This is a genomic window from Neomesorhizobium albiziae (assembly GCF_900114255.1).
GTDB lineage: Bacteria > Pseudomonadota > Alphaproteobacteria > Rhizobiales > Rhizobiaceae > Neomesorhizobium > Neomesorhizobium albiziae.
Genome location: NZ_FOSL01000004.1, coordinates 283,681 through 336,450, shown reverse-complemented (window position 1 = coordinate 336,450; position 52,770 = coordinate 283,681). Strand labels below are relative to the sequence as shown.

The window sequence follows — 52,770 nt, the reverse complement described above, 5'->3', positions numbered from 1 at the left end:
TTGGGTGACGTGCGCCGAGCTTGCTCGCCGGCGCGGCGTATCCCGCGCCGCCATCACCAAGCGGGTCGACCAACTTGAGAGCGATGGCAAGATTGCCACGAGGCGCGACGGCAAATCGCGCATGGTCGAGCTTGTATCTTTTGACCGCGCCGTCGGCCAAACCGGCGACGCGGTTAAGGAACACGCGGCAGAAACCCGCAAAGAGACCGCCAACAATTCGGCGGCAATGCGTGATGCGCAGACTGAACGCGCTCAGTATGACGCCCGTCTCAAGGCGCTCGACCTCGCCGAGCGGCAAGGGGCGGTGCTGCCGATCAAAGGCGAGCACGGGATCGAGGCGGCCGCGGCGGCAATCGGGATCGTGCTGGCACGCGACCTCGACGGCCTCGCGCGCTACGCCGACGAGATCGCTGCTGTCGTCAGCCGGGAAGGCGTCGCGGGCGTGCGGCGCCTGCTCAAGGAAATCAGCGTGAAGGTGCGCGGCGAGATCGCCGCAGCGCTTTCGCAAATCGCAGCACAAGGCCAGGCCGCCGAGAGCGCCGGACCGATCGAGACAGTGATACCCGACGAATGAAAATCTCTCTCGCCCGTTCCGCCCTGGCGGTGATTGCTGGCGCGATGGCGCTTGCCGTGACACCGCCGGCGCCGCTGCCACCGTCGGCATGGGCGGGTGAAAATCTGGTCGTGCCCGACGGTCCGCGCGCCAACGAAAGATGGGATCGCGCGCTCGGGCTGCATTGCGTCGAGATCGTCGACGCCCTCGGGCCGGATTCGCTCGAAAACGAAATAGCGGTCATGAAGTCGGCACAAACCGGTTTCACGACCGTCCTGATCATTTCGGCCGGCCATTCGATCGACCGCGATCCTTGCCGCATGATGATCGTGCAGCCGACGTCCGGCGCGCTGTCTGACTTCAACAAGGAAAAGCTGCAGCCGGCGATCGAGGCCTCGCCGGCGCTGGCGAAAAAGGTTCGCGGCGTCACGTCCCGGTCGGCGGAGGGTTCGACGGCGACGTCGAAGCAGTTCGCCGGCGGTTCACTCACGTTGGCGATCGCGTCGTCGGCGGCCGACCTCCGGTCTAAAACGATCAAGAAAGCGTTCCTCGACGAGATCGACGAGTATCCCGACGACCTCGATGGCCAGGGCGACCCGATCGAAATGGTCGAGGCTCGGCAGATTTCGTTTTTGGCGACTGGCGATTGGAAGCGGCTGAAAATTTCGACACCGACCGTCAAGGGCGCGTCGAAGATCGAGGCCGCTTATCTCGCCGGCGATCAACGGCGATGGCACGTAGCCTGCCCCGGCTGCGGCGATCGTTTCGTTTTCGAATTCGACAGGAAGCATTTCCGGTTCAATGACGAGCATCCTTACCAGGCTCACTATGTGACGCCGTGCTGCGGGACGATCATTGAAGGCCACGAAAAGAACGCGGTCTATCGCGCTGGCGAATACCGCCCGACGGCGACGCGGCCGGGTGTGGGGCGCAGCTATCATTTCTGCGCAATGTCGTCGCCGCTCGTGCCGTGGGATGAAATCGCCCGCAAATTCGTCGAGGCAAACGGCGATCCGCTCAAGCTGAAGGCCTTCTATAACCTATGGCTCGGCCTGCCGTATGAGGTCCGCGGCGACGCGCCCGATCACGTTCGGCTTATGGAGCGCCGCGAGTCGGACATGACGCGCGGCCATATCCCGCCGCTCGGCCTCATTCTGGTCGGATCGGCCGATGTGCAGATGCGCGGCATTTACTACGAGATCAAGGCTTACGGCCCCGATCGGCAAAAATGGATCGTCGACGCCGGCATCATTGAGGGCGAAACCAACGACCCGCACGCCGGCGCGTTCCTGAAGCTCGCCGAGGTCTATGAGCGGGCTTGGCCCGACGCATATGGCGGATACCGCCGGGTCGACGCGTTCGGCGTCGACTCCGGTTTCCGCAGCCATGTCGTCTATACGTGGGTTCGCGGGCGCAACGGTGCTTTCGCCCTCAAGGGTCTTGACGGATGGTCGCGCCCGGCGCTCGGCACCGGCACGGCAGTCGATATCGATTTCAACGGCAAGCGGATCCGCAACGGCGTTCATGTATGGGGCGTTGGGACCTGGCCGCTTAAAGGCGCGCACTATGACGACCTGCGCAAGGAAGGCATGAAGGCCGGTCAGGAGCGCGATCCTTCCGGCTACTGTCATTTCGGAACTTGGCTCGACGAGGTCTATTTCCGGCAAATCACGTCGGAATATCTGGCGAACGAGAATTTCCGCGGTCGCGTCCGCCGCGTCTGGAAAGTCCGCGCCGGCGAGGAAAACCACTTCCTCGACTGCACGATCTACAACGACGCACTTGCCGATTATCTCGGCCTCTCGCGCATGACGACCGATGAATGGGCGACGCTCGCGTCGGAGCGTTGCGCACCGGAAGTCGTCAAAAGACCTGACCTGTTTTCGCCGCAACCGCTGGCGGTACAGAAACCTAACCGGCCTGATGCGCCGCCTGCCACCGATGGCGCCGAGACCGGCGATGTCGATGAACGCACGGCATCTGCTGGCGGCGACTCTTTTTGGGATGAATATTGATGGCATGGACGCAAAGCGACCTCGACCGTATCGAGGCGGCGATCGCGAGCGGCACGCGCCGCGTTCGCTTTCAGACGCATGAGGTCGAGTATCAATCGACCGGGGACATGCTCAAAGCGCGCGATGTGATCAAGGCGGAAATCGACGCAAGCGCCCGGCCGGGCGTGTCCTTTGCCGAGTATGAGGGCGGTTATTAAATGAACGCGCTTGACCGCATCATTGGCGCGATTTCGCCCGTGTGGGGCGCCCGCCGCGTCGCTGCGCGCCAGGTGCTAGACACCTATGGCGAACGCGCCTATGCGGCCGCGAAGTCCGGCCGCCGCAATAAGGGGTGGAGCGGTCGCTCTACGTCGGCCAACGGCGAAATCGGGTCCTCGCTGCGCGATCTCCGCAACCGTTCGCGCGAGTTTGTGCGCGACTCTTGGGCAGGTCAGCGCATGCTCGACGTGCTGACGTCTCACGTCGTCGGCACTGGCATTGTGACGGTTCCGAATACCGGTTCCGACCGGCTCGACAAAGAGGTCAAGCTCGTTTTCGAGGAATGGGCCGAGCAGGCCGATGTCGAGGGCTTCCTCGACTGGTCTGGCATTCAGGCGTTGACGGTTCGATCAATGATCGAGGGCGGCGATACGGTCGTTCGCTATGTCGACATTCCGTTGGCCGACGCCGGGCGAACCGTTCCATTCCGACTGCAGGGACTCGAAGGCGATTCCATTGACACGTCGAAGGATACGGCGGCGATCGTGCAGGCAGGGCGCCGAATTCGCCTCGGCGTTCAAATGGGTGTGTTGGGTCGCCGCGAAGGCCTGCATCTGTTCGAAGATCACCCGAGCGAGTTGGGCCTCAATGCGGTCCAATCGAATTTCGTGGCCTGGTCGGACCTCAGCCATATCTATCGGCCGCTGCGCTTTGGCCAGGTCCGCGGCGTTCCATGGTTCGCTTCAATCCTGTTGAATGCGCGCGAAGTGCAGGACTTGATCGAGGCGACGCTCGTCAAGGCGCGCACCGAGGCGTGCTTTGCCGGATTTATCCGTCGCACGTCAGGGGGCATGTCGCCGCTGGCCAGGCAAAACAAGGATGACACGGACGGTAAAAAGCTGACCCGCATCGAGCCTGGCATGCTGGCCGACATCGGGGACGGCGAGATCACGTTCGCCAGCCCGTCATCGCAGACGGCGTTCGGTGAGGTCTATATGACCGCCATGCAGGCTATGGCCGCCGGAGCGGGCATTACCTATGACCAACTCACGGGTGACCTGCGCCAGGCGAATTATTCCAGCCTCCGCGCCGGCAAGATCGAGTTTCGGCGGCTGGTCGAGCAAGTGCAATGGACGGTCGCCGTCCCGCAGCTGATTGCGCCGGTGCATCGCCGGCTGATTCACCGCGCTGTTTTCCACGGCAGACTTAAACGCCGCCGTGACGGCTATCCGATCGACCACATTATGCCGGCGGTCGAGCCTATCGATCCGAAAAAGGATCTTGAGGCCGACATTCTGGCCGTGCGCGCGGGTCGAACCTCGCCACAGGAATTCATCGCCGCTTGGGGTCGCGACTGGCGCAAGGTCGTCGAGGATACTGCAGCGTTTTACGAAACGATCGACAAACAGCGCGACGGCGCCGGACTGGCGCTCGATATCGACGCGCGCAAGCCAATGAAAGGATCGCCTGACAATGGCAAGCAAACCGGAAACGGCAAGGCCGACGAAGATGAGTGACGGCAATCGCGACCTGCCGATCGAGACGCGGGCGGCGGCGATTACGTCTGTAAATGCCGAGACACGCACAATCGAGGTGACATGGACAACCGGCGCGGCCGGCGACCGTTTCGACTGGATGAGCGGCCAGCGCTACGTCGAGGAATTGGTCGTTTCCGATAAGGCGGTGCGGCTAGGTCGGCTCAATTCCGGCGCGCCGGTTCTTGACAGTCACGATCGCCATAGCGGGATTCAGGGCATGCTCGCGGTCGTCGAGCGGGCATGGATCGAAAAGGGCGAAGGCCGCGCGACGATCCGCTTTCCAAAGGAGGGCGTTGACGAAAAGTCTGACGCCGCTTTCCGCAAGGCAACCGACCTCGGCCCCGATGGGCGCCCGTTCCTCCGATCGCTTTCAGTCGGTTATCGCCGGCTGAAAATCGAAGTCGACAAGAGCAAGGATCCGCAGGTTTGGCGCGTCGTCGACTGGGAACCGTTCGAGATTTCTTTCGTCACGGTTCCTTTCGACGTCGGCGCTCAAGTCCGCAGTGACAAAGCGGAAACCTTCCGCTGCGAATTCCGGGCACTGCCCGGCCAGAATGAGGCGCGACGCATCCGCATGCGAATGCGTGCCCTCGAAACGGCCCGCTAAAGCACGCGCCTCGCGAGCCAACTGCCCTCAACCCGGCCTTTGGGCAAGGCGTCAACCAGGAGCAATCCGAAAATGAAGAAGCTGCTTAAGAAGCTGCGGGACCTCGAAACCCGCGCGGCCGCGAAGCTTGCCGAGATCAAAGACGACACGACCGATGAGGCCGCGCGCTCGATCGAGGCGGAACATCAGGCCATCCTTACCGAAATTACCGCGACCCGCGCCGCGATCGACGCAATGGCCGACGAGGATGACACCGACCCTGCCACCACGCCGGCGCCGGCTGCCGGTGACGCCGCTCGCGCCGCTGACATCATGGCGCTCGGTCGCGATGCCGAAATGGACGCCGGCGATATCGAGCAGGCCGTGCGCAATGGGACCTCTGTCGAAGAGTTCCGGAGTCGTGCTTGGGATCAAATGGTTTCGCGTTCGCGACAGGTCCGCACCGAACCCGGCCGTGTTATCCGCGACCAGGCAGAAACCCGCCGCGCCGGCATCGTTGCCGCCTTGGCGTTCCGCCTCGGCGGTGAAGCGCCGACCGGCGACCGCGCTGAAATGGCACGCGGCTTCATGGAGTTCCGCGACGCCGTCGAATTTGCCGGCGCGGCGATCGACTATCGCGGCGCAATCCGCACCGTTCGGGAGCGTGAAGAGGTTCTTTCGCGAGCTTTCCACACCGCAAGCGACTTCCCGGCGATTTTCTCCGATGCCATCAACGTGACGCTTGAGCGTCGTTATGCGCTGGCGAATCCGACCTATCGCCAAGTCTCGCGGCGCCGCGATTTCATGGATTTCCGCCCGCATACCGCCGTCGGTATCGGCGAATTCCCAATGCTGGAAAAGCTGACCGAAGCCGGAGAAATCAAATTCGGCACCTTCGGCGAAGGCAAAGAGCAGATTGCCGTCGTGCCCTATGCCAAGGGGTTGCGTATCTCGCGCCAAATGCTGGTCAATGACCGGCTCGGCGCAATCGCCGATATTTTCGGCGGTTATGGGCGCACCGTTTCGCGGTTCGAGGAAATCACCTTCTACGCGATGATGCTGTCGGCCAACACAAAGCTTGCCGATGGCAAGGTCGTGTTCCATGTCGACCATGCCAACCTTGCCGGCGCAGGCGCCGCGATTTCCGTCGCCTCGATCGGCGCCGGGCAGGCTGCGATGCGAAAGCAGAAAGGACTCGATGGCGCGACGCTCAATGTAACGCCGAGCATTCTGCTCGTCTCGCCCGACAAGGAAACCGAGGCGCTGCAGTATGTGGCGCCGATCGCCGCAAACGACTCGGTTAAGGTCAACCCGTTCGTCGGGACCCTGACGCCGGTCGTCGCGGCTGAGCTTTCCGGCAACGGCTGGTATCTGTTCGCCAATCCCGAGGATGCGGCGGTCTACCAGTGGGGCTATCTCGACGGCTATTCGGCGCCGCGTGTGCGCTTCGACGAGCCGTTCGGAACCCAGGGCATCGGCATGACCGTCGAGCACGATTTCGGCGTCGGCGCCATCGACTATCGCGGCGGCTACAAGAACCCCGGCGCATAAGCGGGCCGATTAGCGACAAGCCGGGCGGCTCAAGGCGGGCCGCCCGCCCTACACCCCGTCCCATCAATCTCGCGGCCGCGGCCGCATTGTCGAAAGAAACTTCGATGAAGAACTATATCCAGCCCGGCAATTCCATCACCATCCCGGCGCCCGCGGGCGGCGTCGTCTCCGGTCAGCCTGTCGCTGTCGGCTCGTTGCGTGGCTTTGCCGCCGCCACCGCTGCCGATGGCGTCGACGTCGCGATTGTCCGCAACGGTGTTTTCGGCGTGGTCAAGGTGGCCGGCGAGGCATGGGCCATTGGCGACAAGGTCTACTACAACGCCACCAACGGCAATTTCACCAAGACTGCGGCCGGCGCCGTGCTCTTTGGCTTTGCCACGGCGGCGGCGCTCTCGGCTGCAACTGCTGGTGAAGTGGCTCTCGGCGACACGCTCTAAGAGCCGCACGTGACCAGTGAATTCGCGCACCTCGCCATGCTCGCCCGACACGCCGTCGACGCGGTGCATGGCGAGGCCGCGACCCTCAAGCCGCAGGATCGAGCCAAGGGGCCGCACGGCGCCGGCGCGCCGTCGGCAACCCGCGCCGAGCAGCCGATCGTTGTCGCGTTTTTCCAGGACACGGAATTTGCCGCTCGCCGTCGTGCCTGGCCAACTATCGGACAGGCTGGCGATCGCATGCTCAATAGGTCGCCAGAAATATACGGCTCGACCAGCTTTGCCGGCGAGATCGCGATCGGCGACAGGATCCTGCGCGACCCGGATGGTTCCCGCAAATTGTTTGAGGTCGTATCGCGTGATCCCGACGGTATCGGAAACGCCATTCTCGGCCTCGCCTCGATCGCGAACGGATAAGCTACATGCTCGCCGCTGAAGCCGCCCGTCTGGCCGCTCTTGAGGTGCTGTGCCCCAAATCGGCACTTGACGCGGACGGGCCTTATCCGACGCTCGCCGGTCATAAGGTATTCGACAGTCGGCTTGTCGGGATCGACGATCTCGATCCGACAGCGAAATTCACGCCCGTCCTGGCGTTGTTTACGGCCGATAGTGCGGCCGTGATGCGCGGCGAGGCCGCTTCATTCGACGATGCCGAGGCGACGTCTACACTTGAAATCATCGCTGAACTCGCGGTCGCCTCGACCGACGAGGCCGGCGAGCCGTTCGCCGACGCAATGCCGGCCGACGATTGGGATGCCCGTCTCGTGCTCGCGGCGCTGTGCGGCCAAGTTCGCCGCCTTCTGCAATACGACGAGCGCGGGTGGTTGTTCCGCCGCTTCGTCCGGCGCGTTGTTCGCGTGACCGAGGAAACGTTTGCCATTCCGCAGCTTGGCGCGAGATGGCACCGGGTAACCATGCGTTTCGAATTGAGCCTGCCGGATGACGTGTTCGTCGACGCGGCCGGCATGCCGGAACCGCTCAAGACGCTGGCGGCCCTTTTGCCATCGGGGTCGCCGGCACGGAACAAGCTCACAGTGCTTGCGGCGCATTTCAACGCCGTGACGCGCACCCCGCTCGCTGGTGTTGATTTCGCCGACCCGGCTTTGGATGTCGGCCTTACCGCCAATATGGAGTGATAGCCGATATGGCCAATACAAAACTCTATGCGCCGGCGCGCCCCGGTCTGTTGATCCCGATGCCGGATCGAGACAACCGCCCCATTCCGGCCGAAGGCATCGCGGCCGACCTGGCCAAACTTTATTACCGCCGGCTTTTCGATGATGGCGACATTGTCGAGGTCAAACCGACAACCGACCGGCCCGCCGCGAAGCGTGCCGCCCTTAACCGCAAGTGAGGCTCGACCACATGTTCAACCAAATCCCCGGCAACATCATTGCCCCGATCGTCGCTTTCGAAGTCAATTCCGGCGGACAGTTCGAAAACCGCTCGCGCCTGCTCCTGATCGGTCATGCGCTCGCGGCCGGCGCAGTCATTGCCGCAAACACGCCGACGCCCTGCCCGACGATCGCCGAGGCGCGCCGCCTCGCCGGTGCCGGATCGATGCTTGATGACATGGTTCGGATGGCCCGCCGCAACGCGCCCGCGCAGGAAATCTGGATCCTCGCCGTCCCCGAAACCGGGACCAAAGGCACCCGCACGATCACGATCGACTCCGCGCCGTCGGCCGGGGTCGGCGCAATCCAGATTGCCGGTGAGACGCTGATGGTAACCGTGGCATCCGGTGACACAGTAGCGGCCGTCGCGACCGCGATCGCCGCCAAGATCAATGCGTATTTCAACGCGCTCACCGGCGCCAGCCTGCCTTATACCGCGACCTCGGCGCTCGGCGTTGTGACCCTGACGCCGCGCCATGCCGGCGCGGTCATGGACGGGATCGACATCAACATTCCGGTGCTCGACGGTTCAAACGTGTTTTCCGGCAAGGCAACGCTCGGGGCGACCGCTGGCGCCGGCACGCCCGACCTTAGCGCTGGCCTGGCAGCACTCGGCGACGATGAATTCGACTGGATCGTCAGCCCGTTTTCGGACGCGACCAACGTCGGCCGCTATGCGACGCTTTTGTCCGACACTTCCGGGCGTTGGGCATGGAACCGGCAGATTTACGGTCATGTGTTCTATCCGCTGTCCGACTCGATCGCCAACCTGACGACGCACGGCCTCGCGCGTGACAGCCGGCATCTGTCGGTTATTCCGATCATCGCCTCGTCGAATGCGCCGAACCCGGTTTGGCAATGGGCGGCCGGCCTTGTTGCCCGCATTGTGCCCTGGCTGTCCGATGGTGCGACAGGTAACGTTTCCCGCAATCAGACGGGACTTGTGGTCGAGGGCTTGCTGCCGCCCCGCGACCGCGCCGGGTGGCTCGATTTCGCGACCCGCGACGCCTTCCTCGGATCCGGCCTGTCGACTTGGAAAGTCAACACTGGCGGCAATGTGGTGATTGACAAGATCGTCACCACATCGCGCACGTTCAATGGCGTTCCCGACACGACGTTCCGCGACGTCCAGAAGATCGGCCAGCTTGTTTATGCGCTGCGCCTTTTCCGTACCGATCTCACGATCGAGCACGGCCAAAAGGCAGTCGCTGACGACAATCCCGGCAACCTGCACACGATCTCGACGCCCGCCGACATCAAGGCCACGTTCATGCATTCCTATCAGCGCATGGTGATGACCGGTGTTCTGGAAAACGCCGTGAAGGCCGCCGAGCTTATCGAGGTCAAGCGCAATATCGACAACCCGAACCGGGTCGACATCTACGCGCCGATCGACGTCGTCAACCCGCTCGACGTCATCGCCGCCAACGCAGTCGTCTATTCGCAGTTTTCGCCGGTCTAGCGACCGGCGGAACGCGCCTTCGCCTTTCCCCCAATTCGAAACTAACCCCGAGGAGTCCAGCCAATGGCCGGAAAAGATTTTGGCGGCGTGATGAAATTTCGCGATTCCAGCGGCCGCAACATGTCGCTGCGCGGCACATTCACGTGCTACCCGGCGACCAGTTCGGTCGAGGGCATAGTCAACCAGGACGGCAGCCCCGATCGTGTCGTCACGCCTTCGGCGCCGCGCGCAGAAATCAACTTCGCTGACAAGGGCGTCGACCTTGCGGCGATGATGGGCGATGCCCGCCGAGACGTCACGATCGTCGAGGAATTCACGGGCATCATCCACCTCTATACCCAGGCCTTCTACACCGGCGAACCGGCATCAAACCGGGTCAATGGTGAGGTCTCGGGCGTCGGGATCATGGCCGAAAGCTACAGGAAAATCGGCTAATGGGTGACGCTACGGTTGCGCTGTCGCGCACCTACACCGAAACGGGTAAGCCCGTTTCGGTGCTTCAGTTCCGGGGTCCGCGGTGGCAGGATTTTGTCGATCTCGGCGAAATCGAAGAATGGCAGCCGATTGGCGATCAACGCATGGTGCTTGTGCGGCATCACGACGTCGTCGCCAAATATGCCGAGCGGTGCGTTAAAGAGCCGTCCGGCGCCGCCGACCTGGCGGTTCTCGACCTGGCCGATACGATCGCGGTGCATGAAGCGATCCGCGATTTTTTCGTCTCTGCCCGCTCGTCGAGGAAGCAGCTGACCGACTCCTCTGGCGATTCGGAAAAGGCTTCGACGAAGTCGGGCGCCTGACCTTCGACGAGATCTTGACATACGGCAATCGCGCCGCAGCCTGGGAAAACCGCAGACATGTCTAATCGCACGATCGAGGCGATCCTCCGATTGTCGTCTAAGCTCGGCTCGATGGCCGCGTTTAGTCAGCTTTCCGGTCACCTCGACAAGGTCGATCGTAAGGCCAAGGCATTCAACCGAAGCCAAAGCATGATCGCCGCTGGCGCTCGCGATATGCATGGCATGCTGTTGCGCTATGCCGCGCCGGCCGCGCTCGCCTTTGGCGCCAAGCAGGCCTTTGTCGACTTCGCTGAACTTGAGCGGCGCATGACCAGGATCGGCATCACTGCCGATGCGAGCGCCGCCGAAACCAAGGGTGCATTCGATACAATCCAGCGCAGTGCGAAGCAATTCGCGTTGCCGATCGATCAGGCGGTCGAGGCGGTCGACACGCTCGTTTCGTCCGGCATGTCGTTGTCCGAGGCGATGGATTTCATGCCGTCGGTATTGGCGACGGCGCAGGCCGCCGGCGCTGCGACCAGCGATATCGCCAACACGGCACAGAAGGCAGCAAGCGCCCTGAAGATCGAGGCGAGCGAAATGCAGCGCGCTTTCGACATCATGGTCACCGGGGGCAAGGAGGGCCAGTTCGAACTAAAGGACATGGCGTCCTTTATTCCTGAGCTTGCCAATTCGTTCGCTTCCCTCGGTTACGAGGGCGAGGAAGGCCTGAAAAAACTGGTCGCGGTGCTGCAGACCATTCGCGAGGACACCGGCTCGGCGGGCGCGGCGGCGACGCAGGCGCAGAACATTTTCGGCAAGATGTACAGTTCCGACACAGGCAAGAAGTTTGCCGACTTCGGCATCGACCTTCGCGACTCTCTTGCCGCGGCAAAGAAGAACGGCGAGGACACGCTTGCGGCATTCGTGCGGCTGTCCAAAGAGGCAATCGACGGCGACCTTAGCAAGCTACCGCTGCTTTTTACCGATCAGGAATTCCGTCTCGGCATGCAATCGCTGATGACCAGCGCCGACAGCTATCAACGCTTTATCGACGCGGTCAACAATTCCAAAGTCGACGGTTCCGTGATGCGCGACCTCGGGCGCGTGCTTGAGGATAACCAATCGAAGATCGACCGCATGTCGGCCTCGTGGGACCGGTTCAAAACATCAGTTGGCGGGGCTGCCGCGGCGCCTGTCGGTGGCGCCATGGATTACGTCTCCAATAGCGTTGACTATGGGATGGCCGTAAACGCCGGCCTTGAACAAAGCGGCGTCAAAGGTTTTGCCGCGCGCAGTTGGTGGGGCATCACACACGGCCAGGATGAAAAGGACGGCATGGCATGGCGCGGCGGCTTCCGCACTGACGAGCAGCGCCGCGCGATCGATGAATATGGTAAGCTCAAGGATCGCCCGGCGCCCGCTGAAACGGCGGCGACGCCGGTTCTGAAAAAAGATAAGTCGGGGCTGCCGCTCGAGGGGCCAATTCCTGAAACGCGCGATGGGCCTCCGCTCGTGGCAAGGTCGGCCTTTGATCGCAAGTTCGACGCCTATCAGGCCGGTGCCGCGCGATCTCGCCTGCAAGAGAGGCGCGCGGCGCCAACCGATTCCGACCCGATCAAGCTTCCCGATTGGGATGGCGCCTACCCCGATGCGCCTGCCCAAACTCACCCGAGCGCTTGGCCCGACCGGCGGCAAGATGTCAAAGCGGCTGCCGCGTCGCTCACTTCGCGGCCGTCGCCGTCACAGCCATCCGTGCCGGCACCGTCGTTTCGGGAAACCGAGGAAGCGTCCATGTCGGCGCTTCGCAAGGATCACAACGCGATCGCCAATGAAATCGAAATGGCGCTTTCCACCGGCGGCACGGATGCCGGGCAGGCGATCACGCAAGCCGCACGAGCGATCAATGACGCGGGCACAACGGGCGGCCAAAGTTTCGGCAATGAAGCTGGATCGGTCTTCGCTCGCATGCTCAACGGGATGGCCGAGCAATTCGGTTCCCGTGCGGCGGCGTCGTTCCGAAACAGCGTCGGGTCGATAACGGTCAACGCGCGCGTTGCCGGGGGTGGCGGCGTCAACGCCGATGTCGGTCGATCCGGCGGTGACGTTGCGGGAGGGGCACAATAATGTCGCGCGATTGGCTTGCTGCGTTTCGCCCGGCTTCTTTCCGGGGTTCCTCATTCAAAGTCGACGTCGAGGGCGCTGCCGGCGCACGGCGCTTGTCTATATCGCCTATCGCTTACAGCGAAAGCAGCGTGATTGAGGATATGGGGCGAGACCCGCGCCTCTTTGAGATTACCGCTTATGTCGCCGGCGATGTTGCGGATGCACAAGCCTTGGCGCTCGCCGCCGTACTGGATCGCAAGGGCGCCGGACTTCTCGTCTTGCCGATGCTCAAGCCGCTGTCCGCGCGCGTTTCAGAGTGGCGGCTATCGCGCAACCGGCAATTGGCCGGACATGTCGCTTTCGACATCGTGTTCATTGAAGCCGGACTCGGTTCTGTCCCGTCCTTTCAGGGCGGCGTCGGCTTCATCGCCGATATAGCGGCTGCCGGCGTTGGTATCCTTTCGCGCGCCTTTGGGGGCAACTGACTAAAATGCCGGTCACAAACAGCGAAGCAGCCGCGGCAATGGCTGCGGCGACACGCGCGCAATCGGTCGCCGCCATCGTGCTTGCGCAGGACGCCCCGCGGGGCGCCTCGCAAGCGGTTGCGGCGCTCTCTGTGAAGGCTGCCAATTTTGCCGATGATCCAGCCGATTTTGTCGCCGCCTTGCTGTCGGCATGGCGTTCGGTTGCCTTGCACGGCGATGCCGACTTGCTTCGCCCCTTGCTCTCTTTCGAAGTCGATGCCCGTTTGGGTGATCCTGCAGGCGACAGGATGCGTGCGAGCGACATCGTGTGCTTGACTGCGGCGATGGCGGTCGCCAGCGCCAGGGGCACTTATGCCGCCGAGCAAGATGCATCAACCGCGCGTGCCGAGCTTGCGCGGATTGCCACGCCTGCAATCGAGGCGGCGGGTATGTTGGGCGTCGACGCGCTCGAATGGCTGTCGCGACTTACGGGCCAGGCGGCGCTTGAACTATCTCGCATCGCGGCAAACCGCGCGCCGCTTGTTATGGTCGAGACGGGCGTGTCCCTCTCGGCGATCCGTGCTGCTCACGACCTTTACGGTGATGCCAATCGCGCCGGCGAGATCGTAGCGCGCAACCGCGCTGCGGCCGCGGCCTTTCTTCCGGTTGTTTTCGAGGCGCTAAGCCGATGACCCGCGATCCGCTTGAGACATTGACCGTCACAATCGGCGGCCTGGCCTTTTCTGGATGGTCGGAAATTTCGATCGACTATTCGGTCGAGCAGGCGGCGCGGACGGCAAGCCTGACAATTTCGGACCTCGGCGGAGCGTTCCCCGTTGAGCCGGGCAAGGAATGCACCGTCGAGGCAAGCGGTGATCTTGTCATTACGGGGTACGTGCGCGACGTGGCGCCGTCACATGACGAAAGCAGCCATTCGGTTTCGATTTCCGTCGTGTCCCGCACGGTTGACCTCGTCGAGGCTTCCGTCGATCACCCGACCGGGTTTGTAAAGAAAAAGAGCCTCGACGCTATCGCCAAGGAATTCGACACCGCCGGTGTTGGCGTCGAGGCAGACCAGGCCTTTCCGATAGAGCCGGCCAGTTTCATTAATCCCGGCCGGTCGTGGTTTTATCACATGGAACCACTCGCGCGGTCGCATCGGGCTTTCATTTACGATGACGAAAATGGCAAGGCGCAGATTGCCGTCAGGCCGCGCGGCCGGCACGCCGGCGCCCTCACCATCGGCACCGGCGGCAACATCATCGCGGCCTCAGCCAAGCTCACTGAGCGCGGCCGTCACGACGAGGTCATCGTCCGCGGCCAGTCGTCGCGAGGCAGTGATAGCGCCGCTCTGCAGCCGGAAGGTCGCTCTAAGGATTCCAGCGTGCGCCGCCGCCGCCCTCGTATCATCGTGCATGAGAGTGAGACGACGGCTCAGAAGCTAAAAGAGCGCGCCGAGCGGGAAATCAAACGCGCGGCCGGATTTTCGCGCGAGGCCTCAATCACCGTGTCGGGGTGGCGTGACGCCGGCGGGATGATCTTTCGGCCGCACTATCTGATCTCGGTTGCGGATCCCCGAATTTACATCAACCAGGATATGGCGATCAAAAGCGTGCGCCTTACGCAGGCAATCCCGTCCGGCGGCCCTGGCACCCGCGCCGAGCTTACACTTTGCGATCCGCGCGCTCTTGGCGGCGAGGCGCCGGCCGCCGGGGCGGGCGAAGCGAGTGCGGCGGCCTGGGCAACACCCGACGTCGAAACGTCGCTCTCGGCGCCAACGACATAGGAAAGATGGATGAGCGCGTTTACCAGTCAGTTGGTCCGCGTGCGGATTGAAAGCACACGTTACGAAAACGGCCAACTGCTCGTTACCGGCACAGGCATGGCGGGCGAGCGGTTCGAGGATTTGGTTTGGCATGAGCCTCACGGCTTCCACTCGCGGCCGCACGCCGGTTCGGTCGGCTATCTGATCGCGCCAGGTGGCCGCCGTGAGCAAGGCATGGTGATGGCCGCAGCCGATCCGGGGCGGGTGCCAGAAATCGGCGTCGGCGAGGCGGCCATGTATGACAACACCGGCAACAAGGTTGTGCTGTCCAGCGATGGATGGACCTTCAATATGAATTTGACCATCAACGGCAACGTTGAAGTTAATGGCGACATTCATGCAACCGGAACGATTATCGACGACGGCGGCAATACAAATCATCACTCTCACTAGAGCCGGCAATGCGCATCATTCCTCAATTTTCTGACCGGCTTCCGTCGCTGTCGCCCGATCTTGTTTGGGATGGCGTGATGGGCGATCTTGCCGTCGCCGACGCTGGCGAGATCGACAATCGCGGCGGCCTGCGTGCTTGCGCCATGCTGGAAACGGCAGTGCTCATCTGCCTGATGACGGATGCGCGTGCGTTGCCCGATGAACTGCGCGACGGCGATCAAAACCGCGGCTGGCCGGGTGACAGCTTCGACCTCGAAGCGGTAACGGGCGAGGCGGCGATCGGCTCCAAGCTGTGGTTACTCGCGCGCCGCACGGTCGACGCCAATGTGGTCCCGCGGTTGGCTGAAGCCTATGCGATTGAGGCTTGTGAGGTTCTAGTTGGTCAAGGCGCCGTCGCCAATGTCACGGCTACCGCTACTGCCGACCCGACCCGAAACCGCCTCGACCTCACCGTCACTCTGACAGACCGCGCAGGGGCGGTGATTGTTGCGCCGAATTTCTCGATCCTTTGGAGCGAATTGAATGGCATCCGGGTTTCTTCCCCGAACACTTGACGCGATTTCCAAGGCAATTCGCGGCGACTTGAGGCGCGAACTGCCCGGCACCGACGCTCTCGTCTGGCCGAACACGCTTTCGGTGTTCTCCAAAGTCGTGGCAATGGCGATCCAGCTGGTCGAATTACGCGCCGAGTACATCTATCGGCAGATCTTTGCCTCGACGGCGGATCGACGCCACCTTGAACGGCAGGCCTATGAGATTGGTCTTGCGCGAAAGCCGGCGGCTTCCGCAACCGGGTTCATCTTGACGACCGGAACCGCTGGCGCGATCTATCCGGCCGGCATCACCTTTATCTCGGGCGGCTTCACCTATCGCACGTCCGGTGAGGCCAGGGCGCAGGGCAACGGCCAATTGACGTTGCTCGTGCACGCCGAAGCAACTGGGGTGGCAACCAACCGCGCGCCAGACGAGCCGCTGTCCCTCGTCGACCAGGCGCTCTATCCGACCATCGGCGCACAAGCGACAGTCGGCTCAGTTGGCCTTGGCGGTGGGGCGGACGTCGAGAGTGATGAAGCGCTGCGCGCGCGCGTCCTCGATCGCAAACGTCGCCCTCCTCAAGGTGGCGCCTATTCAGATTATGAGCAATTCGCGCTCGCTATTCCCGGCGTTGTCAAAGCGTGGGCATGGCCATTTGCGAACGGTCCCGGCACAGTTGGGGTGTGGTTCCTCTTTACCGGTCGGCCCGACTTCATTCCGACCGCCGGCGACGTCGACGCGGTATTCGACGCGATAGCCGCCCGCCGCCTCATTAGAGCCGGGCTTGCTGTGTCGGCGCCGATCTCGGCACCGCTTGCGATCACAATTTCCGGCCTCGGGATCGACAGCGTTGAGGTGCGCAATCGAATTGAGACCTCGTTGCGGGCCATGCTTTTTGAGCGGTCCCGCCCTGGGGTCGCGATCGAGGCGTTTGTTTTGTCGAGGTCGTGGATTTCGGAAGCAATTTCGTCGGCAATCGGTGAGGATCGTCATGTCCTCGTGTCGCCCGCCGCCGACGTGGTCTTTACCGGCGGTCAATATCCCGTGCTTGGGACGGTGACCTACCTATGACCCGACCGCCTTTATTTCCGGGTGAGCCGCGCACCGCCCTCCTGGCGCTCAAGCCTGCAGGTTTCTCGGGGCCGTATCCCAACACAGCGGATGCGTTGAGCGATCCCGCGATCGACGATGTCGCATCTTCAATGTATGGGCTGTTGCCGACGGGCGGCGCTTGGCGCTCTCCCGACGGCGCCGCGTTCGAACAAAATTCCCGGTTGGGCGCATTCTTGCGCGCGCTGTCCGGTGATTTCGTCACCCTCTACCGGCGAATCTATACGATTGGCCTCGACTCCACGGCCTCGACGCTTGTCGACAGTCTTGACGATTGGGAGAGTGAATACGGCCTTCCCGACCCTTGCCTTGCCGGCGAGCAGACGCGTGCGCAAAGGCTTCGCGCCCTTCTCCTGAAAATCAGGTCGACCGGGACAATTACGCTCGCCGATTTTGTCAACCTGGCGGCATCGGCCGGCTACACGATTTCGATCGATGAGCCGAGTTCCTTCACATGTGGCGTGTCCGACTGTGGCGGGTCCGACGAGATGGGCGGCCATATTGAATATTTTTGGATCGTCAACGTCGAAGGCGTGGCGGTCGACTATTTCGAATGTGGCATTTCTGAATGCGGGGTCGATCCACTCTCGGATTTTGACGAAGCGACCGCGCTGGAATGCCTGTTCCGACGGCTCGCGCCGGCATGGACGCGGCCGATCTTCAACTATTCCTAACCCGAGGGTGTGACCCATGAAGTACCTGCCGCCGTTTAACTCGACGCCGTCGATCGAAAACCCGGAACCGTCCTACTTTGACGGTAATCCTCAAGCCGGGCAAAAGGGCGCGGTCCCGCCGGGGAAGGCAATCGAGCACCCGATGCGGGAAATCCTGGCCGTCATCCAGGCGGCAGGATTGGTGCCTAGCGACAGCGATCTAACGCAACTGTTGCAGGCGATCCAGCTTATCGCCGCGGGCATCGGCGGCGACCCGAATTCATTCGGGTACAATCCGGTGTTCCCCGAAATTATTTCCAATGGCGGCGTAATGTCGCTGTCGTCTTCGGTCGGATCGGTCGTTTTGGCAGCTGCGCAGCAGTTCATTCACCGTGGCGGCACGTTGCAGAATACCAATGACTTCAACCTCGCAGCGCGAACGAAAAGCACGGTTGCCAATAAGACCTACCACTATCGTTGGCGCTTCAATGCCGGATCCCCGGTGCTGGAACTGAAAGACCTGGCCGATCTCGCCTACAATCCGGGCGTCCTGCCTGAGACCCATTGGTCGTTCGACTCCACCTACGACGACATGCTGATTGCGCGCGTCGTCACCGACGCCGGTAACACCCCTTCTGTCACGGCGCTGTTCAATCGGAACCGCATGCTTCACGACGAGACCAAAAACGGCACGCCGATCATGGTCGGTACGGGAACGGGAAACGACGGCGGGCAGTACTCAGAGTCGTTCACCCTCAATTGGGCTCGATCGCCCCTCGCAACCGTCACCGGCTTTGTTGGTCAGGCGACCGTGCCGCTCATTCAAGGTTGGGCCAACAAATTGCTCGCAAAAACCGTCACTCGCTACGGCGTGAATGCCACTATTCAAACCGATTACGATCGGGCGCTGTTCGGCGTCACATTTTTCGGAAGCATGACGCTACAGGCGCAACTTTAAACGAGGGTCTTTTCGATGGACGATTTTTTCGGCATCCTCGACCCGGCAGAGCCGCGCACGTTGACCGCGCCCGTCGGCTACGAGACGGTGCATCAGGAGGGCATGTCCTGGGCGCGAAGTGGTCAGCGGTACGAGGACACGACTCGCATTACCGATCGGCAATGGAACCATCTGATTGCTCAGTTCCGCGGATTGGCAACGCTACCAGGCGTAAACGTCGATGACGTTCTGTACTCATCGCCGATGCTGCTGCGCGACTTCATCGCGCGGGCCATCATAGCCACGTTGACCGGCCACGACATCCCTGCCTATGGGCTACTGGACAAAGCAACTTACGATCCAGACAACAATGGCGTCATTGGGCTTGCAAATGGCGGCACGGGCATCGCGGCGGCGAGCAACGCCGCGCTGCTGGCCGCGCTTGGCGCCGCGGCGCTTGCGGGCCCTGCCCTCACCGGCGTTCCGACTGCGCCGACGGCTGCGCCGGGGACGAACACGCTACAGATCGCGACAACGGCCTTTGTCAAGGCGGCGATCGACGCGCTGATCGCGGCCGCGCCAGGCGCGCTCGATACTCTTGATGAGTTGGCAAGCGCACTCGGGGATGATGCGAACTTTGCAGCGACGATCACGGCATTGATCGCTACCAAATTGCAGAAAGACCAAAACCTCAATGACCTCCCGAACAAGGCGACGGCGAGGTCTAACCTTGGCGCCGACGATGCCGCCAACTTGACGACCGGGACGATCCCCGACGCCCGTGTCTCAGCCACTCTCGCCGCTGACAAGGCGTTTCGGCGGGGCAATATTATTGGGACGGCCTCACAGGCTGCGGGAGTTCCGACCGGTGCGCTTGTCGAAAAGGGGGTAAACGCAAACGGCTGGTATACGCGGTTTGCCGACGGCACGCAGCTTTGTTGGTTTACGCCGGTCTTCACTATCACCGGCGGCGTGTATGCCGGTGCATCGGGGAACTTTGCGGCAGCCTTCGCGGGAACTGTTTCCGACATCAAAATCGCGCATGGGGTTTCTGGCTTTACCACTGGTCCGACGAGCGGCTTCGCGCGAATAGGGCCTGCGTCTTTGACCGGTTGGAATGGCTCGGCCATTGCCAACAGCAACGAGACTTTGACCGTATCGGCCCTCGCAGTTGGAAGGTGGTTCTAGAATGCGCATCTCGCTTTCGCCTGTTCGTCGAGACGGCACGCTGACCGTAGAAAAATCGGGCGATTGCCTTGTGATTGATGGCGTCGTTTTCGATTTCACGCCGGTGCCCGACGGTGCCACGCTTCCACAAGACGCAATCGACAGTGAATGGTTTGCCGGCGATGTCGAGCGGATCGCCGGCGTGTTGCACGTCACCCTCGTTTTGCCGCACGGCCCCGATCCTTCGCCGACTGTAGCATTCCCGAGCGATATCATCAGCCCGCCGGACGGCACCGTGGAGTTGCCTCAATGACCGTTGATTTTTCCAAGCTGATCACCGCTGAACAAAAGGCCGCTGTGACACGCGACCAGATGACCGCGGCAGTGATTGCAGAGCGCTCACGGCGTTTGGCCGCGGGCTTCAACTACGATTTCGGCGACGGTCGAGGGACACATCGGATAGGGACGACCGAGTCCGATCTCATGGGATGGGATGAGGTGACAAAGCTCTCCGGTGCATTGCTCGCGACCGGAGATACCTCGACCACAATTCCAGTCGTTACAGATACCGGGCCGGTGAATGTCACCGCAGATGATTGGCAACAAGTGCTGCTGGCTGCTGGTGCATTTCGGCAGCCGATCTTTGCCGCCTCATTTGTCTTACAGGCGATGTCGGCGATCCCGGTCAATTTCGCCGACGACCAATACTGGCCGTAAGCGGCGCGCAGCCGCTGCGCTGCGTTAGTCACAAACTTTCCGCAGGGGTTACCTAAATGAAGCTCGTCGCCAACTGGCGCCGGGTGCTTCGTCGTGCGTGGAGCATCCGCTTGATCATCGCTGCCGGTGCCCTCTCCGGCGCCGAAGTCGCCCTGCCGATCCTCGACGGCGTGATCGATATCCCGCGCGGCACTTTCGCCGCCATTTCTCTCGCCGTGACCGCCGCTGCCTTCGTCGCCCGACTGGTCGCGCAAAATTTGACGCAGAAGGACTAGCGAACATGACAACCGCAAAAAGCCGCAGGGCCGTCGTGGCGCTGGCCGGCATCACTTCCGCTGTCACTCTGAGCCTCGGTGTTCTGATCAAGCCGTGGGAAGGGCGCGAGCTTCACGCCTATCGCGATATCGTCGGCGTCTGGACGATTTGCGACGGCGAGACGAAGGGCGTGAAACCCGGCATGGTCAAGACCAACGCCGAGTGCGACGCAATGCTCTTGCGCCGGGTCGAGCAAGACTTTTATCGGCCGCTCACAGTCTGCATTCCGAACTTTAAGGAACTGCCGTTGAGCCTTCAGGCGTCGCTCGTGTCGGCCGGCTACAACGTCGGCGTCGGGGCCATCTGCAATTCGACGGCCGCACGGCTGGCGAAAGCCGACGACCATCGCGCCGCTTGCCATGCGGTCACGCGGTTTAATCGCGCCGGCGGAAAGGTCGTTCGCGGGCTGAAGCTCCGCCGCGAGTACGGCGATGCCTCGCGCATCGGCGAGCTTGAGCTTTGCCTCGCGGGTCTCAAATGATCGGCGGTGCTGTCCTGGCGGTCGCCGCGCCGCTGCTGTCGCGTTTTGCGGCGCCCCTTGCCTTCGCGGGCGGCCTGGCTGCTGCCACCGCTTGCGGTGCCGCATGGGATCGTTTCGTCGACGACCCCGCAGTCGCGGCGGCAGCACGGGGCGGCTTCGTGCAGCGCTCCGAAAAAGTGGCCGCCGAGGCCGAGCTTGCAGCGACCCGACGGCAACTCGCCGACGTCCGGGCCGCCCGCGATCGCTTCGCTCTAATACTCGCTCACAGCCAAGCGGCCGCCTCGCGGCAAGTTGAAAGAATGGAATCGGGGATCGTCAAAAATGAAAAGAAGCTTGCCGAGGATGGCCGCGAATGGCGGCTTGATCGCGCTGATATTGAGTGGCTGCTCAAGCCTTGATCTCGCGCGCATCGAAGCCGCCGCCTCGCGCCAGGGCGACGCGGCCGCCGGGATTGTTCTGGGCGAACTTCCCGACGACTGCCGCGCCCGCGAACCTCATGCGGCCTTGGTCGAAGGCTTCGAGATACGTTCGATTTTGAAACGTGAGCGCGCGGCGCTCGACCGCGCAAACGAACGTCTGACCCGCTGCGCGGACTATCATGACGACCTTGTCGACCATCTTGAGGCGCGCCCGTGACGATCGATCCTACAGTAACGCTCGGCAATCTTCTGACGATCGGCGCGCTAATCGTCGGGGCCTTGTCGGCCTGGTTTCTCCTGCGCGGTGACGTCGTATCGATGAAGGCGGCGCAGGCCGACCAGAAAGAGAAGCACGACGCTCTCGCCGCTAGCTATGCCGCCCTGCAAAAGCGCGCCGAGGAAATTCGCGCCAGGGGCGCGCACGAGCTTGCCGAATACAAGCTGATCGTCGCGCGGGAATACGCAACCAACGAAGCCATCAAGGAAGTCGAGACGACGCTTGTGAAGGCGATCGATCGTCTCGGCGACCGTTTCGACAACTATTTCGACCGCGGCCAGACAGCGCCGCGCCGTCGCGGGGGATCGAACTGAATGAAAATGAAGCGAACCAATCCTGCAGTTAACCGCGGCGTCGCGCTTCCTAAAGGCGAGCTAAAGGCCTTTGCCGAACGCATCCGCGACGCGATCGTTGCGGGCTATGCCCCGCCGGGCACCAATCCGGGCGCCGGTCAAACGACGGCGCTGCGCATCGCTGAAAAGGCCGCCGGCCTGACAAAGAACAAGGCCGACGTGCGCCTGCGCGGCATCCGGCGCGCCGGCCTCGATACTCTATGGCGCGACGCAGCTGTGGCCTGGTCCAAGGCAAAAACTACCAACGCGGCCGCGCCGGTCACGCCGCCGACGATCGACGAGCGCTTGCGCGAGCGTCGACTCGAACGCGAGGTCGCCGACCTCAAGACCGAGCGCAAGGGGTTGCTCGATCGCATCATTGCCGCCGAGGATCTTCGTGCCACCGTGTTCGACTTGGCACGCGCGATCGAGGCGCCGGCCGTGATTGCGCCGATTTCTGGCGGCAAGCGTGGCGGCCGCCGCTCGGCGATTCTTCACATTTCGGACGTGCATTGCGGCGAGGCGGTCGACCTTTACGAAATGGACGGGTTGAACTCCTACAATCTCGACATTTGCCGCGCGCGTCTGGAAAGGCTTTTCCAGAAAACGGCGTCGCTCCTGACCGACCATTGGAAGGGCGATCCCGTCGACGAAATCATCGTCTGCCTTGGCGGCGATATGATCGACGGAAACCTGCGTGAAGAAAGCCGCCGAGGCGGCGCCGCGCCCGTCGTGACTTCGGTCAAGGTCGTGTCCGAACAAACGGCCGGCGGCCTCGCCTTTCTGCGATCGACGGTCAAGGTTCCGATCCGTGTCTACACCTCGGGCGGTAACCATAGCCGGTTGACGCCGAAGCCGCACGCCGCCGAGGGCGGGATCGACAATCTCGACATCCTGGTTTCGTGGGGCATTGAAAAGATGCTCGCCGGCGATCCTGGCGTTAGTTTCTACTACACCGGGTCAGGCGAGGCCCTATTCAACGTCTACGGCTGGAAATTCCTTCTGCAACATGGGCACGAGGGCGCCGGCGGCACGGGCGGGCTTTACGGCGCGGTCTACAAGCAGGTCCGGGGCATGTACCGAACGCATGTTTCCTATGCCCGCCGTGGCCGAGGTTTTCATTTCGTGCTACAGGGGCACGACCATACGTCGAGCAAGATTCCGTTCGGTTTCGCGAATGGTTCGATCGTCGGATATAACCCCTACGCCATGCGGTCATTAAAGGCAGACCCGGCGCCGGCCTCGCAAAATCTGCTGATCGTCGAGGAAAAGCTCGGCGTCATCACCTATCAGGAATTGTTTCTCGGCTCGCCTGATGAGGGCAGCCTGTACGTGCCGCCGGCGCTCGACATGGCCGGGGTCACCGGGGCAGTCGCATGAGCCATCCTCCGGTTATTGGACTGACCGGCCGGCGACACGTCGGCAAGTCGACGGCCGCCGATCACTTGGTCGGCGCCTACGGCTTTGTGCGGGCGCATCCCTTTGAGGGCGGCAAGGTCGCGGCGATGGCGTATTTCATGCACGTCGGCGCGACAGAGGATGAAGCGTGCCGAATGGTGTACGGCGACCTGCGCGACAAGCCGTCGCCATACCTTCCCGGCGCCGCGTTCCCGCGATCCTTCCTCGAAAAGTTCGGTCACTTCATGGGCGTTTCCATGGGTGCGGATTGGACGCTCGGCAAAGAATTCGACCTCGCTTGGCGGAAGCATTCGGGGCGGCCGCTCGTCGTCGAGTCTGTCGTTTATGAAGCCCCGGCGATCCGCGCGGTGGGTGGCATGCTCGTGCGCATCGTTCGGCCAGGTCACAGCGGCCCAACCGGCATTCGAAGCGACGCAGCGCAAGCCGAGATTGACGTCGACGCGACCATCGTCAATGACGGAAACCTCGACAAGCTCCGGTGTCAAATTGACCGTATCGCGCATATGATGGTCGGTGGGCGCTGAATTGCAAACTAGAAAAGCTCACCCGCCGACCGGTCGTCGCGGACCCGCTTGAATGAGGGATGCCGAAGCTGGCCATCCTCGGTCCAGCCGCGAAACTCGACCTCGACAACGATCTCTGGCCGCGTCCAGACGGCGTTCTTGTTCCTGAGCCTGGGGATTGGTGACGAGCCGGTCTGGATCGTATCGAGCTTGGCCTTCAGGGGAGGGGCGCTTCGGGAGTTGAAGCCGGTCCCGACACCGCCTACATAGGCCAGCTTGCCGTCTTGGCCCGTTGCCAGCAGCAAGCTTCCTAGCCCTCCATAGCTGCCGCCAGGCTCATACCCGATGACGATGAACTCGTCGCTTTTGATGCATTTAGCCTTTACCCATTCCTCCCGCCTGCCAGAGCGGTATGGGCTGTCCAGCCGCTTCGAGACGACACCTTCCAAACCAAACGCGCAGGCCTGCTGCAACAGGTCACCGGGATTGCCCTCGATCGTTTCGCTGAAGACGATACCCTCCGGTTGCGGATTACCCAGAAGGTCAAAGAGTTTTGCGCGCCGCTCAGTAAGCGGCCGATCGCGAAGATCCTCGCCGTTCAGCATTGTCAGGTCGAATACGGCGAACATGATCCGGCTTCGGTCGCCGCCGCGGCCGAGCGCGCGCTGCAGCAGATTGAAGTGCGACATGCCGCCCACGTCGGCGACAAAAGCCTCGCCGTCGATCATGGCATTGGTGGCCTTCAGCTGAGCCATCGCCTGGACGATGGTTGGGAACTCCTTCGTCCAGTCATGTAGGTTACGGGTGAGAACCCGAACGTTGCCGTCCTGAAGGTACGCCCCGACCCGGTAGCCGTCCCATTTGATCTCGTGGATCCAGTTCGGACCTACAGGCACCTTGTCGACAAGGGTGGGATGCATTGGTGGGACAACGCCGGCGGGGATCCGGGGCTTGTCACGGGCGCTCGCCGCGCTGCGCGCCCATTTCATGCGTCGGTCCGTTTGCGCGACGGCGTCGACGGTTTGCCCTTTTTAATGCCAACTATCTGAGGGGAGTCACCGGGTATGGTCGTCATGCCGGGATGACCGAAAAGCGAGAAGGTGACAGTTCCATCGGCCCAAGCCGATAGCACCTCGACCTCGATCGTAATCTTGTCCCCTCGATCGATTTTGGGGCCTGGCATCAGTTTTCACCTTGAGCGGTAAGCCGGCGGGTCACTACGTCGTTCTCACGAAGAGCAGTGAGATGGTTATCCGTCAGCTCGTACAGGGCGCTGGCGATCTCCTCCGGTCCCCAGCCCGCAGCCGCGATATTCTCCCACAACTCCCGAAAGGCCTCGTCGATCGAGACTTGGCAGTCGATATCACGGTCAGGGTAGTGATCCGGGTTTCTCGGCGAGGTGAACGTCATTCGTCATCTGCCCGGTGGGTGATGTGTTCGAAAATCGATCCGGCCTTGTTGAGCCTTCGTAGGGCCGCAAGCACCTCATTGTCGTCCATGGTGTCGCCCCAGCTAGAGGAAATTGCCATGACCTCGATGTGGTGTTTCCCGAATCTCGCGACCGCGCGGGCCATCTCCCGTTTGATTTCCGCTCGAATATCTTTGTGAAGTGGGATGACGTTGTCGCTTCTCATGGCTCCACAACATTAGCGCATCGTAATAGTTCCAGCACAACATCCAAGGGAGGGGTCTCTGGGGGTGATTGCGGGGCTATCGATTTGATCTATATCTCGGCCCATGGGCTGGACGTTTCAATCGCTGATCGACGAGAGGATGAAGGTAACGGCATTTTGCTTGGACGATGCCTGCCGCAACGTCCGGGTGCTGCCTCTTGAAGAACTGAGGGACCGTTTCGGCCCCGATGCCCCGGCCATGCGCGATGACATCCTCCCCCGGCTCAGATGCGACGCCTGCGGCGGGAAAAATGTCGATCTCACCTGTGTTCCGGATCACTCGGCCAGGGCGCCGGAAAACCCCTATAGCAAGGCCAAGGGCGGATAACGTCTATTGGCACCATGGCGCACGGCGACCGGTCCATTCGCGCGCTAAGCCTTCGTCAATCAGAATACGGCCGACATCGCGGCCGGCTACACTAATGACCGCGAGGGTCCGCCCGTGGCGATCCTTCACGCGGCCCGTATAAGGATCACCGCGGGTGATGGCGATTTCGCCTTGGCCGAGCAATGATTCCAATCTTCTCTTGGCGACTAGGCCAAGCCGCTTTTCGGCGTCGCATTGCGCGTGGTGAATTTCCGGGGTGTCTATGTTAGCGATCCGAATACGCTCCCCCGCGATCGTTACTGTGTCCCCGTCAACGGCAGTGAAGGCGTGCAGGGCGACCGCCCCAGCGATCAAAATCATGTGTTTTCTATGCCCCTGCCCGAACGCCCCGCTGCAATTCAAAGATATATGGCGGAACGCGACTCGCGCCTCAAGCGTTTCTTAATAGGTGTCAAGAGATATTTTGATTATTGATTCGGAGAGTGCTATGCAAAAGCGAATCAATCACAATAACGCGTCAATGGAGGGGAGCATGACACGTCGCGAAGCCGCTTTGAAGGAAGCGGGCATCGATCTGCATTTTGTTTCCGAGCATGGCAGCGTTGCTTCTGCCTTGGATTTTGGTGGCGCATCCTTTTCGGGTTACGGCGAGTTCACTCCCATAACCGTGCGCTCGGACACGGTGCTTTCAGATGCCGACTTGGAACGAAATAAATTCCGAAATTGACGCCATCAACTCTCCTGAAGCCTGCGATCAGGTCAGGGACAAATATCTACAGAAATTAGAGGCAAGAGTAGGTCGCACTGTGTTGGCCTACTATTCTGGCTTTCTTCAGAGGCGTTTGCCGGACGGCCGTGTTCATCCCGAGTCGGCTTTGACCGACTTAGACATGAACGGTTTTATGGCCGTAGTGCACAACGTTGACCGTAGGCGAGGCCTCGATCTCATTCTTCATACGCCAGGCGGCGGAACCGAAGCCACCCGAGCAATCGTTGAATACCTTTACAAGATGTTCGGCCCCGACATACGGGTCATTGTTCCTCATCTAGCGATGTCCGCAGGAACGATGATTGCGTGCGCGGGGCGAGAAATCTTGATGGGCAAGCACTCGTGCCTCGGGCCGACCGACCCGCAGATCAGAGGGCATCCCGCAATGGGAGTCCTCGCTGAGGTTGATCGTGCAATCGTTGAGATCAAGGCCGAGCCCCTCAAACAACTTTTGTGGCAACAGGTCTTCTCGAAATATCCACCCGCCTTCATTCTTGATTGTGAGCGGGCGGTCGAGGGTACGCGACAGATGGTCGCCAGCTGGCTAGAAGCAAACATGGTGAAGGGTCATGAGAACCCGAGGGCGCAAGCGAAAGCCATTGTCGACAAGCTCATGGACTACCAAGGTACGACTGAGCACTCACACCATTTCCTGATCGACAACTGCAAGGCCATCGGCCTGAATGTGAAAGCGTTTGAGGACGATCAAGACATCCAAGAGGACGTTTTGAGCGTGCATCACTCTTTCGTTGCAACGTTCGCTCAAAAACCCGTCATTAAGATTTTGCAAAACGCGAGCGGGTTGAAGTGGGCTATCAACGCTTAAAGCAGCCTATCCGGTAACGCGTCCCAACGATTTCAAGTACTTATTGCTAAGGAGGCATTAAGCCCGGGAAGCAGGCGCGCGACAGCTTCAATTGTCCAGCAACGGGTTGAAAGGCATAGTGATCGACACATCTCGTTCGAAACAGGCCTCGACCAATGCGAATTGGAACCCTTGCGGTGTTGCTGGCCGCGCTGTCGGGCTCTGCCTGCGCGCAGATTGCACCGCTGCGTATCAACACCGCCAAAACAGCCGTACCTGTTGTGGCGGTGCTGGAGGAAAGGCCCGCAGGTGCTGCCGAACTCGGGCCGCTCACCACCACGACCTGCCTCAACCGGTTCTGGGACAGCCGCCCGGGCTGGGACGTTGCGCTCGACACGGCAAAGCAGCAGGCCGCCACGATGGGCGCCAACGCTCTGACCGATGTCCGCTACGAAGAGGGCAACGTCCTTCTGTGCAGCACCAGCCTGAAAATCACGGCCGTGGCGTTGCGCGTGCCGTAACCCTGGGTATGTCGCGCAAAAGTGTGCAGCGGTTTTGAGATAACGCCATGCTTTAAGTCCAGTCGTCCGTCAGCTGTGAGCGAAAATGTCGTCTTCCGGCCAGCCGAGCAGGTCCAGCTTGGAGCGCGTCGGCAGGAAGCGGAAGCAGGCGTCGGCGATCTCCACGCGGCCTTCCCGCGCCAGCCTTGACGACAGGGCGTCGCGCAGCCTGTGCAAATAGAGGACGTCGGAGGCCGCATAGTCCAGCTGCTCCGGTGACAGAACCTCCGCCGCCCAGTCGGAAGACTGCTGCTGCTTGGACAGAGCGACGCCGAGAAGCTCGGAGCAGATATCCTTCAGACCGTGGCGGTCGGTGTAGGTGCGGGTGAGCCGCGAGGCGATCTTGGTGCAGAACACCGGCTCTGCCAAAGCTCCCAGTGCGTGATAGAGCACGGCGATGTCGAAGCGGCCGAAATGGAACAGCTTGGTGATCGCAGGGTTTTTCAGCAAGGCCACGAGATTGGGGGCCTCGCGCTGCCCCGGCGCGATCTGGATGACATCGGCGCTGCCATCACCGGGCGACAGCTGCACGACGCAAAGCCGGTCGCGATGCGGGTTGAGCCCGAGCGTCTCGGTGTCGATGGCAACCGACGCGACATTGTAATGATCGAGATTGGGCAGATCGTTTTTGTGGAAGCGGATGGTGACGCCGTTGCTCATCGCTCAGCCTTTCAATTCGCCAGCGCGGCGAGAATGCGCGCCCACGAGCGCTGGCCCTTATGGAAAGACCGGAGATCATATTTCTCGTTGGGCGAATGAATGCGGTCGTCGGAGAGTGCAAAACCGACCAGCAGCGATTCCATGCCAAGATAGGTGCGGAAGTCGCCAACGACGGGAATCGAGCCACCGCCGCCCAGCATCACCGCCGGACTGCCCCATTCGTCGGTCAGGGCGTCCTTGGCCTTCGCCAGGAAAGGCGAGTCGTATGAAAGCTGGATTGCCGGCGAGCCGCCATGCGGATGGAACTCGACCGAACAGTCGGCCGGGATGCGCTTCTCCACGAATTCGCGGAAGGCGGCGCGGATCTTTTCCGGATTCTGCTTGTGGACGAGGCGAAACGACACTTTGGCCGACGCTTCCGCCGCGATCACCGTCTTGAAGCCCTTGCCGGTATAGCCGCCATAGATGCCGTTGAACTCGGCGGTCGGCCGCGCCCAGACCATTTCCAGCACCGAGCGGCCCTTCTCGCCGGCCGGCTGCGACAGGCCGATGGGGCCAAGGAAGCTTTCGGCCGTTTCGCCAAGTTTTTCCCATGCCTGAAGCACCTGCGACGGCGTCTCCTCGACGCCATCGTAGAAGCCGGGAATTGTCACCCGGGCCTCGTCATCGTGGATTGCGGCCAGTATCTTCGCCAGGATGCGCACCGGATTGGCGGCGGGACCGCCATACATGCCGGAATGCAGGTCGCGGTTTGCCGCCTTGATCGTGACCTCCTCGCCCACCAGCCCGCGCAGCGACGTACAGATGGACGGCGTTTCGGGATTCCACATGTCGGTGTCGCAGACCAGCGCAAACTCGGCCTTGAGCTCATCCTTGTTGGCGTCGAGGAAAGGCTTGAGCGACGGCGAGCCGGATTCCTCCTCGCCTTCGAAAAGCAGCGTGATGCGGCAGGGCAGCGAGCCATGTTCGGCCTTCCAGGCCCGGCAGGCCTCGACGAAAAGCATCAGCTGGCCCTTGTCGTCGGACGAGCCGCGGCCGGTGATGACCTTCATGCCTTCACGCTCCTTGACAGCCGGATCGAACGGATCGTCTTCCCACAGCTCCAGCGGGTCGACCGGTTGAACATCGTAGTGGCCGTAAAAGAGCACATGCCTAGCGCCCGGCGTCGGGCCGTCGTGATGGGCGACGACCATCGGGTGGCCGGGCGTGTCGCGAACGCTGGCTTCGAAACCGATGGTCTTCAGGTCGGCGACCAGCCATTCGGCCGCCTTGCGGCACTCCTCGGCATAGGCCGGATCGGTCGAGATCGACTTGATCCGCAGCAGCTTGAACAAGCGCTCGAGGCTCTTGTCGAGGTCGCGGTCGAGGCGATCGAGAACCGGGGGGAGTGCGGACATAACGGCTTCCTTTCGAATCTGCGGGCGCCACCGTAACGCATGACCCCGAAAACCGGAATCGGTTTTCGGAAGGGATCATGCGCAGGTTTAAAGTGCTACAGCGTCCTTTTGCGCGTCCCTTCGGGCGCGCGGCGCTGTAGTGCGGCACTGCGGAAACGGGAAGCCGGCGGCGTTGGACCAGAGCGGGAAGCAGGTAAAAAAGTGCCGCCGTGGTGGAGGGGGAACCACGGCGGCCTTACTCAAACGTTGCGGCAGCCCGGAGAGGGGGATGAGGCTGCCGCAGTTGTCCGGGATAGGCGGGGGACGGGCCTTGGTCCGGACTCGGCGATAATTGCCGATAGCCCCTATTTGGAAATTCAAAAGAGGCGATTCAAGGGCACGAAAATTACATCTTTGTAACAAAGCCGTGATGCACCTGAAGTGGTAGTTGCTGGCAGCAATGGAGGCCGGTTCGGGCGATAGCAATAGACAGTCCGGCGCCTGCGCGTTAGGGCTTACGCCCATGAAAAATGGCGATCATCTCTTCCTTGTCGACGGCTCCGGCTACATCTTCCGCGCCTATCACGCGCTGCCGCCCCTCAACCGCAAATCGGACGGGCTTCCGGTCAGTGCGGTGCTGGGTTTCTGCAACATGGTATGGAAGCTGTTGCAGGACGCCAGGAACACCGCGGTGGGCGTGGTGCCGACGCATTTCGCCGTCATTTTCGACTATTCGTCGAAAACCTTCCGCAACGAACTCTATGCCGAGTACAAGGCCAACCGCTCGGCGCCGCCCGAAGATCTGATCCCGCAATTCGGGCTGATCCGCGAGGCGACGCGCGCCTTCGACCTGCCCTGCCTGGAGATGGAAGGCTACGAGGCCGACGACCTGATCGCCACCTATGCGCGGCTTGCCCGGGAAGCCGGCGGCGACGTCACCATCATTTCCTCCGACAAGGACCTGATGCAACTCGTCGGGCCGAACGTTTCGATGTACGACCCGATGAAGGACCGCCAGATCGGTATTGCGGAAGTCATCGAGAAATGGGGCGTACCGCCCGAGAAGATGATCGACCTTCAGGCGCTGACCGGCGACTCGATCGACAACGTGCCGGGCGTGCCCGGCATCGGCCCGAAAACGGCCGCGCAATTGCTCGAAACGTTCGGCGACCTCGACACGCTTCTGGCACGGGCCGGCGAGATCAAACAGGACAAGCGCCGAGAAACGATCATCTCGAATGCCGAAAACGCACGAATTTCACGTGAACTGGTCCGGCTGAAGGACGATGTCACCGTCGCCGACCCGCTCGGCGATCTCGTGCTGCAATCGCCGGACGGCCAGAAGCTGATCGCCTTTCTGAAGGCGATGGAATTTTCCACGCTGACCCGCCGCGTTGCCGAAGCCACCGGTACCGACATCGCGGCAATCGAATCGGCCAAGATCGCCGTCGAAAGCGGCGCCGAGGCCCATGGCCCGGATGTCGGAGCCGGCCAGCCGCAAGTCCGGGCTGCTGCTCCACAACCCGGCAATGCCGGGCCGGCAACGACCGGCGCAGGCCCGGCCGTGACAGACACGCCGCAGACGCCGGCAATGCTGGCCACGGCGCGTGCCCAGGCTGTCGTCGGGGCCACGATCGAGCGCACCGGATACGCCTGCATCCGCGACCTGGCCACACTGGAGCAGTGGGTGGCGGAGGCGCGCGCGACGGGCATCGTGGCATTTCGCACCGAAACCACTTCGCTCGACCCGATGCGGGCCGAGCCGGTCGGCTTTGCACTGGCTGTCGGGCCGGGCCGGGCGGCCTATATTCCGGTTGGGCATCGCGCCAGTGCGGCCGACCTTCTCGGCGGCGGCCGCACCGATAACCAGATCGCGCTGAACGACGCCCTTTCGGCGCTGAAACCGCTGCTCGCCGACCGATCGGTGCTGAAGATCGGTCACAACCTCAAGTATGACTGGCTGATGATGCATCGCCTCGGCATCGACGTCGCTCCGTTCGACGACACGATGCTGATCTCCTACGTGCTCGGGGCCGGCACCGGCTCGCACGACATAACGGCGCTCGCCGAGCGCTGGCTGGGCCACGAGATGATCCCGTTCAAGGAGGTGATCGGCTCCGGCAAGAACCTCATCACCTTCGACCTCGTCGATATCGAGCGGGCGACGACTTATGCCACCGAGGGCGCCGACATCGCCATCCGCCTGTGGCAGATCCTGAAGCCGCGGCTTACCGCGGACGGGCTGGTTTCGGTCTATGAGCGCCTCGAACGACCGCTGGTGCCGGTGCTGGCGCGCATGGAGGAACGCGGCATCTCGGTCGACCGCCAGATGCTTTCACGCCTGTCGGGCGAGTTCGCACAGCGCGCCGGGGCGCTGGAGGAGGACGTCTACACCGCCGCAGGCGAACGCTTCACAATCGGCTCGCCAAAGCAGCTCGGCGACATCATGTTCGGCAAGATGGGACTGCCGGGCGGCTCCAAGACCAAATCGGGGCAGTGGTCGACCACCGCGCAACTGCTCGAGGAGCTTGCCGCCGAAGGCTACGAACTGCCGCGACGTATCGTCGACTGGCGCCAGCTCACCAAGCTGAAATCGACCTATACCGACGCGCTGCCGGAATACATCCACCCCGAGACCAAGCGCCTGCATACATCCTACGCGCTCGCCTCCACGCCCACGGGGCGCATCTCGTCGTCGGAACCCAATCTGCAGAACATTCCGATCCGCACCTCAGAGGGCCGCCGCATCCGCACGGCCTTCATCGCCGACAAGGGCAACAAGCTGGTGTCGGCCGACTACAGCCAGATCGAGCTCAGGGTGCTCGCCCATATCGCCGACATTCCCCAGTTGCGGCAGGCGTTTGCCGACGGCGTCGACATCCACGCGATGACCGCGTCGGAAATGTTCGGTGTACCGGTCGCTGGCATGCCTTCCGATGTGCGCCGGCGCGCCAAGGCGATCAATTTCGGCATCGTCTACGGCATCTCGGCTTTCGGCCTCGCCAACCAGCTCTCCATCCCGCGCGAGGAGGCAGGCGCCTACATCAAGAAGTATTTCGAGCGTTTTCCCGGCATCAAGGACTACATGGACAGCAGCAAGCAGATGGCGCGCGACAAGGGTTATGTCGAAACCATCTTCGGGCGGCGCATCCATTATCCCGAGATCCGCTCGTCAAATCCCTCGGTGCGCGCTTTCAACGAACGCGCCTCGATCAACGCGCCGATCCAGGGTTCGGCGGCCGACATCATCCGCCGCGCTATGGTGCGCATGGAAGATGCGCTGAGGGAGGCCCGCCTTTCAGCGCGCATGCTGCTTCAGGTGCACGACGAATTGATCTTCGAGACTTCCGAGGAGGAAGTCGAGGCGACGCTGCCGGTGGTCAAGAAGGTCATGGAGAATGCCGCCATGCCGGCCGTCAGCATGGTCGTGCCGTTGCATGTCGATGCGCGCGCCGCCGACAATTGGGACGAAGCGCACTGACAAAGTCGCGGACGCCTGGTGGGGTCCGCGACCTTGCAAATTACGGGCGCGGTGGAATGTTGAGGCCGCGCTGTACGGCTGGCCGTGCAAGGCCACGGTCCAGCCATGCCTGCGTGGCGGTGAACTTGTCGAGCTCGAGTATTTCGCCGGCTCCGTAGAAGCCGCCCATGTTGCGGACCCAGCCGAATGTCGCGATGTCGGCTATCGTGTAGTCGTCGCCCATGATCCATTCACGATCGGCCAGGCGACCTTCCAAAACGCCGAAAAGCCGTTTCGATTCATCGCGGTAGCGCGCCAGCGGGCGCTTGTCCTCGTATTCCTTGCCGGCGAATTTGTGGAAGAAGCCGAGCTGGCCGAACATCGGGCCGATCGACGCCATCTGGAAGAACACCCATTGCAGCGTTTCATAGCGAAGAGCTGGGTCGGCAGACATCAGCTTGCCGGTCTTTTCGGCCAGGTAGACGAGGATGGCGCCCGATTCGAACAGGCCGATCGGCTTGCCGCCCGGGCCGTCGGGGTCGATGATTGCCGGGATCTTGCCGTTCGGATTGAGCGACAGGAATTCCGGCGTCCAGCTTTCATTTTTGCCTATGTCGACCAGATGCGGCTCGTAGGGAAGGCCTAGTTCCTCCAACGCGATCGAGACCTTGACGCCATTGGGGGTCGGCAGGGAGTAGAGCTGCAGGCGGTCGGGATGCTTGGCCGGCCAGCGCCGGGTGATGGGAAACGCGGAGAGATCGGCCATGAGGGCTCCTGAGGCGATGCGGGATGGGGAAGTCGGAAGTCACTGGAAGGTTGGTTGCATTTAGGAACCCGTTTCCGGTTGATCAATGCCGATGCGGGGGAAAATCAAGGCCGGGAATCGCGGCGGCGCGAGAGCCGTTTCAGACCGCCTTGAAGGCGACTGTCGAGTTGGTGCCGCCAAAGGCAAAGCCGTTGCTGATCGCGGCGCGAACCGGCCGGACCTTCGCCACATTGGGCGTAACGTCGAGGTCGCATCCCGGGTCCGGCTGCCGGTAGTTCGCCGTCGGCGGCACGATGCCGTCGCGGATCGCCATGACGCAGGCGATCATTTCGAGCGCACCCGACGCGCCCATGCAATGGGCGTGCATCGACTTGGTGGAGGAGACGGACAGGCTGTCTGCGTGTTTTCCAAACACGCGGCGGATGGCGGTTGTCTCGATCTGGTCGTTCGCCGTGGTGCCGGTTCCATGGGCGTTGATATAGTCGACCTCCTCCGGCGCCAGCCCGGCATCGGCAAGGCAGGCAAGCATCGCCGCGGTAGGCCCCTCGACCGTGGGCGCGACGATGTCGGTCGCGTCACCGGAAAGGCCCGCACCGGCGAGTTCGGCAAGAATCGTGGCGCCGCGTGCGGTCGCATGCTCGAACGTCTCGAGCACCGCCATGCCCGCGCCCTCGCCAATTACCAGACCGTCGCGGTCGGCGGAAAACGGCCGGCATGTCTCACGGGCCAGCGCCCGCAACGCTTCCCATCCCTTCAGGACCCCGAAAACCAGCGGCGCATCCGTGCCACCGGCGATCATGATGTCGGCGCGGCCGAGCCGCAGCTGGTCCGCCGCCGACGCCAGGGCATGATTGGAAGACGAGCAGGCCGAGGTGACGCCGAAAACCGGCCCCCGCAAACCGTACTGCATGGACACCTGGCCGGCGGGCGCCCCAGGCATGATGCGCGGCACGGTGAAGACATCGGCGCGCGGGCGGCCTTCGACGAGAACGGCGCGGTAATTGTCCTCGGCAGTCTTACCGCCATAGATGCCGGTGCCGACGACAGCGCCGGCGCGTGATGCGCTGACGGCGTCGATGGTGATGCCTGCCTGCCTCATTGCTTCGCCGGCCGCGATGACGGCAAGCAGGCTGAAGCGGTCCATCGTCACCAGACGCCGGCGGTCTAAGCCGTGGTCGGGCAATTCCTTGATCTCGGCCCCGATCCGCACCTTCAGGTCATAGAGTGGCGTGGTGGTGATTTCGCCGATGCCGGAGCGGCCCGACCGCATCGCGTCCCAAATCGCCGGAACATCGGTGCCAAGCGCGCAGAGCCCGCCCATGCCGGTGATGACGATGCGCGGCGATGTCATGTCAGGCTTGTTTTTCGATCAGATTGCGAACCGCTTTGACGATATCGCCGACATCTTTCAGATTGTTCCAGGCCTCGACTGTATTCATCTCGATCTCGATGCCATAGGCCTCCTCAAGGTCGAAAACGATCTCGGTAAGCTCCAGCGAATGGATGCCAAGCGCGGTCAATTCGGTGTTCAGCGTGATCTCTTCACCATCCGGATCGGCATGCGCCTTGATCTTCTCGATGATTTCGGTAGCGAGTTTGTCCGTCATCGCGTTGGCTTCCTGCAAGGCGTTTCCCCAATTTTGCGGTTGTTCGATCCGCTTGTTTCCCCCGGAACACTCGCTGCCAGCGCGAAACTACCCGGCCAGCCACGGCAAAGAACGCCGAAACTCTATAGAAACTGAAACCTCGCGAAGCAACAAGCGATATCTCGACAAAGCCAATGGAAGCCTTAACGTGGCGAAAGGAGCGCCGCCGCCGACTATTTCATGACAAATCACCTTGCAAATCTTGAACCGCAACGGGTTTCGGCACGGGCCGAGCTTTCGATATCTCATCTCCACGGCCGTCCAAGGCTTTCCCGGCTTTACCAGGAAGGTGCGGCCAAGATCCGCCTGCCGCGCGTCGACGATGGCCCTCTGGAGGCGGTGCTCATCAATACGGCGGGCGGCCTGACCGGCGGCGATCGCCTGCACTGGTCGGTCGATGTCGGGACAATGGCAGCCGCGACAATCACCACGCAGGCCTGCGAGAAGGTCTATCGCGCCGGCGACGGCCGCGCGGAAGTGTCCTGTGGCCTGTCGGTGGGAGCGGGCGGGCGACTCGCCTGGCTGCCGCAGGAGACAATCGTCTTCGAACGGGCCGCGTTTTCCCGCCACCTCGACGCCGATCTCGGAGACGGCGCCGAGGCTCTGATCGTGGAAGCCACCGTGTTCGGCCGCCGGGCAATGGGCGAGGCCGTCGGCCATGCGATGTTCCGCGACCGCTGGCGGATCCGGCGCAACGGGCGGCTGATCCACGCGGAGGATTTCGCAATCGGACCCGATGTGGCCGGAACCTTGTCTCGCGCGGCCGTGACCGGCGGGGACATCGCCGTGGCGACGGTGCTTCTAATTTGCGACGACGCACCGGAACGTCTCGAGGCGGCGCGCGCCATCGTCGGTGACGAGGGCGGGGTGAGCGCCTGGAGCGTCGGACAATCTGGCAAGCTTCTTGCGAGGCTTTTTGCCACGGACAGCTATACGCTGCGCAAGCGGCTTGTGCCGCTGATCGAATTGCTCAACGGGCAGGCAGGCCTGCCCAAAATATGGTCACTTTAGAGACACCCGGACACGCATGAACCTGACGCTGCGCGAAAAAGACAAGCTGCTGGTCGCCATGGCGGCGATCGTCGCCCGCAAAAGACTGGAACGTGGCGTCAAACTCAACCATCCCGAGGCCATAGCGCTGATCACAGACTTTGTCGTGGAGGGCGCCCGCGACGGACGTTCGGTGGCTGAACTGATGGAAGCAGGAGCCCATGTCGTGTCGCGCGATCAGGTCATGGAAGGCATCGCCGAGATGATCCATGATGTGCAGGTCGAGGCAACTTTTCTGGACGGCACCAAGCTGGTGACGGTCCACCAACCGATCAGGTGAGGTAGAAAATGCTGGAACTCAGGCCGAATTGCGAATGCTGCGACAAGGACCTGCCGCCGGCGACGCCGGATGCGATGATCTGCACCTTCGAATGCACCTTCTGCAGCGACTGCGCCGAGAATGTGCTGGGCGGAACGTGCCCCAATTGCGGCGGCGACTTCACGCGCCGGCCGATACGGCCGGCGCGCCTGCTGGCGAAATATCCGGCATCCACCAAACGCGTGCTCAAGGCCGAAGGCTGCACGCCCGCCGGCAAGGCAGCCTGAAAGACGAACTCGGGAGTACGACGACCATGATCAAAAAACTGGCGACAACCATCGTGTTGCTGGGCGCGAGTGTTGCACCGGCCTTCGCCCATCTCGATCCGGCCGAACACGGCTCCTTTGCCGCCGGCCTCTCGCACCCGCTGTTCGGCGTCGACCACATCCTAGCCATGGTTGCCGTCGGCCTCTGGTCGGCGCTTCTGGGCGGCCGTGCCCTGTGGCTCGTGCCGTCGGCCTTTGTCGCCACCATGGCAGTTGGATTCGTTGCCGCGCTGGTGGGAATACCACTGCCTTTCGTCGAGCCGGTGATCCTGGCTTCGGTCGTAGTGATCGGCCTGCTTGCAGCCGCCGCCTTGCGGGTTCCCGCCTCCGCTGGCATGGCAATGGTGGGCTTCTTCGCCCTTTTCCATGGCCACGCGCATGGCGGCGAACTCGGCGCGGCAGGCTCCCTTGCCTTCGGCGTCGGCTTCGTTGTCGCGACAGCGCTGCTTCATGCGGCGGGCGTCGGAATCGGTCTCGGATTCGGCCGTGGGTTCGGCGGCGACGCGGGACGGCTGATCACGCGCGTTGCCGGCGGCGTGACGGCGCTCGGCGGCGTCTGGCTGGCGCTCGGCGCTTGAGGTTTTGGCATGATCCCCGGAGAAGTCATCCCCGCAGAAGGCGCCATCGAGCTCAATGCCGGCGCGCCGACGGTGACGCTGAAGGTTGCCAACACGGGCGACCGGCCTATACAGGTCGGCAGCCACTACCATTTCTTCGAAACCAATGAAGGGTTGCGGTTCGACCGCGAGAAAGCGCGCGGCATGCGCCTCGACATCGCCGCCGGCACGGCCGTGCGTTTCGAGCCCGGGCAGGAGCGCGACGTCACCCTGGTGCCGCTCGGCGGCAAGCGCGAGGTCTACGGCTTTCAGCAAAAGATCATGGGGGAGATCTGAGTGGGCAGGTTGCCGCCGAGAGACCTATTGCGCCGGCTTGGCGGCGGCATAGATGACGATGCCGTTTGTGCCGTCGAAGTCGACCGCAAGCACGTCGCGAAGCAAGACCTGTCGCGAATCGATGGCGTGGTAGAGCATCGCATTGCCTTCGATTTCCTGTCGCAGTTGCGCGACTTCCGCTTCATGCTCCTTGACCTTGGCGTCGATTTCCGGTGGCGGACCGCCCTCGCTTATCGCTGCGTCGGACAGGAAGACGATGTCGACCTTGTCCAGCCTGGAGGTCTTCCGCACGGTGCTGATGTTTTCTCCAGTCTTTTCAATGGCGGCGATCACCTTGTCCGCATCGGCGGAGGCGCGCGCCTCTTCCGCCTTCACATCAGATCCGACGATCTTGTCGACCGTTTCGCTGCTTTGGAGCCCTTGGGCATTTGCCGGAGCAAGAGCCGCTATGAGCAGCACGATTGCAATCGACCGAAGCCTGTAACCCGCAATAATCATCATTCCTTCCCTGCGCCGTCCTTTTTGACGGTCCTTACATCTAGGGACCGAAACGACTCGCGGCCAGCCGAGGTTCCCTTGAAGATGTGGCGAGCCGGCGCGGCGCCGGCCCGCCGAGACAGATCAGCCTGGCTTCTTGGTGATCAGCGTGAGGGCGCCATTGTTGCCCATGCTGGCCGCGATAACCTGCTCAGACGTCAGGCCCTTGGCTTCGAGCGCCGACTTGACCTGTGGCGCCGCGTCGATCGAACTGCGCAATTTCTTAAGGTCGGCATCGCTGCGCTTGGCAACAACATCGTTAACCTGCGCCTGCGCCGCCTCGGGCAGTTCCTTGATGTCGACGATGCTGATCGTGTTGATCGTGGGAGCGCCGCCCGGCGCTTGCGGATTGGCTGGAGCTGTCTGGCTCGGAGGTGTCTGCGCCGGCGTCTGGGCGCTGGCCGCGGTCGCGAAGGCTACGGCCGCGCTGGCCGCGAGAATCGTCAATGTGCGCATGGATATTCCTTTCCGTCGCTTGGAAAACGGTGCGTTCGAACTGCCCCTGCCGCCGCGCCGGGCACCTCATACGTGAAATGGGATCACAAACTGCCGCTCAGCGGGTCATTCCGTGACCATTGCGTGGCGGCAATGTGGTGCGCCGCGGCAAGCCCGCGGCAACCGGGGAGCAATTGTTCATGGTGAAAATAGCTCGCGGCGCCTATGCGCAGATGTTCGGCCCGACCACCGGCGACCGGGTGCGGCTCGCAGATACCGAGCTTTTCATCGAGGTGGAAAAGGACTTCACCGTCTATGGCGAGGAAGTGAAGTTCGGCGGCGGCAAGGTGATCCGCGACGGCATGGGTCAGAGCCAGGTGACGCGCGCCGCCGGCGCCGTCGATACCGTGATCACCAACGCGCTGATCGTCGATGCGACAGGTATCTACAAGGCCGATGTCGGCCTCAAGGGCGGACGCATCGCGGCTATCGGCAAGGCGGGCAACCCGGACACACAGCCGGGCGTCACCATCATCGTCGGCCCCGGCACCGAGATCATCGCCGGCGAGGGAAAAATCCTGACCGCCGGCGGCATGGACGCGCACATCCACTTCATCTGCCCACAGCAGATCGAGGAAGCGCTGATGTCGGGCATCACCACGATGCTTGGCGGCGGCACCGGCCCGGCGCATGGCACGCTGGCCACCACCTGCACGCCGGGGCCGTGGCATATCGCACGCATGATCCAGTCCTTCGATGCCTTCCCGATGAACATCGGCCTCTCGGCCAAGGGCAATGCCTCGCTGCCAGGCGCGCTGGAGGAGATGATACTCGGCGGCGCCTGCGCGCTGAAGTTGCACGAGGACTGGGGCACCACGCCAGCGGCGATCGACTGCTGCCTGTCGGTGGCGGACGACCACGATGTGCAGGTGATGATCCACACCGACACGCTGAACGAGAGCGGTTTCGTCGGGGATACGGTGAGGGCGTTCCGAGGGCGCACGATCCACGCCTTCCACACCGAGGGAGCGGGCGGCGGCCACGCACCCGACATTATCAAGGTCTGCGGCCTGCCCAACGTCATTCCCTCGTCGACAAATCCGACACGGCCCTACACGGTCAACACCATCGCCGAGCATCTCGACATGCTGATGGTGTGCCACCATCTGTCGCCATCGATCCCCGAGGACATCGCTTTCGCCGAGAGCCGCATCCGCAAGGAGACCATCGCGGCGGAAGATATTCTCCACGACATCGGCGCCTTCTCGATCATTTCATCGGACAGCCAGGCGATGGGGCGTGTTGGCGAGGTGGCGATCCGCACCTGGCAGACCGCCGACAAGATGAAACGCCAGCGCGGCAGCCTTGCCCAGGAAACCGGCGACAACGACAACTTCCGCGTGCGCCGCTACATCGCCAAATACACGATCAACCCGGCGATCGCGCATGGGCTGTCGAAGGAAATCGGTTCGATCGAGGTCGGCAAGCGAGCTGACCTCGTGTTGTGGAATCCAGCCTTTTTCGGCGTCAAACCCGATATGGTGCTGATCGGCGGCATGATCGCCGCCGCCCCGATGGGCGACCCGAACGCCTCGATCCCGACGCCGCAGCCGGTGCATTACCGACCGATGTTCGGCGCCTATGGCAAGGCGATCACCAATTCGTCCGTCACCTTCGTCTCGAAGGCAGCGCTCGATGCCGGGCTGCGCGAAAAGATCGGGGTCGACAAGCAAATGCTGGCGGTCGAAAATACCCGGGGCGGCATCGGCAAGCGTTCCATGGTGCTGAACGATGCGACCCCGCATGTCGAGGTGGATCCGGAAACCTACGAAGTGCGCGCCGACGGCGAACTGCTGACCTGCCCTCCGGCGACTGTGCTGCCGATGGCGCAGCGATATTTTTTGTTCTAGCTGGGATATCCCGATGACCGCATCCTGGCAGTTCTGGGCCTTGCTTTCGGCTTGTTTTGCCGCACTGACTGCGATTTTCGCGAAGGTCGGCGTCGAGAATGTCAACTCCGACTTCGCGACGTTCGTGCGCACCGTCGTCATCCTGGCAGCACTTGGCGCCATCCTGTTCGCAACAGGCCAATGGCAGGCGCCGGCCTCGGTATCGGGCCGCACCTATCTGTTCCTGGTGCTGTCGGGCCTCGCCACTGGCGCCTCATGGATCTGCTACTTCCGCGCGCTGAAGCTCGGCGATGCCGCCCGTGTCGCGCCCCTCGACAAGCTGAGCGTCGTGCTCGTCGCAGTATTCGGCGTGGCATTCCTCGGCGAGAAACTGTCGATGGCTGACTGGCTGGGCGTTCTGATGATCGCCGGTGGCGTGATCCTGCTGACCACCAGGATCTGGTCTTAGAGGGCAAGGCGCGGTGGTTTTCCCACCCGTTCCGGGCTAGCGTAGGGCAACAATTTTCAGGGAGCTTTGAAGCATGTACCAGGCCGTGGGTTCACCAGGTTCGCGCGTCAGCCGCGTCTTGTGGATGCTGGAGGAACTCGACGCGCCCTACGAGTTCGTTAAAGTCGGCTTGAAATCGCCGGAACTGTATGCGCTCAACCCATCGGGCAAATCTCCGGTGCTGGTCGACGGCGATGTCGTGGTGACGGACTCGGCGGCGATCTGCGTCTATCTCGCCGACAGGCATCCGGAGAAGGGCATGGGCACGGCGCCTGGCTGCGCCGGCCGCGCCGAGATGGACGGCTGGATGCATTTCGCCCAATCGGAGCTGGAAGCGCCCTTGTGGAACAAGCTGCGGCATCGCTTCCTCTTGCCCAAGGACGTGCGTGTCGATGTCGGGCCCGCGGCCGCTTATGATTTCGCCAGCGAGGTTGAGACGCTGGGGCGTCGCCTCGGCGAACGCAAATACGCGCTCGGCGACCGCTTCAGCGCCGTCGATGTGCTGCTCGGCGACATGGGAGCCTGGGCCCGCGCCGGCAAGTTCAAGGTCGAATCCGACGTCGTGAATGCCTATTTCGATCGCGTTCTGTCGCGCCCCGCCCGCGCCAGGGCAGACGCCAAGGGAGCGAAATGATGTTCCAGACAATCCATGAAATTTGCAGGGCCTGCGCATGAAACTCGACCTCAACACCGACTTCACCAAACTGGCGCGTGCGACGTCAGTCCTGCCCGCTGGCGAAGCCAAAGCCTCAGCTCCGGACGGCGCAGCACTGCTTGCCCATGACGAACGGCACTTGCGCCGGCGTGTGATCGAACTTGCCGGCGGCGGCAAGCTTCTGGTTGACCTGCTTGCGCCGGTGGCCCTGATCCACGGCGACCGGTTGCTGCTTGAAGACGGACGGCAGATCGAGATCATCGCCGCCAATGAAGAGGTTTACGACATTCGCGCTCGCGACGGCGTGCACCTCGCTGAACTCGCCTGGCATATCGGCAACCGGCATCTCGCCGCGCAGATCGAGCCCGCACGCATCCTCATCCTGCGCGACCATGTGATCAAGGCAATGCTGGAAGGCCTCGGCGCAACGGTGACCGATGTCCTTGAGCCTTTTTCGCCCGTGCGTGGCGCCTATTCCGGGCACGACCATGGTCATGGTCATGATCATGGGCACGGCGAGCGCGACCGGTACGGTCGCCTGCCGGGTGATCCGCATTACGGCCACAACCATGCCTGAGAGCCGGCCCAATCCGCGCCTGCTGCGGTTGATGGCGTGGCTCTCGCCGGCCTTTCCGGTAGGCGGTTTCAGCTACAGCCATGGGCTCGAACGCGCCGCCCATGACGGGCTCGTGCATGACCCGGAAAGCCTCGAGGACTGGCTGGTTCAGCTCACCGAAATCGGATCGGGCTGGAACGACGCGGTTCTGTTCGCCGAAAGCTGGCGGTTGGCCCGGCAAGACGGCGATGTCGTGGCGGTTGCGGAACTGGCGGAGGCCCTGGCCGGTTCGCGGGAGCGCCATGCCGAAACAATGCTGCTCGGCGCGGCATTCCTGAAAGCCGCGGCCGCATGGCCGCAGCCTGGCCTTGCCGATCTTCCACCCGACTGCCCTTATTGCGTCGCGGTCGGAGCAACCGCCGGCGCGCACGGTATCAACCTCGATGACGCGCTGTCGGCATTCCTGCAAGGCTTTGCGTCGAACCTCATCCAAGCGGCGATCCGGCTTGGGGTGACCGGTCAAAGCGGCGCGGTCGCGATAATGGCCAGCCTGGAGCCGCTGCTTCTTGAAACCGCATCCCGTGCCGCCGGCTCGACTCTCGACGATCTCGGTTCGGCGACCGTGATGTCCGACATCATGGCCATGAAACACGAAACCCAATATTCGAGGCTGTTCCGCTCATGACATCCAAAAACGGCCCATTACGTGTCGGCATCGGCGGCCCGGTAGGCTCCGGCAAGACGACGCTGACCGAGAAGCTCTGCAAGGCCATGCGCGACGAATTCTCCATCGCCGTCGTCACCAACGACATCTACACCAAGGAAGACGCGATGATGCTGGCGCGGCTCCAGGCCTTGCCGGAAGAGCGCATCTTGGGTGTCGAAACCGGCGGCTGCCCGCATACGGCGATCCGCGAGGATGCCTCGATCAATCTCCAGGCGATCGCCGAAATGAACCGCAAATTCCCGGATCTCGACATCGTCTTCATCGAATCCGGTGGCGACAACCTGGCCGCGACGTTTTCGCCCGATCTGGCAGACCTGACGCTTTATGTCATCTCGGTCTGCCAGGGTGAGGAAATCCCGCGCAAGGGCGGCCCCGGCATCACGCGGTCGGATTTCCTGGTCATCAACAAGAGCGACTTGGCGCCCTATGTGAACGTCAACCTCGACGTGATGGAAAGTGACGCGGGCAGGATGCGGGGAAAACGGCCTTTCGTCTTCACAGACCTGTCACGCGGCAAGGGATTGACCGAAATCGTCGACTTCATCGTCAAGAATGGCGGCTTGCGGCTGGACCAGCGGAAATCCGCCTGACTGTCCGGTTGCCGGATTGCCCAGCCGGTGCCGACGCGGCATTCTCGCTCCGGCAGCTAGGGAGGAACCGGCCGATGAGCATAACCCAGCTCAAGAAAGACATGCTGACCAACCTGCCGTTCTACGAAGAGCGCGTCGATCTTGCCTGCGCCTTCCGCTGGACGGCGCGGCTCAACATGCACGAGGCGGTGGCCAACCATTTTTCGCTGGCGGTCAACGATGACGGCTCGCAGTTTCTGATGAACCCGAACCAGGTGCATTTCTCGCGCATAAAGGCGAGCGACCTGCTGCTGATCGACGCCAACGACCCGGAGACGATGGCCCGTCCGGGCGCGCCGGACCCGACCGCCTGGGGCCTGCATGGCGCAGTCCATCGCAATTGCCTGCATGCGCGCTGCGTCATGCATGTGCACTCGATCCATGCGACGGTGCTAGCCTCCCTCGCCGACTCGACACTGCCGCCGATCGACCAGAATTCTGCGATGTTCTTCAACCGCCATGTGGTCGACGGCCAATATGGCGGCCTGGCTTTCGAGGAGGAGGGGGAACGCTGCTCGCAGCTTCTCGCCGATCCCAAGGTGAAGGTCATGGTTATGGGCAATCACGGCGTGCTGGTGATCGGCGACAGCGTCGCCGACACATTCAACCGGCTCTATTATTTTGAGCGTGCCTGCGAAACCTACATCAAGGCCTTGTGGACCGGCCGACCGCTGCGGACACTCTCCGACGAAGTCGCGGAGAAGACGGCGAGCGAGATGGACGACTATCCCGGCCAGGCCGAACGGCATCTGGCCGAGCTCAAGGCCATTCTGGACGAGCAGGAGCCGGCATACCGCAATTAGTTGGAAGTCGCTCGGCCAGAAGAGAGGCTTCAGCTGCGCTTGCGGCCGTAAAGTTCCAGCCGGTGGTGAACGATATCGTAGCCCAGCTGTCGGGCAATTTCATTCTGCAGCTGCTCGATCCGGTCCGACTTGAATTCGATGACGTCACCGGTATCGATGTCGATCAGATGGTCGTGATGCTCACCGCCGGCCTGTTCGAAACGCGACGGTCCACCCTCGAACGCATGTCGGTGGATGGCGCCGATCCCCTCAAGCAGCTTCATCGTCCGGTAGACGGTCGACAGCGAAATGCTGCTGTCGATGGCGACGGCCCGCCGGAAAATCTCCAGCGCGTCGGGGTGGTCCTCCGACTCGGTCAGAATGCCAACGATGATGCGGCGCGGCCGGGTTATGCGGATGCCGGCGCGGCGCAGCTCCTCCTCGTAATTCGGCTTGTGAATCACTGTCTTGGTCATGCGCCGAATATGCGCCAGATGACCAAGGGTTGCAAAAGAAACGCGCATGCCAGGCTGCGTCGGATCGCTCCCCCGAGAAGCCACAGCCGGTGGAGGCGCTATTGAACTGGCCGGATCGTCATGGGATGCTGGCTGCAAAGGCAGAATGATGCCGGCTTCGAATCAGACCCCACAAATCGACATCAACGGGGCGGACGGGATGGGAAACCCAAGCAGGATCGAGCCGAGCGAACCGGCTCGAAAGGGACGGAAGAGCATCGTCAACGTGCTGCCGCTTGCCTTGGTGCGCGCGCGCGAAAGCGTGATGCTGCCGTTCCGCAACTTGCTGCGGCGCTACGATTTGACCGAACCGCAATTCCGGGTGCTGCGCACCGTCGCCGAACTCGCGGATATCGAGCTGACCGAGCTCTCACGCGTCACCGCGCTTTTGATGCCGTCGCTGTCGCGCATCGTGCGCGAACTCGAAGTCAGGGGCTACATGCTACGGCAGGCCGATACGCACGACATGCGACGCACCCTGGTCCGGTTGACGGATCGCGGCCACCGGCTGGTCGACATCGTGCTTCCGGATTGCGAAACCGTCTATGTGGCAATCAAGAAGACGATGAGCGCCGAGAAGCTCAAGCTGCTGCAAAGCCTTTTGCTGGAATTCGAAACCAAGCTCGCTTATCTCGACGTTTCGTTCAGTGAAAAGCATCTTCCAAGTGCCGACGCCATCGCCATCACACCACCAAAACAGCGCGGCCGCCCGCCGAAACGCCCGGATTGAGGCGGCGCGGCTTTCATCGAATCGCGCAGCGACATCGGCTTGTCGCGGGGTGACAATCCGGAGCCGATCAGCCATGCCACGGTTCAATGTCGTTGCAGCCATGCGGAGCCTGCCAATTGCCGGGTGATCTGAAAAACATCATCATCGTTGGAAGCGGTCACGCGGGCGTCGAACTCGCCTCCGCACTACGCCATCGCGGTTTCGACGGTTCGATCACCATCGTCGGCGACGAGCCGGACCTGCCTTATCAGCGGCCACCGCTCTCCAAGGAATTCCTGAAAGGCCCGGACGATGCCGGACTGCCTTTGAAGGGCGAAGCCTTCTTCCCCGCCAACAGCATCACACTGAGGCTCGGCGAGCGAGCCAAACACATCGACCGGGACAACCGCGAAATCGTGCTCGATGACGACAACCGACTTGCCTACGATCACCTGATCCTGGCCACTGGCGCACGCAATCGAATCCCCCCTATTCCCGGTCTCGACCACCCGTCGATCCTCGAACTCAGGACACTGGAGAACGCGCGCCTGCTCAACGAGCGCCTCGCCTCGCTCACCCATGTCACCGTCGTCGGCGGCGGCTTCATCGGCCTGGAAGTCGCCGGCCTGCTGCGCGCCCGCGATATCGCCGTCGACCTGGTCGAGTCAACGTCGGTGCTCATGGGCCGCGTACTATCGAGCCCGATGTCGGCGTGGTTCCGCTCCTTCCATGAGCAGCTGGGGACGAAGCTTCATTTCGAAACCCTGGTGCAGGGCGTGCATCGCGACGGCGCGCATACAGAGGTTCGGCTGTCGAACGGCCGGCATTTCCAAACCGACTCAATCCTGATCGCCGCCGGCATCATGCCCAATGCCGAGCTTGCGGCCGAAGCCGGACTTTCCGTCGACAACGGTATCGTGGTCGACGAGCTGCTTGTCACCGGCGATGCCGCTATCTCCGCGATGGGCGACTGCGCCGCTTATCCAAACGTCTTCACGGGCGGCATGGCGCGGCTGGAATCGGTGCAGAATGCGGTCGACCAGGCGCGTTGCATCGCCGCGCGGCTGACCGGCGAAGCCAAACCTTATGACGGTTTCCCATGGTTCTGGTCAAATCAGGGCAGCGCGCGGCTGCAGATCGCCGGCCTATCCAACGGCCATGACGGCACGGTCCTGCGCGGCGATCCCGAAAGCGGCAAGTTTTCGATCTTCCTCTACCGCGGCGACCGCCTGATCGCCGTGGAAAGCGTCAACGCCGCGGCCGACCATATGATGGCACGGCGGCTCCTGGCCGCGCATCGCTCGGTTCCGAAGGCGGTCGCGGCCGATCCGGCCGCGAACCTCAAGGAACTGATCTAGCCTGCCGGCGCCCGGTCAGGCAGCCTTCGCTTCCGGCGTGTGCTTGACGAAGGACGAACCGGACGCATCGAAAATATGCAGGTCGCCTGCGTCGGCGTCGAGCCGCATGGTCGCGCCGCGTTCAACCGACGCATTGCCCGGCAGCTTGGCGATTAGCGGCAGCTCGATGCCACGTCCGATGTCCAGATACACCAGCTGAACTTCGCCCAGCTGTTCGATGTAATCGACCTTGCCTTCGAACAGGCTGTTGGCGCCCTTGGCGACGTAGAGGTCTTCCGGACGCACGCCGAAGCTGATTTCCGCGCCCTGCGCGCTGGCCGGCGTGGCGATCGGAACAACTGCCTTGCCGCCGATGTGGGAGACGCCAGTCTGGGCGCCTGCCTTTTCGATCTTGCCCGGCAGGATGTTCATGGCCGGCGAGCCGATGAACTGGGCGACGAACAGATTGCCCGGCCGCTTGTAGAGTTCCATCGGCGACCCGACCTGCTCGACGCGCCCGTCCTTGAGCACCACGATACGGTCGGCCAGCGTCATCGCCTCGACCTGGTCATGGGTAACGTAGATCATGGTGGTGTTGGGCATCGACTCCTTCAGCTTGGCGATCTCGATGCGGGTGGCGACGCGCAGCGCCGCGTCGAGGTTCGACAGCGGCTCGTCGAAAAGAAAGACCTTGGGGTTGCGCACGATGGCACGGCCGATGGCGACACGCTGGCGCTGGCCGCCCGACATCGCCTTGGGCAGGCGGTCGAGATATTTGGTGAGCTGCAGGATTTCCGCTGCCTGCTTCACACGCCGGTCGATCTCTTCCTTCTTCTCCTTGGCAATCTTCATGCCGAAGGCCATGTTGTCGTAGACGGTCATGTGCGGATAGAGAGCATAGGACTGGAACACCATGGCGATGCCGCGCTTGGACGGCGGCACGTCGTTGACCTTCTCGCCGGCGATCTCCAGAGTGCCGCCAGTGATCTCCTCCAGCCCGGCGATCGACCGCAGCAGGGTCGACTTGCCGCAACCCGAAGGGCCGACGAACACGATGAACTCGCCCGATTTGATGTCGAGGTCGATGCCGTGGAGAATATTCAGACTGCCGTAAGCCTTCTTGACGCCCCTGAGTGTAAGATCGGCCATTATTTCCTCCCTACGATTGCTCAAGCCGGCTCAGGCGAAACGCCCGAACCAGGCACCGTAACTTCCAAGCTTGATCTTGCTGCCGGCCACCGTTCCAGAAAAGCCGTGCCCGCTCAGTGACTGCGCCGTCCTGCCGGCTTCCAGATCCACCGAGGCGGGAGCGCTGCCGAGATTGAAGGCGCAGACGATCTGCTCGTTGCCCTCGCGGCGGGTGAAGGCGACTACGTCGCCCTCACCGGCTAGGAATGCGATATCGCCCTTGGCGAATGCAGGATAGGAGCGGCGGAACGCCAGGAACCGGCGGTAATGCTCGAGCAGTGAATTCTCATCGCCCTGCTGCATGTCGACAGCCAATGGTAGATGTTCCTGCGGTACCGGCAGCCAGGGCTTGGCGCTTGAGAAGCCGCCATTCCTCGACTTGCCGTCCCATACCATCGGGGTGCGGCAACCATCGCGACCCTTGAACTCCGGCCAGAAGCGAATGCCGTAGGGATCCTGCAGGTCCTCGAAGGCGAGGTCGGCTTCGCCCAGTCCCAGCTCCTCGCCCTGATAGATGCAGACCGAGCCTCGCAGCGACATCAGAAGCGCCGAAATGACCTTGAGGTAGGCAAGGCGGTCGGCTTCGCCGGCGCCCCAGCGCGATGCATGGCGCATCACATCGTGGTTGGAAAAGGCCCAGCACGACCAGCCGTCGCTCGCCACCTGGCCGAAGTTTTCGAGAACGCCGCGCACTTTGGCGGCGCTGATCTTTTCGGGTGCCAGGAAGTCGAAGGCGTAACACATGTGCACGCGGTTCTCGCCGGCCGTGTAGGCGGCGACAACCTCCAGTCCGCGCTGCGAATCGCCGACTTCGCCGACGGCGGCGACGGCCGGATATTCGTCGAGCAAGGCGCGGAAGCGCTCGAGAAAGTGGAGGTTCTCGGGGCGGCTCTTGTCGTAGAGATGATCCTGATAATTATACGGATTGACGGCGGGCGCCGTCTGGTCGTTGCGTTCTTCGACCGGCAGCGGCGGATTGTTCTCAAGCCCCTGGCTGTGGAAGTAGAAATTGATGGTGTCGAGCCGGAAGCCGTCGACGCCGCGTTCCAGCCAAAAGCGCGTCACATCGAGCAATGCATCCTGGACTTCACGGTTGTGGAAATTCAGATCCGGCTGTTCGGCCAGGAAGTTATGTAGGTAATATTGCTGGCGTCGGGTGTCCCACTGCCAAGCCGAGCCGCCAAAGATCGACAGCCAGTTGTTGGGCGGCGTGCCGTCCGACCTGGCGTCCGCCCAGACATACCAGTCGGCCTTCGGGTTGGTGCGGCTTGACCGGCTTTCCTGGAACCACGGGTGGACATCGGCGGTGTGGGACAGCACCTCGTCGATCATCACCTTCAGGCCGAGGCGATGCGCCTCGGCGATCAGGGCTTCGAAATCGGCCAGCGTGCCGAACATCGGATCGACGTCGCAATAGTCCGAGACGTCGTAGCCGAAATCCTTCATCGGCGACTTGAAGAAGGGCGATATCCAGATGGCGTCCGCGCCGAGGCCGGCAATATAGGGAAGCCTCGCGATAATGCCCTTGAGGTCGCCGATGCCGTCGCCGTTGGAGTCCTGGTAGCTGCGCGGATAGATCTGGTAGATCACCGCGCCACGCCACCAGTCCTTGTCGGGCGCCGGCAAAGGCGCCTCGAACCTGCGGGAAGCCGTCGCCTGCATGGATTAGCCTCCCTTGACCGAGCCGGCGAGCAGGCCGCGCACGAAGTAGCGCTGCAGCGAGAAAAAGACGATCAGCGGCAGGATGATGGTGATAAACGCCGATGTCGTCAGGATTTCCCAGTCACCGCCGCGCGATCCAAGCAGCGCGTTCAGCCGGCCGGTCAGCACCAGATGTTCTTGATCGGTGCCGAGGAAAACCATGGCCACCAGAAGGTCGTTCCAGACCCACAGGAACTGGAAGATGGCGAAGGAAGCCAGCACCGGGAATGACAGCGGCAGCACGATCTTCATGAATATTTCGAAATCGCTGGCGCCGTCGATGCGGGCCGATTCCATCAGCTCGCGCGGCAGGCCGGCCATGTAGCTGCGCAGCAGGTAGATGGCGAAGGGCAGGCCGAAGCCGGTATGCGCCAGCCAGATGCCGAGGTAGGTCTTTGATGGTACGCCAAACAGATTGCCGACACCGTTGTACATCTCGAGCAACGGAATCAGAGCCATCTGCAGCGGTACGACCAGCAGGCCGATGATCACCGCGATCAGGATCGCACGTCCAGGGAATCGCATCCATGCCAGCGCATAGGCCGCGAAGGCCGCGATCATGATCGGAATGATGGTCGCTGGAATGGTCACGGTCAGCGAATTCAGAAATGAGCGACCGACATTCTCCGAGGTTAAAACGTTATAGTAGTTCTCGGTCGTGAATTTCGGCGGCACCGTTGAGGAATAGTAGACGCGCTGGCCACGCTCCCCCTCGAACTTTTTCGTCGAGGAATGAATATAAGAGCCATCGGCGTTTACCTGAAGGGTTTCGCCATCACCGAGGTCTGCCGCTGTGCCGGCCGGATATTGCGTAGGCGCTGCCGAACGCGTGCCGAAAGCGCTGACGGTGCTGGCGCCAGGGGTTTCGAAGATATTGCCTTCGATGACGAACTTGCCGTCTCTCTCCTGCTGGCCGGCGGCAGCACCCAGACGCCCGGCTTGTGTCTGCGACGAGCTGAAAAACGAGTTCCACCAGCCGGAAGTGATGATCTGGTCCTTGTCGCGCAATGACGTGACCAGGATGCCGAGTGTCGGGATGGTCCAGATCGCCACGAAGAAGAGCACTGCGAGATGTACGCCCCAGCGGCCAAAGGAGGATTTGCCTGCGGAATTGCCACTTGCCTGGGCCATATCAGAGCTTCCCCTCTTTGTTGGCCTGACGGATGTTCCAGATCATGATCGGCAGCACTGCCAGCATGATAATGATCGCAATGGTGGCGCCGCGGCCATTGTCGAGACCGCGGAACATCCAGTCGAACATAAGGTTGGCCAGCACCTGGCTGTTCCATTGTCCGTTCGTCATCGTGAGCACGATGTCGAAAACCTTGAGCACCAGGATGGTGATGGTTGTCCAGACGACGGCGATCGTGCCCCAGATTTGCGGGATCATGATCTTCCAGAAGATCTGGAAGGGGTTGGCGCCGTCGATGACCGCGGCTTCGATCGTTTCCTCCGGGATGCCCCGCAGCGCCGATGACAGGATGACCATGGCGAAGCCGGTCTGGATCCAGATCAGGATGATCATCAGGAAAAAATTGTTCCAGAACGGCATCGATATCCACACCTGCGGATCGCCACCGAACCAGGTAACGATCGAGTTGAGGATGCCGATCTGCACCTGGCCTTCGCCGCGATATTCGTAGATGAACTTCCAGATGACGCTAGCGCCGACGAAGGAGATGGCGAGCGGCAGGAAGATCAGGCTCTTGGCGATGGTGCCCCACCAGATCTTGTCGGTGAGCACTGCGATGATCAGGCCGAGGAACGTGCAGGCGGCCGGCACGACCAGCAGCCACATAAGATTGTTGACAATGGAATTGTGGAACTGCTCGTCGCTGAGGGCCCAGCCATAATTCCGCAAGCCGACAAAAT

The 52,770-nt window shown here is 62.3% G+C and carries 67 protein-coding genes (2 of these 67 cut by a window edge); 51 read left to right on the top strand and 16 right to left on the bottom strand.

Going from position 1 to position 52,770, the window contains the following annotated elements; translation table 11 throughout:
• From F3H98_RS10115 to F3H98_RS09960, 32 genes are all read left to right on the top strand, one after another.
• A protein-coding gene (locus tag F3H98_RS10115; protein ID WP_149760013.1) for a winged helix-turn-helix domain-containing protein crosses the window boundary here: on the top strand, nucleotides 1-574 show its 3' portion. The gene continues 32 nt to the left of window position 1, outside the view; 574 of the gene's 606 nt are visible here — the last part of the coding sequence; its start codon lies beyond the left edge, outside the window; it ends in the stop codon at nucleotides 572-574.
• Nucleotides 571-2,568: a phage terminase large subunit family protein gene (locus F3H98_RS10110; protein ID WP_149760012.1), complete on the top strand. Its 1,998-nt coding sequence runs from the start codon at nucleotides 571-573 to the stop codon at nucleotides 2,566-2,568. Before F3H98_RS10115 ends, F3H98_RS10110 begins: the two co-directional genes overlap by 4 nt.
• Complete coding sequence (locus F3H98_RS10105; protein ID WP_149760011.1) at nucleotides 2,568-2,765, top strand: phage head-tail joining protein; 198 nt, start codon at nucleotides 2,568-2,570, stop codon at nucleotides 2,763-2,765. The genes F3H98_RS10110 and F3H98_RS10105 overlap by 1 nt, the downstream gene beginning before the upstream one ends.
• The gene (locus tag F3H98_RS10100) at nucleotides 2,766-4,283 is read left to right on the top strand and encodes a phage portal protein (RefSeq protein ID WP_149760010.1); all 1,518 of its coding nucleotides are present in this window, start codon (nucleotides 2,766-2,768) and stop codon (nucleotides 4,281-4,283) included. It begins immediately after the preceding gene.
• Nucleotides 4,240-4,911: an HK97 family phage prohead protease gene (locus tag F3H98_RS10095; RefSeq protein ID WP_149760009.1), complete on the top strand. Its 672-nt coding sequence runs from the start codon at nucleotides 4,240-4,242 to the stop codon at nucleotides 4,909-4,911. The genes F3H98_RS10100 and F3H98_RS10095 overlap by 44 nt, the downstream gene beginning before the upstream one ends.
• A gap of 72 nt (nucleotides 4,912-4,983) precedes the next feature.
• The gene (locus F3H98_RS10090) at nucleotides 4,984-6,441 is read left to right on the top strand and encodes a phage major capsid protein (protein WP_149760008.1); all 1,458 of its coding nucleotides are present in this window, start codon (nucleotides 4,984-4,986) and stop codon (nucleotides 6,439-6,441) included.
• Between the two features lie 104 nt (nucleotides 6,442-6,545).
• Nucleotides 6,546-6,878, top strand: coding sequence for a DUF2190 family protein (locus tag F3H98_RS10085; RefSeq protein ID WP_149760007.1), 333 nt, complete (start codon nucleotides 6,546-6,548; stop codon nucleotides 6,876-6,878).
• Nucleotides 6,879-6,887: 9 nt separating this feature from the next.
• The gene (locus F3H98_RS10080) at nucleotides 6,888-7,292 is read left to right on the top strand and encodes a hypothetical protein (RefSeq protein ID WP_149760006.1); all 405 of its coding nucleotides are present in this window, start codon (nucleotides 6,888-6,890) and stop codon (nucleotides 7,290-7,292) included.
• A 5-nt stretch (nucleotides 7,293-7,297) separates the two neighbouring features.
• The gene (locus tag F3H98_RS10075) at nucleotides 7,298-8,011 is read left to right on the top strand and encodes a hypothetical protein (protein WP_149760005.1); all 714 of its coding nucleotides are present in this window, start codon (nucleotides 7,298-7,300) and stop codon (nucleotides 8,009-8,011) included.
• Nucleotides 8,012-8,019: 8 nt separating this feature from the next.
• The gene (locus F3H98_RS10070; RefSeq protein WP_149760004.1) at nucleotides 8,020-8,229 is read left to right on the top strand and encodes a DUF2635 domain-containing protein; all 210 of its coding nucleotides are present in this window, start codon (nucleotides 8,020-8,022) and stop codon (nucleotides 8,227-8,229) included.
• Nucleotides 8,230-8,240: 11 nt separating this feature from the next.
• Nucleotides 8,241-9,731 (top strand): phage tail sheath subtilisin-like domain-containing protein, encoded by a 1,491-nt coding sequence (locus F3H98_RS10065; protein WP_149760003.1) that lies wholly within the window; start codon nucleotides 8,241-8,243, stop codon nucleotides 9,729-9,731.
• Between the two features lie 63 nt (nucleotides 9,732-9,794).
• Complete coding sequence (locus tag F3H98_RS10060; protein ID WP_149760002.1) at nucleotides 9,795-10,166, top strand: hypothetical protein; 372 nt, start codon at nucleotides 9,795-9,797, stop codon at nucleotides 10,164-10,166.
• On the top strand, nucleotides 10,166-10,528 hold the full coding sequence (locus tag F3H98_RS10055) for a hypothetical protein (RefSeq protein ID WP_149760001.1): 363 nt from the start codon (nucleotides 10,166-10,168) through the stop codon (nucleotides 10,526-10,528). The genes F3H98_RS10060 and F3H98_RS10055 overlap by 1 nt, the downstream gene beginning before the upstream one ends.
• 57 nt (nucleotides 10,529-10,585) lie before the next feature.
• The gene (locus F3H98_RS10050) at nucleotides 10,586-12,634 is read left to right on the top strand and encodes a phage tail tape measure protein (RefSeq protein ID WP_149760000.1); all 2,049 of its coding nucleotides are present in this window, start codon (nucleotides 10,586-10,588) and stop codon (nucleotides 12,632-12,634) included.
• Nucleotides 12,634-13,098 carry a DNA circularization N-terminal domain-containing protein gene (locus F3H98_RS32280; RefSeq protein ID WP_149759999.1) on the top strand — a complete coding sequence of 155 codons (465 nt, stop codon included), beginning with the start codon at nucleotides 12,634-12,636 and terminating at the stop codon, nucleotides 13,096-13,098. Before F3H98_RS10050 ends, F3H98_RS32280 begins: the two co-directional genes overlap by 1 nt.
• A gap of 5 nt (nucleotides 13,099-13,103) precedes the next feature.
• A complete protein-coding gene (locus F3H98_RS10040; protein WP_149759998.1) occupies nucleotides 13,104-13,769 on the top strand; it encodes a hypothetical protein in 666 nt (221 codons plus the stop codon).
• Nucleotides 13,766-14,863, top strand: a complete 1,098-nt coding sequence (locus tag F3H98_RS10035; protein WP_149759997.1) for a phage baseplate assembly protein — start codon at nucleotides 13,766-13,768, stop codon at nucleotides 14,861-14,863. Before F3H98_RS10040 ends, F3H98_RS10035 begins: the two co-directional genes overlap by 4 nt.
• 9 nt (nucleotides 14,864-14,872) lie before the next feature.
• The gene (locus F3H98_RS10030; protein ID WP_149759996.1) at nucleotides 14,873-15,295 is read left to right on the top strand and encodes a phage baseplate assembly protein domain-containing protein; all 423 of its coding nucleotides are present in this window, start codon (nucleotides 14,873-14,875) and stop codon (nucleotides 15,293-15,295) included.
• A gap of 8 nt (nucleotides 15,296-15,303) precedes the next feature.
• Entirely contained in the window at nucleotides 15,304-15,849 is a 546-nt protein-coding gene (locus F3H98_RS10025; protein WP_149759995.1) for a phage GP46 family protein, read from the top strand.
• A 103-nt stretch (nucleotides 15,850-15,952) separates the two neighbouring features.
• Nucleotides 15,953-16,900, top strand: a complete 948-nt coding sequence (locus tag F3H98_RS10020) for a baseplate J/gp47 family protein (RefSeq protein WP_188130382.1) — start codon at nucleotides 15,953-15,955, stop codon at nucleotides 16,898-16,900.
• Complete coding sequence (locus F3H98_RS10015) at nucleotides 16,897-17,613, top strand: putative phage tail protein (protein ID WP_149759993.1); 717 nt, start codon at nucleotides 16,897-16,899, stop codon at nucleotides 17,611-17,613. Before F3H98_RS10020 ends, F3H98_RS10015 begins: the two co-directional genes overlap by 4 nt.
• Nucleotides 17,614-17,629: 16 nt before the next feature.
• The gene (locus F3H98_RS10010; protein WP_149759992.1) at nucleotides 17,630-18,550 is read left to right on the top strand and encodes a hypothetical protein; all 921 of its coding nucleotides are present in this window, start codon (nucleotides 17,630-17,632) and stop codon (nucleotides 18,548-18,550) included.
• A 15-nt stretch (nucleotides 18,551-18,565) separates the two neighbouring features.
• The gene (locus F3H98_RS31050; protein WP_188130381.1) at nucleotides 18,566-19,717 is read left to right on the top strand and encodes a hypothetical protein; all 1,152 of its coding nucleotides are present in this window, start codon (nucleotides 18,566-18,568) and stop codon (nucleotides 19,715-19,717) included.
• 1 nt (nucleotide 19,718) lies between these two features.
• Nucleotides 19,719-20,009: a hypothetical protein gene (locus F3H98_RS10000; protein ID WP_149759991.1), complete on the top strand. Its 291-nt coding sequence runs from the start codon at nucleotides 19,719-19,721 to the stop codon at nucleotides 20,007-20,009.
• Entirely contained in the window at nucleotides 20,006-20,413 is a 408-nt protein-coding gene (locus F3H98_RS09995) for a DUF4376 domain-containing protein (protein WP_149759990.1), read from the top strand. Before F3H98_RS10000 ends, F3H98_RS09995 begins: the two co-directional genes overlap by 4 nt.
• Nucleotides 20,414-20,469: 56 nt before the next feature.
• Nucleotides 20,470-20,688 (top strand): DUF7940 domain-containing protein, encoded by a 219-nt coding sequence (locus tag F3H98_RS09990; RefSeq protein ID WP_149759989.1) that lies wholly within the window; start codon nucleotides 20,470-20,472, stop codon nucleotides 20,686-20,688.
• Between the two features lie 35 nt (nucleotides 20,689-20,723).
• Complete coding sequence (locus F3H98_RS09985) at nucleotides 20,724-21,209, top strand: lysozyme (protein ID WP_244621656.1); 486 nt, start codon at nucleotides 20,724-20,726, stop codon at nucleotides 21,207-21,209.
• Nucleotides 21,206-21,607, top strand: coding sequence for a hypothetical protein (locus tag F3H98_RS09980; protein WP_149759987.1), 402 nt, complete (start codon nucleotides 21,206-21,208; stop codon nucleotides 21,605-21,607). Before F3H98_RS09985 ends, F3H98_RS09980 begins: the two co-directional genes overlap by 4 nt.
• Nucleotides 21,570-21,845: a hypothetical protein gene (locus tag F3H98_RS09975; RefSeq protein ID WP_342211605.1), complete on the top strand. Its 276-nt coding sequence runs from the start codon at nucleotides 21,570-21,572 to the stop codon at nucleotides 21,843-21,845. The genes F3H98_RS09980 and F3H98_RS09975 overlap by 38 nt, the downstream gene beginning before the upstream one ends.
• A complete protein-coding gene (locus F3H98_RS09970; protein ID WP_149759986.1) occupies nucleotides 21,842-22,219 on the top strand; it encodes a hypothetical protein in 378 nt (125 codons plus the stop codon). The genes F3H98_RS09975 and F3H98_RS09970 overlap by 4 nt, the downstream gene beginning before the upstream one ends.
• Nucleotides 22,220-23,617: a metallophosphoesterase gene (locus tag F3H98_RS09965; RefSeq protein WP_149759985.1), complete on the top strand. Its 1,398-nt coding sequence runs from the start codon at nucleotides 22,220-22,222 to the stop codon at nucleotides 23,615-23,617. It begins immediately after the preceding gene.
• A gap of 65 nt (nucleotides 23,618-23,682) precedes the next feature.
• Nucleotides 23,683-24,180: a hypothetical protein gene (locus tag F3H98_RS09960; RefSeq protein ID WP_149759984.1), complete on the top strand. Its 498-nt coding sequence runs from the start codon at nucleotides 23,683-23,685 to the stop codon at nucleotides 24,178-24,180.
• A gap of 8 nt (nucleotides 24,181-24,188) precedes the next feature.
• On the opposite strand, the gene ligD is transcribed toward F3H98_RS09960, so the two are convergent.
• The 3 genes from ligD to F3H98_RS09945 all read right to left on the bottom strand — a co-directional run bounded on the left by ligD (nucleotide 24,189) and on the right by F3H98_RS09945 (nucleotide 25,793).
• The gene (gene ligD, locus F3H98_RS09955) at nucleotides 24,189-25,148 is read right to left on the bottom strand and encodes a non-homologous end-joining DNA ligase (RefSeq protein ID WP_149759983.1); all 960 of its coding nucleotides are present in this window, start codon (nucleotides 25,146-25,148) and stop codon (nucleotides 24,189-24,191) included.
• Between the two features lie 193 nt (nucleotides 25,149-25,341).
• Nucleotides 25,342-25,569, bottom strand: coding sequence for a hypothetical protein (locus tag F3H98_RS09950; RefSeq protein WP_149759982.1), 228 nt, complete (start codon nucleotides 25,567-25,569; stop codon nucleotides 25,342-25,344).
• Nucleotides 25,566-25,793, bottom strand: coding sequence for a hypothetical protein (locus F3H98_RS09945; protein ID WP_149759981.1), 228 nt, complete (start codon nucleotides 25,791-25,793; stop codon nucleotides 25,566-25,568). The genes F3H98_RS09950 and F3H98_RS09945 overlap by 4 nt, the downstream gene beginning before the upstream one ends.
• A gap of 103 nt (nucleotides 25,794-25,896) precedes the next feature.
• Between F3H98_RS09945 and F3H98_RS09940 the strand changes: the two genes are divergently transcribed.
• Nucleotides 25,897-26,160, top strand: coding sequence for a hypothetical protein (locus tag F3H98_RS09940; RefSeq protein WP_188130380.1), 264 nt, complete (start codon nucleotides 25,897-25,899; stop codon nucleotides 26,158-26,160).
• Between the two features lie 3 nt (nucleotides 26,161-26,163).
• Here F3H98_RS09940 and F3H98_RS09935 read toward each other — a convergent pair whose 3' ends face one another.
• A complete protein-coding gene (locus tag F3H98_RS09935) occupies nucleotides 26,164-26,520 on the bottom strand; it encodes a thermonuclease family protein (RefSeq protein WP_149759980.1) in 357 nt (118 codons plus the stop codon).
• Between the two features lie 172 nt (nucleotides 26,521-26,692).
• On the opposite strand from F3H98_RS09935, the gene F3H98_RS09930 reads away from it, so the two are divergent.
• The 3 genes from F3H98_RS09930 to F3H98_RS09920 all read left to right on the top strand — a co-directional run bounded on the left by F3H98_RS09930 (nucleotide 26,693) and on the right by F3H98_RS09920 (nucleotide 28,255).
• Entirely contained in the window at nucleotides 26,693-26,887 is a 195-nt protein-coding gene (locus tag F3H98_RS09930) for a hypothetical protein (protein WP_149759979.1), read from the top strand.
• Complete coding sequence (locus F3H98_RS09925) at nucleotides 26,853-27,755, top strand: SDH family Clp fold serine proteinase (RefSeq protein ID WP_210249671.1); 903 nt, start codon at nucleotides 26,853-26,855, stop codon at nucleotides 27,753-27,755. The genes F3H98_RS09930 and F3H98_RS09925 overlap by 35 nt, the downstream gene beginning before the upstream one ends.
• A 155-nt stretch (nucleotides 27,756-27,910) precedes the next feature.
• A complete protein-coding gene (locus F3H98_RS09920) occupies nucleotides 27,911-28,255 on the top strand; it encodes a hypothetical protein (RefSeq protein WP_149759978.1) in 345 nt (114 codons plus the stop codon).
• Nucleotides 28,256-28,324: 69 nt separating this feature from the next.
• On the opposite strand, the gene F3H98_RS09915 is transcribed toward F3H98_RS09920, so the two are convergent.
• Complete coding sequence (locus tag F3H98_RS09915) at nucleotides 28,325-28,954, bottom strand: ribonuclease D (RefSeq protein ID WP_149759977.1); 630 nt, start codon at nucleotides 28,952-28,954, stop codon at nucleotides 28,325-28,327.
• Nucleotides 28,955-28,965: 11 nt separating this feature from the next.
• A complete protein-coding gene (locus F3H98_RS09910; protein ID WP_149759976.1) occupies nucleotides 28,966-30,351 on the bottom strand; it encodes a M20/M25/M40 family metallo-hydrolase in 1,386 nt (461 codons plus the stop codon).
• Nucleotides 30,352-30,853: 502 nt separating this feature from the next.
• Here F3H98_RS09910 and polA point away from each other — a divergent pair.
• Nucleotides 30,854-33,811 carry a DNA polymerase I gene (gene polA, locus F3H98_RS09905; protein ID WP_149759975.1) on the top strand — a complete coding sequence of 986 codons (2,958 nt, stop codon included), beginning with the start codon at nucleotides 30,854-30,856 and terminating at the stop codon, nucleotides 33,809-33,811.
• Nucleotides 33,812-33,851: 40 nt separating this feature from the next.
• Here polA and F3H98_RS09900 read toward each other — a convergent pair whose 3' ends face one another.
• From F3H98_RS09900 to F3H98_RS09890, 3 genes are all read right to left on the bottom strand, one after another.
• A complete protein-coding gene (locus F3H98_RS09900; RefSeq protein WP_149759974.1) occupies nucleotides 33,852-34,556 on the bottom strand; it encodes a glutathione S-transferase N-terminal domain-containing protein in 705 nt (234 codons plus the stop codon).
• 139 nt (nucleotides 34,557-34,695) lie between these two features.
• Nucleotides 34,696-35,907: a beta-ketoacyl-[acyl-carrier-protein] synthase family protein gene (locus tag F3H98_RS09895; RefSeq protein WP_149759973.1), complete on the bottom strand. Its 1,212-nt coding sequence runs from the start codon at nucleotides 35,905-35,907 to the stop codon at nucleotides 34,696-34,698.
• Between the two features lies 1 nt (nucleotide 35,908).
• A complete protein-coding gene (locus F3H98_RS09890) occupies nucleotides 35,909-36,163 on the bottom strand; it encodes an acyl carrier protein (protein ID WP_149759972.1) in 255 nt (84 codons plus the stop codon).
• Nucleotides 36,164-36,382: 219 nt separating this feature from the next.
• On the opposite strand from F3H98_RS09890, the gene F3H98_RS09885 reads away from it, so the two are divergent.
• The 5 genes from F3H98_RS09885 to F3H98_RS09865 are packed head-to-tail and all read left to right on the top strand — an operon-like array spanning nucleotide 36,383 to nucleotide 38,730.
• The gene (locus F3H98_RS09885) at nucleotides 36,383-37,213 is read left to right on the top strand and encodes an urease accessory protein UreD (RefSeq protein WP_149759971.1); all 831 of its coding nucleotides are present in this window, start codon (nucleotides 36,383-36,385) and stop codon (nucleotides 37,211-37,213) included.
• 16 nt (nucleotides 37,214-37,229) lie between these two features.
• Entirely contained in the window at nucleotides 37,230-37,532 is a 303-nt protein-coding gene (locus F3H98_RS09880; protein WP_149759970.1) for an urease subunit gamma, read from the top strand.
• 8 nt (nucleotides 37,533-37,540) lie between these two features.
• Nucleotides 37,541-37,798, top strand: coding sequence for a DUF1272 domain-containing protein (locus F3H98_RS09875; RefSeq protein WP_149759969.1), 258 nt, complete (start codon nucleotides 37,541-37,543; stop codon nucleotides 37,796-37,798).
• A gap of 26 nt (nucleotides 37,799-37,824) precedes the next feature.
• Entirely contained in the window at nucleotides 37,825-38,415 is a 591-nt protein-coding gene (locus tag F3H98_RS09870; protein ID WP_149759968.1) for a HupE/UreJ family protein, read from the top strand.
• 9 nt (nucleotides 38,416-38,424) lie between these two features.
• Entirely contained in the window at nucleotides 38,425-38,730 is a 306-nt protein-coding gene (locus F3H98_RS09865; RefSeq protein WP_149759967.1) for an urease subunit beta, read from the top strand.
• 24 nt (nucleotides 38,731-38,754) lie between these two features.
• Here the strand turns inward: F3H98_RS09865 and F3H98_RS09860 are convergent, their stop codons facing one another.
• Together F3H98_RS09860 and F3H98_RS09855 are read right to left on the bottom strand one after the other, a co-directional pair.
• On the bottom strand, nucleotides 38,755-39,231 hold the full coding sequence (locus F3H98_RS09860) for a hypothetical protein (protein ID WP_425294827.1): 477 nt from the start codon (nucleotides 39,229-39,231) through the stop codon (nucleotides 38,755-38,757).
• Between the two features lie 120 nt (nucleotides 39,232-39,351).
• Nucleotides 39,352-39,723, bottom strand: coding sequence for a hypothetical protein (locus F3H98_RS09855; protein WP_149759966.1), 372 nt, complete (start codon nucleotides 39,721-39,723; stop codon nucleotides 39,352-39,354).
• Between the two features lie 179 nt (nucleotides 39,724-39,902).
• On the opposite strand from F3H98_RS09855, the gene ureC reads away from it, so the two are divergent.
• The 7 genes from ureC (at nucleotide 39,903) to F3H98_RS09820 (ending at nucleotide 45,469) form a co-directional block, all read left to right on the top strand.
• Nucleotides 39,903-41,612 carry an urease subunit alpha gene (ureC, locus tag F3H98_RS09850; RefSeq protein WP_149759965.1) on the top strand — a complete coding sequence of 570 codons (1,710 nt, stop codon included), beginning with the start codon at nucleotides 39,903-39,905 and terminating at the stop codon, nucleotides 41,610-41,612.
• Between the two features lie 13 nt (nucleotides 41,613-41,625).
• A complete protein-coding gene (locus F3H98_RS09845) occupies nucleotides 41,626-42,060 on the top strand; it encodes an EamA family transporter (RefSeq protein WP_149759964.1) in 435 nt (144 codons plus the stop codon).
• 73 nt (nucleotides 42,061-42,133) lie between these two features.
• A complete protein-coding gene (locus F3H98_RS09840; protein ID WP_149759963.1) occupies nucleotides 42,134-42,733 on the top strand; it encodes a glutathione S-transferase family protein in 600 nt (199 codons plus the stop codon).
• 37 nt (nucleotides 42,734-42,770) lie between these two features.
• On the top strand, nucleotides 42,771-43,331 hold the full coding sequence (gene ureE, locus F3H98_RS09835) for an urease accessory protein UreE (protein ID WP_149759962.1): 561 nt from the start codon (nucleotides 42,771-42,773) through the stop codon (nucleotides 43,329-43,331).
• Entirely contained in the window at nucleotides 43,255-43,995 is a 741-nt protein-coding gene (locus tag F3H98_RS09830; RefSeq protein WP_149760041.1) for an urease accessory protein UreF, read from the top strand. Before ureE ends, F3H98_RS09830 begins: the two co-directional genes overlap by 77 nt.
• A complete protein-coding gene (gene ureG, locus F3H98_RS09825) occupies nucleotides 43,992-44,627 on the top strand; it encodes an urease accessory protein UreG (RefSeq protein ID WP_149759961.1) in 636 nt (211 codons plus the stop codon). The genes F3H98_RS09830 and ureG overlap by 4 nt, the downstream gene beginning before the upstream one ends.
• A gap of 74 nt (nucleotides 44,628-44,701) precedes the next feature.
• Complete coding sequence (locus F3H98_RS09820) at nucleotides 44,702-45,469, top strand: class II aldolase and adducin N-terminal domain-containing protein (RefSeq protein ID WP_149759960.1); 768 nt, start codon at nucleotides 44,702-44,704, stop codon at nucleotides 45,467-45,469.
• A 29-nt stretch (nucleotides 45,470-45,498) separates the two neighbouring features.
• Here the strand turns inward: F3H98_RS09820 and F3H98_RS09815 are convergent, their stop codons facing one another.
• The gene (locus tag F3H98_RS09815) at nucleotides 45,499-45,924 is read right to left on the bottom strand and encodes a ferric uptake regulation protein (RefSeq protein WP_149759959.1); all 426 of its coding nucleotides are present in this window, start codon (nucleotides 45,922-45,924) and stop codon (nucleotides 45,499-45,501) included.
• A gap of 199 nt (nucleotides 45,925-46,123) precedes the next feature.
• On the opposite strand from F3H98_RS09815, the gene F3H98_RS09810 reads away from it, so the two are divergent.
• A complete protein-coding gene (locus F3H98_RS09810; protein ID WP_188130379.1) occupies nucleotides 46,124-46,693 on the top strand; it encodes a MarR family transcriptional regulator in 570 nt (189 codons plus the stop codon).
• 116 nt (nucleotides 46,694-46,809) lie between these two features.
• Nucleotides 46,810-48,030: an NAD(P)/FAD-dependent oxidoreductase gene (locus F3H98_RS09805; RefSeq protein ID WP_188130378.1), complete on the top strand. Its 1,221-nt coding sequence runs from the start codon at nucleotides 46,810-46,812 to the stop codon at nucleotides 48,028-48,030.
• 15 nt (nucleotides 48,031-48,045) lie between these two features.
• Here the strand turns inward: F3H98_RS09805 and F3H98_RS09800 are convergent, their stop codons facing one another.
• The 4 genes in view from F3H98_RS09800 to F3H98_RS09785 are tightly spaced (at most 30 nt apart) and all read right to left on the bottom strand, a layout consistent with a single transcriptional unit that may run on beyond the window.
• Nucleotides 48,046-49,158: an ABC transporter ATP-binding protein gene (locus F3H98_RS09800; RefSeq protein ID WP_149759956.1), complete on the bottom strand. Its 1,113-nt coding sequence runs from the start codon at nucleotides 49,156-49,158 to the stop codon at nucleotides 48,046-48,048.
• Nucleotides 49,159-49,188: 30 nt separating this feature from the next.
• Nucleotides 49,189-50,859: a beta-galactosidase BglA gene (gene bglA, locus F3H98_RS09795; RefSeq protein ID WP_149759955.1), complete on the bottom strand. Its 1,671-nt coding sequence runs from the start codon at nucleotides 50,857-50,859 to the stop codon at nucleotides 49,189-49,191.
• Nucleotides 50,860-50,862: 3 nt separating this feature from the next.
• Nucleotides 50,863-52,029, bottom strand: coding sequence for a carbohydrate ABC transporter permease (locus tag F3H98_RS09790; protein ID WP_149759954.1), 1,167 nt, complete (start codon nucleotides 52,027-52,029; stop codon nucleotides 50,863-50,865).
• A gap of 1 nt (nucleotide 52,030) precedes the next feature.
• Nucleotides 52,031-52,770 carry the 3' portion of a carbohydrate ABC transporter permease gene (locus F3H98_RS09785; protein WP_149759953.1) on the bottom strand. The gene runs 268 nt beyond the window's last position, so 740 of the gene's 1,008 nt are visible here — the last part of the coding sequence; its start codon lies off the right edge, out of view; its stop codon occupies nucleotides 52,031-52,033.

What these genes read in the sequence shown, in the direction of transcription:
- F3H98_RS10110 (WP_149760012.1), top strand. Translation starts at nt 571, where the DNA reads ATGAAAATCTCTCTCGCCCGTTCCGCCCTGGCGGTGATTGCTGGCGCG.
- F3H98_RS10105 (WP_149760011.1), top strand. Translation starts at nt 2,568, where the DNA reads ATGGCATGGACGCAAAGCGACCTCGACCGTATCGAGGCGGCGATCGCG.
- F3H98_RS10100 (WP_149760010.1), top strand. Translation starts at nt 2,766, where the DNA reads ATGAACGCGCTTGACCGCATCATTGGCGCGATTTCGCCCGTGTGGGGC.
- F3H98_RS10095 (WP_149760009.1), top strand. Translation starts at nt 4,240, where the DNA reads ATGGCAAGCAAACCGGAAACGGCAAGGCCGACGAAGATGAGTGACGGC.
- F3H98_RS10090 (WP_149760008.1), top strand. Translation starts at nt 4,984, where the DNA reads ATGAAGAAGCTGCTTAAGAAGCTGCGGGACCTCGAAACCCGCGCGGCC.
- F3H98_RS10085 (WP_149760007.1), top strand. Translation starts at nt 6,546, where the DNA reads ATGAAGAACTATATCCAGCCCGGCAATTCCATCACCATCCCGGCGCCC.
- F3H98_RS10075 (WP_149760005.1), top strand. Translation starts at nt 7,298, where the DNA reads ATGCTCGCCGCTGAAGCCGCCCGTCTGGCCGCTCTTGAGGTGCTGTGC.
- F3H98_RS10070 (WP_149760004.1), top strand. Translation starts at nt 8,020, where the DNA reads ATGGCCAATACAAAACTCTATGCGCCGGCGCGCCCCGGTCTGTTGATC.
- F3H98_RS10065 (WP_149760003.1), top strand. Translation starts at nt 8,241, where the DNA reads ATGTTCAACCAAATCCCCGGCAACATCATTGCCCCGATCGTCGCTTTC.
- F3H98_RS10060 (WP_149760002.1), top strand. Translation starts at nt 9,795, where the DNA reads ATGGCCGGAAAAGATTTTGGCGGCGTGATGAAATTTCGCGATTCCAGC.
- F3H98_RS10055 (WP_149760001.1), top strand. Translation starts at nt 10,166, where the DNA reads ATGGGTGACGCTACGGTTGCGCTGTCGCGCACCTACACCGAAACGGGT.
- F3H98_RS10050 (WP_149760000.1), top strand. Translation starts at nt 10,586, where the DNA reads ATGTCTAATCGCACGATCGAGGCGATCCTCCGATTGTCGTCTAAGCTC.
- F3H98_RS32280 (WP_149759999.1), top strand. Translation starts at nt 12,634, where the DNA reads ATGTCGCGCGATTGGCTTGCTGCGTTTCGCCCGGCTTCTTTCCGGGGT.
- F3H98_RS10040 (WP_149759998.1), top strand. Translation starts at nt 13,104, where the DNA reads ATGCCGGTCACAAACAGCGAAGCAGCCGCGGCAATGGCTGCGGCGACA.
- F3H98_RS10035 (WP_149759997.1), top strand. Translation starts at nt 13,766, where the DNA reads ATGACCCGCGATCCGCTTGAGACATTGACCGTCACAATCGGCGGCCTG.
- F3H98_RS10030 (WP_149759996.1), top strand. Translation starts at nt 14,873, where the DNA reads ATGAGCGCGTTTACCAGTCAGTTGGTCCGCGTGCGGATTGAAAGCACA.
- F3H98_RS10025 (WP_149759995.1), top strand. Translation starts at nt 15,304, where the DNA reads ATGCGCATCATTCCTCAATTTTCTGACCGGCTTCCGTCGCTGTCGCCC.
- F3H98_RS10020 (WP_188130382.1), top strand. Translation starts at nt 15,953, where the DNA reads ATGGCGATCCAGCTGGTCGAATTACGCGCCGAGTACATCTATCGGCAG.
- F3H98_RS10015 (WP_149759993.1), top strand. Translation starts at nt 16,897, where the DNA reads ATGACCCGACCGCCTTTATTTCCGGGTGAGCCGCGCACCGCCCTCCTG.
- F3H98_RS10010 (WP_149759992.1), top strand. Translation starts at nt 17,630, where the DNA reads ATGAAGTACCTGCCGCCGTTTAACTCGACGCCGTCGATCGAAAACCCG.
- F3H98_RS31050 (WP_188130381.1), top strand. Translation starts at nt 18,566, where the DNA reads ATGGACGATTTTTTCGGCATCCTCGACCCGGCAGAGCCGCGCACGTTG.
- F3H98_RS10000 (WP_149759991.1), top strand. Translation starts at nt 19,719, where the DNA reads ATGCGCATCTCGCTTTCGCCTGTTCGTCGAGACGGCACGCTGACCGTA.
- F3H98_RS09995 (WP_149759990.1), top strand. Translation starts at nt 20,006, where the DNA reads ATGACCGTTGATTTTTCCAAGCTGATCACCGCTGAACAAAAGGCCGCT.
- F3H98_RS09990 (WP_149759989.1), top strand. Translation starts at nt 20,470, where the DNA reads ATGAAGCTCGTCGCCAACTGGCGCCGGGTGCTTCGTCGTGCGTGGAGC.
- F3H98_RS09980 (WP_149759987.1), top strand. Translation starts at nt 21,206, where the DNA reads ATGATCGGCGGTGCTGTCCTGGCGGTCGCCGCGCCGCTGCTGTCGCGT.
- F3H98_RS09965 (WP_149759985.1), top strand. Translation starts at nt 22,220, where the DNA reads ATGAAAATGAAGCGAACCAATCCTGCAGTTAACCGCGGCGTCGCGCTT.
- ligD (WP_149759983.1), bottom strand. Translation starts at nt 25,148, where the DNA reads ATGAAATGGGCGCGCAGCGCGGCGAGCGCCCGTGACAAGCCCCGGATC.
- F3H98_RS09950 (WP_149759982.1), bottom strand. Translation starts at nt 25,569, where the DNA reads ATGACGTTCACCTCGCCGAGAAACCCGGATCACTACCCTGACCGTGAT.
- F3H98_RS09945 (WP_149759981.1), bottom strand. Translation starts at nt 25,793, where the DNA reads ATGAGAAGCGACAACGTCATCCCACTTCACAAAGATATTCGAGCGGAA.
- F3H98_RS09940 (WP_188130380.1), top strand. Translation starts at nt 25,897, where the DNA reads ATGGGCTGGACGTTTCAATCGCTGATCGACGAGAGGATGAAGGTAACG.
- F3H98_RS09935 (WP_149759980.1), bottom strand. Translation starts at nt 26,520, where the DNA reads ATGATTTTGATCGCTGGGGCGGTCGCCCTGCACGCCTTCACTGCCGTT.
- F3H98_RS09930 (WP_149759979.1), top strand. Translation starts at nt 26,693, where the DNA reads ATGACACGTCGCGAAGCCGCTTTGAAGGAAGCGGGCATCGATCTGCAT.
- F3H98_RS09925 (WP_210249671.1), top strand. Translation starts at nt 26,853, where the DNA reads ATGCCGACTTGGAACGAAATAAATTCCGAAATTGACGCCATCAACTCT.
- F3H98_RS09920 (WP_149759978.1), top strand. Translation starts at nt 27,911, where the DNA reads ATGCGAATTGGAACCCTTGCGGTGTTGCTGGCCGCGCTGTCGGGCTCT.
- F3H98_RS09915 (WP_149759977.1), bottom strand. Translation starts at nt 28,954, where the DNA reads ATGAGCAACGGCGTCACCATCCGCTTCCACAAAAACGATCTGCCCAAT.
- F3H98_RS09910 (WP_149759976.1), bottom strand. Translation starts at nt 30,351, where the DNA reads ATGTCCGCACTCCCCCCGGTTCTCGATCGCCTCGACCGCGACCTCGAC.
- polA (WP_149759975.1), top strand. Translation starts at nt 30,854, where the DNA reads ATGAAAAATGGCGATCATCTCTTCCTTGTCGACGGCTCCGGCTACATC.
- F3H98_RS09900 (WP_149759974.1), bottom strand. Translation starts at nt 34,556, where the DNA reads ATGGCCGATCTCTCCGCGTTTCCCATCACCCGGCGCTGGCCGGCCAAG.
- F3H98_RS09895 (WP_149759973.1), bottom strand. Translation starts at nt 35,907, where the DNA reads ATGACATCGCCGCGCATCGTCATCACCGGCATGGGCGGGCTCTGCGCG.
- F3H98_RS09890 (WP_149759972.1), bottom strand. Translation starts at nt 36,163, where the DNA reads ATGACGGACAAACTCGCTACCGAAATCATCGAGAAGATCAAGGCGCAT.
- F3H98_RS09885 (WP_149759971.1), top strand. Translation starts at nt 36,383, where the DNA reads ATGACAAATCACCTTGCAAATCTTGAACCGCAACGGGTTTCGGCACGG.
- F3H98_RS09880 (WP_149759970.1), top strand. Translation starts at nt 37,230, where the DNA reads ATGAACCTGACGCTGCGCGAAAAAGACAAGCTGCTGGTCGCCATGGCG.
- F3H98_RS09875 (WP_149759969.1), top strand. Translation starts at nt 37,541, where the DNA reads ATGCTGGAACTCAGGCCGAATTGCGAATGCTGCGACAAGGACCTGCCG.
- F3H98_RS09870 (WP_149759968.1), top strand. Translation starts at nt 37,825, where the DNA reads ATGATCAAAAAACTGGCGACAACCATCGTGTTGCTGGGCGCGAGTGTT.
- F3H98_RS09865 (WP_149759967.1), top strand. Translation starts at nt 38,425, where the DNA reads ATGATCCCCGGAGAAGTCATCCCCGCAGAAGGCGCCATCGAGCTCAAT.
- F3H98_RS09860 (WP_425294827.1), bottom strand. Translation starts at nt 39,231, where the DNA reads ATGATGATTATTGCGGGTTACAGGCTTCGGTCGATTGCAATCGTGCTG.
- F3H98_RS09855 (WP_149759966.1), bottom strand. Translation starts at nt 39,723, where the DNA reads ATGCGCACATTGACGATTCTCGCGGCCAGCGCGGCCGTAGCCTTCGCG.
- ureC (WP_149759965.1), top strand. Translation starts at nt 39,903, where the DNA reads ATGGTGAAAATAGCTCGCGGCGCCTATGCGCAGATGTTCGGCCCGACC.
- F3H98_RS09845 (WP_149759964.1), top strand. Translation starts at nt 41,626, where the DNA reads ATGACCGCATCCTGGCAGTTCTGGGCCTTGCTTTCGGCTTGTTTTGCC.
- F3H98_RS09840 (WP_149759963.1), top strand. Translation starts at nt 42,134, where the DNA reads ATGTACCAGGCCGTGGGTTCACCAGGTTCGCGCGTCAGCCGCGTCTTG.
- ureE (WP_149759962.1), top strand. Translation starts at nt 42,771, where the DNA reads ATGAAACTCGACCTCAACACCGACTTCACCAAACTGGCGCGTGCGACG.
- F3H98_RS09830 (WP_149760041.1), top strand. Translation starts at nt 43,255, where the DNA reads ATGATCATGGGCACGGCGAGCGCGACCGGTACGGTCGCCTGCCGGGTG.
- ureG (WP_149759961.1), top strand. Translation starts at nt 43,992, where the DNA reads ATGACATCCAAAAACGGCCCATTACGTGTCGGCATCGGCGGCCCGGTA.
- F3H98_RS09820 (WP_149759960.1), top strand. Translation starts at nt 44,702, where the DNA reads ATGAGCATAACCCAGCTCAAGAAAGACATGCTGACCAACCTGCCGTTC.
- F3H98_RS09815 (WP_149759959.1), bottom strand. Translation starts at nt 45,924, where the DNA reads ATGACCAAGACAGTGATTCACAAGCCGAATTACGAGGAGGAGCTGCGC.
- F3H98_RS09810 (WP_188130379.1), top strand. Translation starts at nt 46,124, where the DNA reads ATGGGAAACCCAAGCAGGATCGAGCCGAGCGAACCGGCTCGAAAGGGA.
- F3H98_RS09800 (WP_149759956.1), bottom strand. Translation starts at nt 49,158, where the DNA reads ATGGCCGATCTTACACTCAGGGGCGTCAAGAAGGCTTACGGCAGTCTG.
- bglA (WP_149759955.1), bottom strand. Translation starts at nt 50,859, where the DNA reads ATGCAGGCGACGGCTTCCCGCAGGTTCGAGGCGCCTTTGCCGGCGCCC.
- F3H98_RS09790 (WP_149759954.1), bottom strand. Translation starts at nt 52,029, where the DNA reads ATGGCCCAGGCAAGTGGCAATTCCGCAGGCAAATCCTCCTTTGGCCGC.